This window comes from Thermodesulfatator autotrophicus, assembly GCF_001642325.1.
Classification (GTDB): Bacteria; Desulfobacterota; Thermodesulfobacteria; order Thermodesulfobacteriales; family Thermodesulfatatoraceae; genus Thermodesulfatator; species Thermodesulfatator autotrophicus.
In genome coordinates, this window is the sequence record NZ_LSFI01000016.1 from 1 (window position 1) to 51,117 (window position 51,117).

Here is a 51,117-nt window from a genome sequence, read left to right on the forward strand (position 1 = left end):
TTTTCGGACACAATTACTGAAATACTACCCAGCAGGAAAGTACGACTTGTAATGATAGGAAAAATATTGAGAGCACTTTTACATTACAGGGTATTGTCACGTGGGACGAGTCGTCGTGGCGATCTCTGATCCCTTCGCTACTGCTCAGGATAAAGATTACTTTGCCACTTTGTGGCTTGCAAATGACAGGGAAAGGGACTCTCAATGACAGAAAAGGAATTCTCAATGACAGGGAAGGGGCTAGCGGTGATAGCCCCAAAATAGTTACCGGTTATGGTCATAAAAATAAAAACGAGAGGCCCGAAGGCCTCTCGCTTAGGAGGAGGGAGAATTAAGCTCCTAAGCAGGATTTTAGGTCTGTTTCAGGGTCTGAAATGGGTTTTATGTCATATTTTTCAGCCAGAAACTTTAATACATTGGGAGAAAGAAAGGCTGGAAGACTTGGTCCAAGATAGATGTTTTTTATCCCCAGGTAAAGCAGAGTTAAAAGAATAGACACGGCCTTTTGCTCATACCAGGAAACAATAAGCGAAAGAGGGAGCTCGTTTACATCTACATTGAAAGCCTTGGCCAGTGCCAGTGCTACCTGAATAGCCGAGTAAGCATCATTGCACTGCCCCATGTCAAGCAGGCGTGGTAATTCTCCGATAGTGCCAAGATCTTTGTCAAAAAAGCGAAATTTGCCGCAACCAAGGGTTAAAACCACGGTATCTTTAGGTGTTAGTTCCACGAACCTGCTGTAGTAGTTGCGGCCGGGCTTGGCTCCGTCACAACCGCCTACCAGAAAGAAATGCTTAATGGCACCGCTTTTTACCCCTTCAATAACTTTATCTGCCACGGAAAGCACAGTTTCATGGGCAAAGCCTGTTAGCACCTTGCGGCCGTTAGCATCCTCTTTAAAGCCTTCCATCTTCTGGGCCATATCTATAACTTCTGAGAAGTCATGACCTGAAATATGTTTTACTCCAGAAAAGGCCACCGGTCCCATGGTGAAAACCCGATCTTTATAAGATTCTTTGGGCGGCATAAGGCAATTGGTGGTCATGACAATAGGTCCAGGGAACTCAGGAAACTCTTTTTGCTGATTTTGCCAGGCAGTACCGTAATGGCCGTAAAAATGCTCAAACTTTTTGAGTTCAGGATAACCATGAGCCGGAAGCATTTCCCCGTGGGTGTAAATGTAGATTCCTTTGCCTTCGGTTTGCTTGAGAAGTTCGTATAAGTCCTGCAAATCATGGCCAGAAACCAGGATAGCCTTGCCAGCTTTATGTCCCAGAGGGACTTCCGTAGGCTTGGGAACACCGAAGTTTTTGTGGTTGCCCCGGTCAAGCAGTTCCATAGTTTTTAAATTTACTTTACCAAGCTCAAGCACCATGTTTACCCAATCTTCAAGGCCCAGGTCGTCTGATTCAAGGGTGGCCAGGGCTCGGTGTATGTATTCATAGACCATGGGATCCTCTTCACCGAGCTTGGCAGCGTGATACTGGTAAGCGGCTATCCCTTTTAAGCCGTAAATAGTGGTCAGCTTGAGAGAGAAAATATCAGGATCTTTGGCCGTTTCAGGGCGAGGTTCAATTTGTTCGGCTGTTTTCAAAAGTTCCTTATGGTCTTTCGGAGGGTTAAAGCTTGCTGAGCCATCTTCTGGAACTTCTCCGTTTTTAGCCTTAACCTTTTCTTTGAGCTGTTCTCTTAGCTCAATGGCTTTAAAAATGTAGTTTTTGATAGACTCAGGGTCAAAATTAACGTTGGTTAAGGTGGTAAAAAGGGCCTCACAGGTAAAAAAGTTTACGTCTTTTTCATCTATTCCCACCTTGCGGCCAGCCTGAGCCACCTTTCCAAGTCCCTGTAAGGCATAAATCAAAAGGTCCTGTAAAACGTCGGTCTCGTGGCTTTTTCCACAAACGCCAATTTTAGTGCAGGCAACACCTTTGGCTGTTTGTTCACACTGATTACAAAACATTATCTCTACCTCCTAATCTTATTTTCCTACAAAATAACTAGGAACTTTATAGGAGGCCTTGACCTATATCAAGAAATAAAAATTTCTTGGGGAAAAAGTTTTTTAAGACTACCACCTGGGTAGCGCAAGGCCCAGAGTCCTGCTTCCCTTGCGCCCAAGACATCGTCGTTTAAGTTATCCCCTATCATTAGGGCTTTTTCTGGTGGAGTATTAAGTTTCTGGCAGGCAAGTTCAAAAATTTGTGGGTCAGGTTTCATCAGGCCCACTTCACAGGATACGATAACATCTTCAAAGAAATGGCTGAGCCCAAAGGCCGAAATAAGGCGGATAAGCCTTTCGTCCCAGTTAGAAATAATAGCCAGCCTGCGGCCAGAGGCCTTAATAGCTGAAAGTGTTTCTTCGGTATCTGGGGACAGGCGAAAATATTCAGGCCTGGCAAAAATCTCATATCCCTTTAGATAAGCGGTTTCTGGGTCTTTGAGTTCGCCAAAGTGGCTAATAGTTTCTAGAAAGACCTTTCGCCAGCCTTCAAAACAGCTTTCAGGGGAGGCCTCAAAGCTCCCCCGGTGTTTTAAATAGGTTTTTAGAAAAGTTTTATTAAGCTCGTGAGGGTTCACTTTTAACCCAAACTCTTGGCATATTTCTGCATAAATTTGGCCCACAGAGGGGGTGATATGAAAAAGTGTTCCCTCAGCGTCAAAAAATACGGTTTCTATTTCTTGCCAGATGTTTTTGGGAAGCATTATTCCTCCAGAGGCGGTAAATGAGAGCGTAAGTTTTCATAAAAGGCTTGAGGGGTAAGTTCCTCAAAATCAGCTTTTCCCTGCAAGAATTTTCTTACTTCAACGCACAAGTGACATTTACCAGCAAAAAGCTTATTTCCCAGGTTAAAGCCAAACTCCCTTTGGGCAAAAAGAAAAAGCCCATAAGGGCCATCTTCTACCAGAATTTTAATTAACGGAAGCTTGCGATAATCAAATATTTCAATAAAAGAGGGCAAATTTTCTACTTTTCCAAGACTTAAGCCCCCGCAAAAAAGCGGAATATAGTTGCCATAAGGGTCAAAGTGCACGTGGCGTGAAAAAAGTATTTCCTCAGCACAGTTTTTACCAGCAAAGTGTTCTGGAGGATATTTATTAGGAGCAAGGAATCCTAATTCTACGCCTGCCCGGCCTCCAGGAATTAAGGCATAGCCATCCCAAAAGAGACTTCCTGCTGCTTCCGGGCCAAAGACTTCAATCCAGGTCTTTAAAGGCACAGGATTTTCCCGGCCAAACCTGGCTATTAAGTCAATAAACTGCCACATGTAAACGATTACATTTCCCGCTCCAAGAACTTCTTCAGCCGCCCTAATAGCCGTAAGAGACCTTTCAAGGGGGACGGTCTCGGTATGAAAAGGACTCACCGAAATAAGAATGCTCCTCAGGCCTGCCTCTTTAAGAGCCTTTAATTTGGCAAGCCCTGTTTCGTAATCCACGCACCAGCCAGCATTAGTTTCAACGTATTCAAGGGGAAGGCCAAGTTCATTACATTTTTCCACTGCCAAGAGCAAGAGGTCAAAGTTTAAAAAGGCTTCGCCTCCGGCCAGGTGAAAACCTTTAGGGTTTCCTGAAGTTTCTTTTATGCCGCGTAAGAGATTTTCTAAAAAATCGCGAGACATCCAATCTTGCCACCTGGGGCCACAGGCGTAAACACAATGCCTGCACCCGCACTGGCAACGATACGAAAGCATTATGCCGCCAGAGTCAAAAGGCCTAAGCTTCATTTTGCCTGATTTTCTCTATGATTTTGGTAGTAGATATTTCATGTTCAAAAGGAATACGCAAGACTTTTCCACCGTAGCTTTTCACAAAGCTTGCCCCGACAATTTTTTCTTCAGGCCAGTCAGCCCCTTTTACCAGCACATCTGGCCGCAGGGCCTTGATGAGCCGTTCAGGAGTGTCTTCGTCAAAGAGAACCACATAGTCCACCACCGAAAGGGCGCCTAAAACCTGGGCCCTATATTCCTGCGGGTTTACGGGGCGTTTGGGGCCTTTAATTCGCCTGATAGAAGTGTCAGAGTTAAGGCCTACCACCAGAAAGTCTCCCGCTTCACGGGCTCTGGCAAGATAGCTCACGTGGCCGGCATGAAGTAAATCAAAACAGCCGTTGGTAAAGACCATTTTTTGCCCCAGGGCCTTACGCCAGCCTGCCCGGCGGCAAAGCTCTTCCAAGGGCAAAATCTTTTCGGATAAAAGCGATGGGGAAACCTGACGCGAAGTCACAAATAAACGCCGCGCTTGCTCCAGGGCAGAAAAGTCAAGTTCAAAAACGGTGATGCCTCCCGAAGACTCAGCCAGCACTTCCCCCCAGGGGTGAAAGCCAATACTCTGGCCTCCAAGCTCTATGCCTTCCACCTGGCCCCTGGCGTTTACTCCAATACAAAAAACCTGGTTTTCAATAGCCCTGGTGCGCAAAAGTGAATGAAAGTGAGAAAGTCTTTCCCCCGGCCAGGCTGCCAGGCAAAAAAGCACCTGCGCACCTTCAGTGGCAAGTTTCTTGGCAATCTCAGGGAATCTCAAGTCGTAGCAAATAAAAACGCCCAAAGGTATGCCATTTACTTCAAAAGGCGGAAGGAGACGGCCTGGCTTAAAGCCCTTCCTTTCGTCAAAGCCCGGAAAAAGGTTTATTTTCTCGGCCACTTTGGTGATGGATTTTGGTGTTATTAGCCAGGCGGCACTTTTTCTTTCTTTTAGGTTAGCTCCGCCGATAAGGAGAGGGGTTTTTGCTTGTTCCGAAAGGATAACGTAAGCCTTTTTTAAAAAATTAGCGTCAAGGGCCTTTTCATAGCCTGAAATACCCAGTTCTGGTGCAACGAGGAGGTCAGCCTCTGGGGCCTCTTTAAGAAGCTTTAAAAGAGCTGAAAAAGTCTTTTCTGGCTCAGGGTAAAAGGGATATTCCAGTATGCCGACTTTCATGAAAAGGCATTTTAGCCTCTTCTGGTAAGAGTGGCTACTTCTATTTGAGAAGCACCGGCCTTTAAAAGTACGCGGGCACACTCGGCCAGCGTGGCACCGGTGGTAAGCACATCGTCAAAAAGCAAAATCCTTTTTCCTGCTACCTGTTCAGGGTTAATGACCCTAAAGGCCTCTTTTATATTTTTTTCCCTCTCTTTACGAGAAAGGCCGGCCTGGGGCCTGGTATTTTTATGGCGAACAAGGAGTTCTTTCACGACGTTTGGGCCAAATATTTCCCTGGCCAAAAACAAGCTCTGGTTAAAACCTCTCTGGGCCAGACGTTTGGGATGAAGCGGCACCGGGCAAACAATAAAACTCGCTGGCAAAGTTAAGAACTTACTAAAGAATCTTCCCATCTCGCGAATTAAATAGATATCTTCCTGGTATTTTAGGGCTTTAATAGCGTTTTTTAATGGCTCTTCGTAAAGAAAAGGAGTTTTCAAAGGGAAGAAGAGTTCATTTTTGCTGAAAACTATGGCTTCATTGCGGGGAAGTTTTTCGCTACAGCTTTCACAAAAGAGCCATTCCTGCTTTTTTAGAAGTCTTTCGCAATTCTGGCAGTAACGGGGAAAAATAAAATCCAGAAAGACCTGCCCTAGTTCTTTTAAACGGCTCCTGTTGAGCCTCCATGCGGATAACCCCATCATTAAATTCCATCGGCAGGAACGATTAATTTTTGATTACTATCGGCAATAAAAAAGTTTTTAGTCATTGCACGAGGCATTACCCGAACAAAACATCTTTTAAGATAAAACTTAAATCTTTAACTTTGTTCCTGCCCCTACTTTGATAAACCCCTCGCCAAAAACTTTAGCAAAGATGGCTTGAGCCTTTTTCCCGGTACAGTGGGAAGGGGCCACATGCGTTACTCCTAAACGTTTCAACTCCCAGGCAAGAGCGAAAACTTCCTCTTCCGGCCTGTTCAACAGATGAAAACCTCCAATTATAAATGATGGCGGCCTTCTAAACAGGCGTTCAACTTCTTGAGCCATGAAAAGAACACCAGGATGGGCACAGCCAGTAAGGAGGACCAAATGGTTTTCTGTTTCAAATATCAGGCCTGCCTCTGGCACGGGTTCAGGGAAGCAACCTGTGGTATAAACTCCAGGGGCTATCTGTAATGGGGAATTAATTTCCTTTACTTTGCCTCCCAGGCGAAAAATTTCGCTTACAAAGCCTTTAGAAAATCCTCCATGTAAGACTACCGTGATATTTTTTAAGTAAGGCAAGAGGCCAAGTAGCCCGCCGGTATGATCCCAGTGAAAGTGTGAAAGGAAAATAGTATCAATAGAATCCAGGCTGACTTGAAAAAGGCCTAAATTGTGAATGAGAGAGGCGGTTTCTGATCCAGTATCAAAAAGAAGGCCAAGGGGAGCTATATAAACGCTATAACCCCATCCAGAAATAAAAGCTGGGTCCTGGGCTTGATTATCAAATACTACATAAAGTTCCATGAAAAAGATTATACAGGACTTTTCAGCAAGGCGACCACAAAAGATTTGTTATTGCGAGCAGGCGAAGCAATCTCGTCACTTTCGGCTCCTTGCAGTGACAAATAGATGCCCCTGTCGCGAGCGATATCGCTTTCTCCGTTTGTTCTGATTAGAAGCAAAGTCCATGATTGTGTGGTATATAGCAAGACAACCAAGGTGAGGAGGTTTTGTTTTTATGGCTGAGATTGTTCAGGTGCCCATTGAAGAGGAACTTAAGAAATCTTATCTGGACTACGCTATGAGTGTCATTGTGGGAAGAGCACTTCCTGATGTGCGTGATGGCCTGAAACCCGTTCAGCGACGTATTCTTTACGCTATGCACGAACTTAAAAACGACTGGAATAAACCCTATAAAAAGAGCGCAAGGATTGTTGGTGACGTAATTGGTAAATACCATCCTCACGGAGATATGGCGGTTTACGATACTCTGGTGCGCATGGCGCAGGACTTCACCATGCGCTATCCGTTGATAGACGGCCAGGGGAACTTTGGCTCCATGGATGGCGATGCCCCTGCCGCCATGCGTTATACCGAAGTTCGTATGGCAAAAATTTCCCACGAACTCCTGCGCGATATAGAAAAAGAAACCGTTGACTTCATGCCCAACTACGACAATACCCTTGAAGAGCCGGTGGTCCTTCCCAGTCGTATTCCCAATCTCCTTATAAACGGTGCTGCCGGTATTGCCGTGGGTATGGCCACTAACATTCCTCCTCACAATCTCGGTGAGGTGATAGATGCCTTGGTGGCCATGATACATAACCCAGATATCACCCTTGATGAACTACTGAAATATATAAAAGGTCCGGACTTCCCTACCGGAGCCTATATTTGTGGGACAGAAGGTATAAAAGAGGCTTATGCTACGGGTAAAGGGTTAATTAAACTCAGGGCAAGAGCCCACATTGAACGCGAAGGAAATAAAACAGCTATTGTTATTACCGAGCTCCCTTATCAGGTAAACAAAGCCAAACTGGTAGAAAAAATCGTAGCTCTGGCTCAGGAGAAAAAGATAGAAGGAATTTCTGAGGTGCGCGATGAGTCAGACCGCGAAGGCCTACGCGTAGTAGTTGAACTCAAAAGAGAAAAACAGGATTTTGCCCCGGTAATTTTAAACCAGCTTTACAAATTAACGCCTCTAGAAACTACTTTTGGCATTATTATGCTGGCTTTGGTTAACAATCGGCCTGAGCAACTTTCTTTGCGTGAACTTTTAGGCCATTTCCTTGCCCACCGTAGAAACGTTGTTATAAGGCGCACTCTTTATGATCTGCGTAAAGCTAAAGATAGGGCCCATGTGATAGAGGGTTTATTAATAGCTCTGGCCAACTTAGATGAAGTAATAGCCTTGATAAAAGCCTCTAAAACTCCTGCTGAGGCTAAGGAAGGGCTTATGAAAAGGTTTGGGCTTACTGCGGTGCAGGCCCAGGCCATCCTTGACATGAGGCTTCAGCGTTTAACAGGCCTTGAACAGGAGAAATTAAAAGCTGAATATGAGGAGCTAAAGCGCCAGATAGCCTGGTTTGAAAAGATACTGGCCGAAGAAAAAGTCCTTCTCAAGGTAATAGAAGACGAACTCCTGGCCATCAAAAAAGAATTCGCTGACGAGCGGCGTACGGAAATCATACCTAAAGCCGAAGAGTTTGCCGTGGAAGATTTAATAGCCGAAGAAGAGGTAGTGGTGACTATTACTCACCGGGGTTATATCAAACGCCTGCCAGTGAGCACTTATCGCAGCCAAAGACGAGGGGGCCGTGGTAAAACCGGAGTAGGGGCAGGGGATGAAGATGTAGTTACACAACTTTATATTGCTACCACTCACGATTATTTCCTCTGTTTCACTAATAAAGGGAAGCTTTACTGGCTTAAAGTTTATGACATTCCTCAGGCCGGGCGTACCGCCAAAGGAACTTCCCTGAGAAATTTGCTACCACTTTCTCAGGATGAGAAAATAGCCACTATTCTTCCCGTTAAAAATTTTCAAGAAGACCAGTTTGTCTTTTTTGCTACCAAAAAAGGCCTGGTAAAAAAGACAGCCCTTTCTGCTTTTGCTAATCCCAGAAGCACTGGAATAGTGGCCGCGGCAGTCAAAGACGGAGATGAACTCATTGCCGCTGGCCTCACTGACGGTAATAAAGAAATTCTCCTGGTAACTCGCAACGGTCAATCTATCCGTTTTCCTGAAGAAGAAGTCAGGGCCATGGGCCGTACCGCTGCTGGGGTGAAAGGTATAGAGCTTTCAGCCAACGATGAAGTAGTTGGTTTAGAAATACTTGACCCAGGAGATGAGGCCAGCCTCCTTACGGTAACTGAACTGGGTTATGGCAAGCGCACCAGTCTAAAAGAATATCGCCTCCAGGGCCGGGGAGGCAAAGGTATTATTGCCATGAAGTTAACCAACAAGACCGGAAAATTGGTGGGATGTGCTCGGGTTTGCGATGAAGATGAAATAATGCTTGCATCCACGGCGGGAAAAATAATAAGACTAAGGGTTAAAGATATTCCGGTGCAGGGACGGGCTACTCAGGGAGTGCGTCTTTTCATGATGGCCGGTGGAGAAAGGATAGTCTCGCTGGCTAAACTTGCTGAAAAAGATTAAACTGGATTATAAAGGGCGTCTCGCTCTACAGGTTCAAAACCTGCTTCACGAATGAGACGCTCAATTTCCTGACGGGAGAGGGCTTTATCGCCCTGAGCCCCGGAGAAATCGCTTATTTTTTCTTCATAGACCGTGCCGTGGAGATCATTTGCGCCAAAATGAAGGGCCACCTGGGCCAGTTTTAGGCCAAGAAATACCCAGTAAGCCTTAAGGTGAGGAATATTATCAAGCATGAGCCGGGCGGTGGCCATCATTTTCAAATCCTCAAAGCCGGTGGTAGGGGCTACATCTCTCCTCAAATAAGACTTTTGAGGCAAAAAGGGCAATGGTATAAAACAGAGAAAACCTTTAGTTTCATCCTGAAGTTCTCTTAATGCTAGCAGGTGTTCTATCCGCTCTTCATAAGTCTCCAGGTGGCCATAAAGCATGGTGGCATTAGAGGGAATACCTAATTGGTGGGCGGTACGAGCTATCTCTAACCAGCGCTTTCCCGAAATTTTTTCCGGGCAAAGTTTTTTTCTGATGCGCTCGGCAAAAATTTCCGCGCCGCCTCCAGGGAGGCAGGAAAGGCCGGCTTCTTTTAAGTCCTTCAAAACTTCTTCTACGGTTTTGTTAGCCAGTTTGGCTAGGTGTTCAATCTCCACACAGGTAAAGGCCTTAAGTTGGACCTGAGGAAAATTTTTTTTGATGGTTTTTAACAGGTCAAGGTAATATTCGTAAGGTAATCTGGGGTTTAATCCCCCTACAATATGAATTTCTCTTACAGATGAAGGATTTTCCTTAAGTTTTTTAACGATTTCTTCGATACTTAATTCGTAGGCTTCAGGGTGTTCTAAGGGTTTGCCAAAGGCGCAAAATTTACACAAATTAAGGCAAATGTTTGAATAATTTACGTGCTGGTTGAAAACATAGTATACTTTTTTAGAATGTAGTTTCTCTTTAACCAGGGATGCGAGGTAACCAAGGCCAAGCAGATCATTGGTTTTTAAAAGATTTAAGCCGTCTTCAAAAGAAAGGCGGAGATTATTTTTAATTTTTTCGTAGATGTTTTTAAGGTTTTTATCTAAAAATTGGGGCATATTTAAGGGCTAACAAAAGTTTATGGCTATGGCAAGACGCAAAAATAAACGGGAATTTTTAATTGGTGAAGACTTTTTTAAAGTTGAAAGGGAAAAGGCTCGCAAACTAAGGCAGACTAAGTGGTGGCGGCGCAAATGTGCTTCAGGTATTTGCTATTATTGCGGCCGAAAATTCAAGCCTTCAGAGCTTACTATGGACCACTTAATTCCTCTGGCTCAAGGCGGAAGGTCTGTAAGAGAAAATTTGGTACCAGCCTGTAAGGAATGTAACAACAAAAAAAAGTATCTTATGCCCTGGGAGTGGGAGGAGTATCTTAATCGCCTAAGAGGGGGTTTAAATAATGAAAACTAAAATTACTGTACTTTTACTTTTTGGTTATTTATTAATTCTTTCCAAAGCCTGGGCCGCCAAAACTGAGTTTGACGAATATATTATTGGGCCAGGGGATGTTTTAGAGATAATTGTCTGGAAAGAGCCTGACTTTTCTCGAGACATAACTGTCCGGCCTGATGGGCGCATAACTTTGCCTCTAATTGATGATGTTATGGCTGCGGGCAAAACTCCTATGGAACTTAAAGAAGAAATTCAAAAAAAACTGGAAGAATATATTGATTTACCAGTAGTAACGGTGGTTGTTAAGGGGATAAATAGTAAATTTTATTACATGATAGGAGAGATCAGAAATCCAGGGGCTTATCCTCTCAGTAAGCCTACTACTATCCTTCAGGCGTTATCTCTAGCCGGTGGTTTTACTGAATGGGCAGCTAAAGATAAGATCAAAGTTCTGAGGTTCGATAAAGCTACACGAAAAATATTGCTTTTTAATTATGAAAAGGCTTTAAAAGGGAAAGAAATAAATGACTTTTATCTTTTACCTGATGATATAATCTTGATTCCTTGATATGGAGGAAAAAATGTATTTTTTAATTTTATCCATTATGTTTTTAGTAATACCATCACTGGTGATGGGGCAGAGCCATTTCTATTCTCTTTCTTTATTTTTAGATAATGAATATACTGATAATCTTTATTTAGACAAAGAACACAAAGAAGATGACTTTGTGTCCAATGCTGGTTTTTTGTTTTCTGCAGCTAGGTCGAGCCGTGTCTCTTCTATGAATCTTTCTTATAGTTTAAGTCGTTCTTTCTATTGGAGTCAGGGTGAAAATGATTCTTTTAGGCATAACCTATCTTTAGGTTATAATAGATCTCTTACTAAAAAATTATCATTTGATTTTCGTTCCATTTACTATCGTACCGAAGAGCCCATAGAGCCTGATCGAGAGGTTTTTGAAGAAAGATTAGGCAAAAGAGAGCCTTATTATCGTATCAATTCATCTGCTAATATTAGTTATGAATACTGGAAAAATTCTTTTATAAAAGCCGGTCTTTCAATTAATTACTTGCAAAATGAAGATCCTACCGTAGAAGATTCTAGAATCTATAATGAATTTGTTTCTATTTCAAAAGATTTTGTTAAATATTTTTCCGAGTTGCGACTATCCACTACTCAAAGAGAATTTGAGACAACGGCACCAGTAGAAACCTGGCAGATATCTTTTTCTCAGGGCTATAAATTAGCTCATAATAAAAACGTATCTTTCCGGTTTTCTTTTGATAAAACTCAAGATAAAGACCCCCAGGGAGAAGACTACAAAACATATAATATTTCTTTAATGTACGCCTGGCAACCGACAAAGACGGAAAGTTATCACTTTTCCTTGGGTTATTTCTGGAAAAATTCTGATGATAAAGGAAATGACGAAGATGGAATTAGTTTTTCAGTGGCTTATACGAAACGTTATAAGTTAACTACTTATAGCGTTTCTGGTTCTGGAGGTTATAGATATCAATATGGAGAGGCTCAGAATGAAGGTTTTACTAAATATTATGATCTTTCTTTAAGTGCTTCCCATAAAATAAGCAAAAAAATGACAGGAACTATCAACCTAATATATAGATGGGAAGATGATCAGGAAGAGATTAAAAAAACTTATGGTTTTAACTGTAGTTTAAGCCGAACGATAACAAAAAATCTGTCAGCATCTCTTACTTACTCTTATCGCCAAGTAGATTCTGATAACCCTAATGATGAATATGAAGTTAATTCTTTATTCTTTAAAATAAATTATTTGTTCTGGCAAGGTAAAGGCTTGCCCTGGCTTTAAAAGGAGTAAGGTATGGTTAAAATAAAAGATTTACAAAGACAGATTGATATTTTGTACATTATAACTTTTCTTTGGCGCCGTAAGTGGATAATAATTTTTTCTTTTATTCCAGTTTTTGCTTTTGTTCAATGGAAAGTTTTAAACACCCCTAAACTATATGAAGCCCGTGTAGTTTTAACTATTTCACCTCAAAAAGTGCCTTCTTCTTATGTTAGAACTACTGTTTCTGGAGATATGGAGGCTTTTATTCATTCTATCTGGCAGGAAATTACCAGCAGAAGCAACTTAGAATATTTAATAAAGGAATTTAATCTTTATCCACAAGCTGTAAAAAATTTGCCTATGGAGACAGTCGTAGAAAGAATGAGAAAAAATATAAAAGTTCAGCGGCCAAGGGGTGGTAGAAGAAATGTTTTAGTTATTAGTTATACCTATTATGATCCAGTTTTGGCGGCAAAAGTAGTTAATAAAATTGCCAATACTTTTATTGAAGAAAATTTGAAGCTTAGAGAGGAACAGGCAAAAACTATTACAGCTTTTTTGGATGAAGAATTGACTAATATAGAAAATCAATTGCGTCAGCGTGAAATGGCTATTCAAGAATATAAAAAGAAATATATGGCAGAACTTCCTGAGCAAAAACAGTCTATTATTGCAATTTTACAGCGCTTACAGAAAGAATATGAAGCTTTACAGTTAAGAAAAGAAATGCTCCAGGATAGAAAAGTAGCTATTTTAGATCAGTTAAAAAAGGCTAAAAATGAGCAGAATATGCTTTCTCAAGCAGTTGAAGGAGATTCTCAGGATTATAAAGCTAGTCTGGATTTTTTAAAGCAAAAATATGAGGCTTTATTAACAAAATATACCGAAAAACATCCCGATGTTGTTCGTCTAAAGCGCCTTATAGAAAAGAAAGAAGAAGAAATGAAAAAATTAGAAGAGGAAGGAGAAAGCCCTAATACAGTAATAGGTCAACTTAAGTCCCAGTTAAAGGAAATAGATAGCGATTTATCTAAAATAAATGAATTGATAGCTGAAACTAAAAATAAAATAGTTTTGTATCAAAAGAGACTAGAAAATATTCCTAAAAGAGAACAAGAATTAACTGATCTTACTAGGGACTATAATAATTTAATGAAAACTTATCGTATGCTGCTTGACAAAAAGATTCAAGCAGCGATGGCAGAAACTTTAGAGAAAAGGCAGCAGGGTGAACAATTCAGGATTATTGATCCTGCACGTACTCCTGAAGTGCCTGTTTCTCCTGATGTTAAGAAAATGCTGGCCATGGGTTTTATAGCTGCGGTAGGGCTAGGTTTAGGTTTAGCGGTATTATTGGAATTTGTTATTGATAAGAAAGTTTATGACCCCTCTCTACTGGAAGCTGGTTTTGAAGTAAAAGTTTTAGCAACTATACCAGCTGTGGTTTTAAAAAGAGATAAAATCAAATTGATGTGTAAGAATTTGCTGTTATCGCTATTAGCCTGTTCTGGTTTAGCTGTTAACGCTTTTTTGGCTTATAAAATTTTTTCGGAGATGAGTTTTTAAATGCACTATCGTTTTTGGGGTTTATCTAGAAATCCTTTTGAGATCCATCCTGATCCTGATTTTCTCTATCTGGGAGATCAGCATCGGGAGGCTCTTTCCCACTTAAAATATGCTGTTTTAGCGAAAAAGCCCTTTCTGCTTTTAACGGGTGATATAGGGGTAGGGAAGACCACTTTGCTTAATTATTTTTTAAGGGATTTAAAAAAACGCAATGATGTCGTTCTGGTTCCTGTTTTTAATCCTAATCTTGATGTTAACGACTTTTATTCTCTTTTAGCTAAAGAATTATTTAGGAATGAATGGAAAGATGAATCAAAATCTGTTTTTCTTTTTAGGTTCCGTGAAAAACTCAGTAAATTTCATAATAAGAATAAAATTTTAGTCCTGGTTATAGATGAAGCCCAGTCGGCCAGCATTTCTCTTTTAGAAGAATTACGTCTTTTGGCTAATGTAGCAGCTGAATTCCCTGCTATGGTTATAATTTTAGTTGGTCAACCGGATTTATTCCAAAAGCTTGAGGCCCCCGAGCTAACCTCCCTTCGCCAGCGCTTATCTTTTAGGTATCACCTGGGGCCTTTTAAGGATTTTAAAGACGTTAAAGATTATATCGCCATGAGACTTATTCGGGCAGGTTCTCCTCGTAATCGTATATTTACTGACGATGCCATTGAACTAATATTTGAATACTCTCAGGGTATTCCGCGGGTTATAAATATTTTGGCTGACCATGCCATGATTAATGCCTATTTAAAAAAAGAATCTCTGGTGCAGAAAGATAGTGTTTTAGAAGCAATAAAAGAAGTGAAACACCTTATTCCGTCTGAAAAACAAAATCAAAGATTTACTTCTCCGGAAGAGCGAAAAAGTTTCAATTGGAAGTTTTTATTACCTTTTATTTTTGGCCTTATTTTGACGATTATATTAGTAACCCTCTGGTTGGATTTATGGAATATTGAAACAATAAGTTCTTTTTGGGCTGGTTTAATTGAACATTAAAATCGGAGAAAAATATGGGTAAGATTTCAAAATTAGTGGAGACTATTGAAAAGGAAAATTTTGAAGAAAGGCCAGAAACTTTAACTCAATCAACAGGTAGAGTTGATAAAAGCGAAGAAAAAGGTCAAGTTTCTGAAAAAGCAACTTTTCCTCATGTGACTCTAACTGAGGTTGATCCTCGTCTTTTGGTCTATCATGAGCCTGAGAGCATCGTGGCTGAAAATTTTAAAATTCTGCGCAGTCAGATTCTCCATCCACGTACTGGTTTGCCTTCAAGGTTTATTTTGGTTACCAGCGCTGTACCTAAAGAGGGTAAAACATATACCTCAATAAGTTTAGCTTTTTCTTTTGCTCGTACAACTCCTACAATTTTAATAGAAGCAGATTTGAGAAAGCCTACTTTTGCCGAAAAATTAGGCATTAAAACCGATAGAGGTTTAGCTGATTTTTTGTCGGGCAAAATATCAGATTTAAGTTCAGTTGTTTATAAGACGGATTATCATAATTTATATATCTTGCCAGCTGGCGAACTAAGCTCTGAAGCTAAAGACCTTTTTAGCTCAGAAGCCATTGTTCACTTTATGGAAGAGTTACGCACAACTTTTCCTAAAGACTTTTTTATATTTGATAGCCCTCCTGTATTGGTGGCTTCAGAAAGCATTTCTCTTTCACGGTTAGTAGATGGTATTTTATTTGTAGTAAGATATGCTTTTTCTGACTATGAAGTTATTGCTGAAGCGGTAGACAAAATTGGCAAATCTAAACTTCTGGGCTTTGTTTTTAATAATTACATGCCTTCCTCTTTAGGGTTGTTTTCTCCAAAACTAAAGTATTACCATTATGCTTATAAATACAAATATTACAGAAAATAGAAGTTAATTACTATGATTTGGTTATTTCATCGTTACTATCCTGCTAGAAAATTACTCTTTTTTGCTTCAGAATTTTTTTTGATAGTATCTTTGTCTCTCCTGGTACTTTATCTCAAAAATCATTATATTGGCTTTGATTTTGATCATTGGCCTTTGTTTGCTAAAATATTTTTTGTGGCCTTTATGTTTCAGTTGTGGCTTTATTATTTTGATCTTTATAGTTTTAGACGCAAAGATTCCTTACTAGATATGTCTCTCCGTTTAGTTCAAGCAGTAGGAGTGGCTACTTTCCTTATAGGTGTATTTTATTCAGTTTTTCCGCGTTTAATGATTAATAATTGGTCTTTTACATTTTTTCTATTTTTAATTATTATTTTGGCCATTTCCTGGCGTCTTTTTTATTTTTATCTTTTAAAAACAGGTTATCTTAATGAGCGTTTAGCTTTGGTTGGCTATTCTTCTTTAGCGAAAGAAATAATTGATGAAATATATAATCAGCTAGATTCAGGTTTTAGCATAACGACAATATTTCATTCTCCACAGGAAAATATTGATTTAGAAAAAACAAAGTTTGAAAAAAAGCCTGTAATTTATAGTAGCTTTGATAACCTTTATAAAAATTGCATCAAAAATCATATTCAAAAAATAGTTGTTTGCTTAGAAGATAGAAGAGGAAAGCTTCCGGTAGATGAACTTTTAGAGTGTCGCATGAAAGGTATTGACGTGGTAGAAGGGGAAACCTTCTATGAACATTTGACCGGGAAAATTTTGGTTGAAAAAATAAGGCCAAGCTGGCTCATTTTTCATGGGGGTTTTTATAAGTCTCGCACTACCATGTTCTTGAAACGAGTTTTAGGACTTATAGTTGCTTCGTTAGGGTTGTTGATTTTATCGCCTATTGCCATTTTAATTGCCATTCTAATTAAGCTTGATTCCCCTGGTCCAGTACTTTTTATTCAAGAAAGGGTGGGCAAGGACGGCAAGATTTTTAAACTTTACAAGTTTCGTTCAATGAGAACTGACGCCGAAAAAGACGCCCCTAAATGGGCTCAAAAAAATGATCCCAGAGTTACACGGGTAGGTAGAGTAATAAGAAAACTTCGCCTAGATGAGATCCCTCAGATGTGGAATGTAATCAAAGGAGATATGTCCTTTGTAGGGCCAAGGCCTGAACGCCCATTTTTCGTAGAACGCCTGCGTCAGAAAATCCCTTATTACGACCAGAGACACACCGTTCTTCCGGGCATTACTGGCTGGGCTCAAATTTGTTATCCTTACGGAGCTTCAGATGAAGATGCTTTAGAAAAATTGAAATATGACCTTTATTACATCAAATACATGTCCGTCATGTTTGATCTTTACATTATCTTTAAAACCATAAAAATCGTATTGTTTGGAGAAGGAGCGCGCTGATGTGTGGCATAATTGGTTACATTGGGCCGAGACCCGTTATACCGGTTTTGCTTGAAGGGTTGAGGCGCCTTGAATACCGTGGCTATGATTCTGCCGGGGTAGCTGTTCTGGCTGAAGGCCGTATAGATGTCATAAGGGCCCTTGGCAAACTTATAAAGCTTGAAGAAGTCCTGGCTTCTTACCACCAAAAAACTGAAGGCATCGGCCTTGGGCATACTCGCTGGGCCACCCATGGAGAGCCAGCAGAACGCAACGCCCACCCTCATGGAGATTGCAAGCAGGAACTGGTAGTAGTTCATAATGGCATAATAGAAAATTATCACCACCTGCGAGCCAAGCTTGAAGACAAAGGGCATAAGTTTCGTTCTCAAACTGATACTGAAGTAATCCCTCATTTAATTGAAGAAGAACTGACCAAGGGAAAGCCTCTGGAAGAAGCCGTCAGAAAGGCCCTGGCCCAGGTAGAGGGTTCATACGCGGTAGGAGTTTTCTGGGCTAAAAAACCTGATAAGCTGGTTGCTGCTCGCAACCAGAGTCCTTTAGTCCTAGGGCTTGGCGAAGGAGAAAACTTCCTGGCCTCTGATATACCCGCCCTTCTTCCCTGGACGCGAAAGGTCCTTTTTCTGGAAGACGGGGAGCTAGCCGTAGTCACCCGCCATGAATGTAAAATTTTTAAACTTCACGACGCAAGCCCTGTGGAAAGAGATCCCGTGGAAATAAAATGGGACGCTGCTATGGCCGAAAAGGCGGGCTTTAAGCATTTTATGCTTAAGGAAATCTATGAACAACCCCAGGCTATTTTGAATACCTTTAGGGGGCGCCTTGACCCTGAAACCGGCCGGGTTGAAATACCAGAGATAATTTTAACCCCTGAAGAAATTAAATCTCTCAACAAAATTTGTATCCTTGCCTGTGGAACTTCTTATCATGCCGGTTTGGTAGGTAAGTATTTATTTGAACGCCTGGTTCGTTTGCCAGTAGAAGTAGAACTAGGCTCTGAGTTCCGCTATCGTGATTTTTTGATTGACGAAAAAACGCTCGTTATCCCTATTTCTCAGTCTGGAGAAACAGCTGATACCCTGGCTAGCCTGAGGCGGGCCAGAGAAGTCGGGGCCAAAGCTATAGCTATTTGTAATGTGCTGGGAAGTACCATTACCCGTGAATCAGACGGAACTATTTACACTCATGCCGGCCCAGAGATCGGGGTGGCTTCTACCAAGGCCTTTACCTCCCAGCTTACGGCCCTTTTATTGCTTGTGCTTTATTTTGGAGAAATAAGAGCAACCTTGTCTGAAAAAGAGCGTAAACGCATAGCCAAAGCCCTTCTCAAGGTACCTTATCAGCTGGAAAAACTTATTGAAAAGCTCCATCCTGATATAAAAGAACTTTCTTATCAGTATCAGAAAAAAAGACATTTCCTTTATCTGGGGCGCAATATCCTTTTCCCTATTGCTTTAGAAGGGGCTTTAAAACTTAAAGAAATTTCTTATATTCACGCCGAGGGTTACGCTGCTGGCGAGATGAAACACGGCCCCATTGCTTTGATTGATGAAGAAATGCCTGTAGTAGCCCTGGCTCCTCAGAACCACCATGTGTACGAAAAGATGATTTCAAATATTGAAGAAGTTAGGTCTCGTAAAGGAGATATTATTGCCTTGGGTACAGAAGGAGATGAAACCCTCAAGAGGGTATCCCCGCAGGTATTGGAATTACCTTCCTGTGAATGGGAGGTTTCTCCCATTTTATACACTATACCTTTACAACTCCTAGCCTATGAGGTAGCAGTAAGGCGGGGTTGTGATGTTGATCAGCCCAGAAACCTGGCTAAAAGTGTTACGGTGGAGTAGATATGGACGCGATTTTAGTTACTGGTGGTGCGGGTTTTATTGGTTCGCATCTGGTGGATAACTTATTGGCTCGGGGAGAAAAAGTCGTCGTTGTTGATGATTTTAATGATTACTATTCACCTAAAATAAAATGGAAAAACTTAAAGCAGGCCCTTAAAAACCCTAATTTTCATCTGGAGCAGGGTGATATTCGTGACCTCCCTTTTCTTGAGCGAGTTTTTAAGCGTTATTCTATAAAATGTGTAGTCCATCTGGCAGCGAGAGCAGGAGTACGCCCTTCAGTAGAAGATCCAATCTTATACGAGGAAGTAAACGGAGTGGGGACGACTAACCTTTTAGAGATGGCCAGGCGTTTTGAAGTGCCCAAGTTTGTTTATGGCAGTTCCTCTTCTGTTTACGGCTACACTGACCAGGTCCCTTTCCGAGAAGATATATGTGCGGACAGGCCAGTTTCTCCCTATGCCGCTACTAAGAGAGCCAATGAACTTATGTGTCATGCCTATCATCATCTGTTTGGTTTAAAGGTAGTCTGTCTTCGTTTTTTTACAGTTTACGGCCCTCGCCAGCGGCCTGAAATGGCCATTCACAAGTTTACCCGTCTCATTGACGAAGGTAAGGAAATACCGGTTTATGGAGATGGTTCTTCTAAACGAGATTATACTTATATTGACGATATTATACAGGGCGTGGTAGCGGCTATTGATAAGGATTTTGATTACGAAGTTTTTAATTTGGGAGAGTCCAGGGTTACGGATCTTTTAACCCTTATAAGGCTTATTGAGGAGAATCTTGCTAAACCGGCAAAGATAAAATTTTTACCTTTTCAGGCGGGAGATGTTCCAATAACATATGCGGACATTTCTAAAGCCAAAAAGCTTTTGGGATATAATCCCCAGGTTCCTATTGAAGAAGGGATAAAACGTTTTATTTCCTGGTATAAGAAAGAAGCGAGAGATATTTAATGGAGGATAACCATGAAGCCTGAAGAATGCACTTTATATCACAGTGGCCTGAGAGGCGCTGAGGCTTATTTTGGTGAGTGTGCGGAAAAATGGGGGGTAAACGAAGTGGTTTTCACTTATGAAGGCCACACTCCAGATAGGGCCAAAAACTTAGTGGTCCTTTCTGATGAAGAGTTAAAGCGCGGAGATATCAGTATGGAGTTGGTGTCCAAAATGATGAAGCGCAATTACGCTAAACCTGAGCGTATTCGTAAAGTGCTACAGGTTATTTTTCATATGGTAAACAAGGGTTACCAGGTTTTTATTGTGGGAGAAATACTACCTAACGCCACGGTAAAGGGTGGTACTGGCTGGGCTGCAGAGCTTGCCAAGCTTTTTAACCGGCCTCTTCATGTGTTTGACCAGAAGCAGGGCCGCTGGTTTACCTGGAAAGACGGAAAATGGGAGGAAGACAACCCTGTTATCTCTCACAATACTTTTGTAGGCACGGGAACACGTAATCTTACTGAAGAAGGCCAGAGGGCTATTGAGGACCTGTTTGCCAGATCGTTTGGTTAAATCTGATTATTTCATAGATATCAGGTCTTAACTGTGGAAAGTTAGATTAGCTTCGTAGTAATATAATTAGCCCCAAGATTGTTATTATAATTCCTGAGAAGCGCATTAAAGTAATTCTTTCTCCCAAAATAAGGAGAGACAAAATAGCTGTTACCAAAGGGTAAGCGGCGGTTAAAGGAACCACTTTTGAGGCCTGGCCGGTTTTTAATAGCGAGAAATAAGTAAACATTCCCAGGACTCCAGCCACTATACCACTGGCCAGGGCTGCTCCTAACTCTTTTCTGCCTAACTGGGGAACAGACTTATATTCTCCACCAATTAAAACGGCTAATACCAAAAGAATGGCAGCAAACCCGGTACGCAAGGCCAGTGCCAAAAGGGGAGACATACCCTTTAAAGCCATTCTTTCAAGAAGTGGAGCAGAGCCCCAGAAAAAGATAGTGAGTAACCAAAGAAAAATAGCTTTGCTAGACATTAGTTTTCGGCCAACTGCTTTTTATATTTTAAGAGCCTTTTTTGTAAGCGCTCATCTGATAGCGCTAACATTTGGATGGCCAGTATAGCGGCATTTATAGAGCCATTTATAGTTACGGTAGCCACAGGTACTCCTGGTGGCATTTGAGCGGTAGATAATAAAGCGTCTATTCCCCCTAAAGTTCCTGTGGCTAAAGGCAGGCCGATTACCGGCAAAATAGTTTCAGAAGCAATGGCTCCTGCCAGATGAGCAGCAAGACCGGCTCCAGCCACCAGAACCTTGATCCCTTTTTCTTCTGCATTTTTTACCAGAGAGCGTACTTTATCTGGATTTCTATAAGATGAGGCTACCACAATGCGATATGGCACCAGAAATTCCTGGAAAACTTCTTCGGTTTTAAAGATAATGGGTAGATCAGACTTGCTTCCGGCAAAAATTAAAACTTTAGGCGGAAGGTGCTTTATGGCTTTTCGGCCGATATCGCGGCGAAAATGGACCCCTTCCCACGAAATCTTTTCTACCGCTTCGTAGGCCTTATCAATGGCTTCAGGTATATCTTTGCCAAGGGCCGTAACCCCTAGTACTCTGCCACCATTAGTTACAAACTCACCGTCTTTTTTAGCTGTTCCGGCGTGAAATACTTTCACCCCGGGCATTCTGCCAACTTCTTCCAGGCCTTTTATGACTTTTCCCTTTTCATACTTTCCAGGATAGCCTTTGCTTGCCATTACCACGCAAACCGCAGCTTCTTCTCTAAGCTCAAGTTTTTTCTCGGCTAATTTGCCTTCTAAAGCCGCCATTATAATTTCAGCGAGGTCACTTTTGATGCGCATCATAAGGGGCTGGCATTCTGGATCTCCAAAACGGCAATTAAATTCAAGCACATAAGGCTCTCCGTCAACAATCATAAGGCCTGCGTAAAGAACGCCCTTGTAGGGAATGCCTTCCTGAGCTAACCCCTTAATTAAGGGTTCCATTATGGTTTTCATGATTTTTTCTTCAAGCTCGGGAGTTACTACTGGCGCCGGGGAGTAGGCACCCATACCCCCTGTGTTAGGCCCTTTGTCACCGTCTAAAAGGGGCTTGTGGTCCTGGGAGGAGGGGAGGACGAAAAGTGTTTTTCCATCTGTAAGTATCATGAAAGAGGCTTCTTCTCCGAAGAGGCATTCTTCTATAACTACCCTATTTCCTGCCTCTCCGAATGCCTTTTCAACCATAATTTTGTTAATGGCTTCCTTTGCTTCTTCTACGGTGTCACAAACGATAACTCCTTTGCCAGCTGCCAACCCGTCGGCTTTAACCACTATAGGAGCGCCCTTTTTTTCAACGTATTCTATAGCTTTTTGAGGGTCATCAAAAATTTCAAAAGAAGCCGTAGGTATGCCGTATTTGGCCATAATTTTTTTTGCAAAAACTTTGCTGCCTTCTATTTGGGCCGCCTTGGCAGAAGGGCCAAATATTTTAAGCCCTCTATCTTCAAAGAAATCTACTATTCCTTTGGCCAGAGGGTCCTCTGGCCCTACAATGGTAAAGGCGATATCTTCTTTTTGAGCAAAATCTGCTAAAGCCTCAAAATCATTTACGGAAATAGGAATACACTCAGCATCTTCAGCAATGCCGGCATTTCCAGGGGCGCAAAAAACCTTTTCTATCAAAGGACTTTGAGCCAGTTTCCAGCACAGGGCATGTTCTCGGCCACCACTACCTAAGACTAAAACTTTCATTTTGACTCCCCTTTCCCGCATTTTCTATTTTTGAAAAAATCCTAGAAGAGCTAGGTTGAGAGGTCAAGCCTTTTCTTTTATCCTTGGATAGAAGGCCGTTTGGGTGGGCGGCCGCGTCTCCGTTTGGGTTTTGGTCCAGGTGGAAATGGGGTCCAGGTGGTATGCCAGAAACGGTAAAATTCCGAGGCCTTTATCTGGTCTGTTGGTAAGCCTACTTTGCGGCAAAAGGCCTCTAGATTTTCTCTGCTCGCTGAAATAACGTGATATGATAGCTTTCGGCGGGTGTGAAAATTTTCGTGGACAGAGATACCACCTGTTTCCGCCCAGTTTACCGCCTCTGGTATCTGGGTGAGATTAAAAAATTTTATAGGCAACTCCTTTTGAAGAGACGCCATTAATTGGTTAAGCTTGGAATAAATTTCATTGTTCATCGTTATGAGAATCGGCCATTTTTAGTGAGGACTTAAAGATGAAAAACAAATTTCCGATAGAAGTTAAAAGAAAGACGTTTGAAACAGAGGTTAAAGTTTTTTGGGACCCTTATACCCCAGGCCATATTAAAATTGACACCGGGGTGGGTTTTCTTGACCACATGTTAGAACTTTTAGCTGTCCACGGAGATTTTAGTTTAGAGGTAAAGGCCAGAGGTGATTTACACGTGGATTATCACCATACAGTGGAAGACGTTGGCCTTACCCTGGGTGAAGCCCTTAGAAAAGGACTTGGTGAGCGCCGAGGTATTTCTCGTTATGGGGAAGCCGTTATTCCTATGGAAGAGGCTCTTGCTGCCGTTTATATAGACCTGGCGGAAAGGCCTTGCTTTGTACAAAAAGGGAAAATGCCGGTGGAAAAAATTGGTACTTTTGATACCGAACTAATCAGTGAATTTTTAAAGGCCCTGGCTATGAAAGGGGCTTTTACTTTGCATATACATTTTATTTATGGAGAGAATGCCCATCATATGGTAGAAGCTGGCTTTAAAGCGTTGGGCCATGCCCTTAAAAGGGCTTTATCTCCTTTAAAGCAAGATAAAGTTCTTTCTTCTAAAGGGGTTCTTTAGGGGTTAAAAATGAAAAGAATTTTAATTTTTTTGTTAATGGGGCTGGTCTTGTTTTCTTGTGCCAGGCCAAAGGATCTTTCTATTTATCCGCCTATTAAGAAAATAGCGGTTCTTCCCTTTGAGCCGGTGTGTCCTGGCCAGAAAGAAGACGAAATAACCTGTGCTTTTGCTGGTAAGATTACGCCTGACAATCAGGTTTCTGTTGAGGCCGCTCAAAAGTTAACCGAACTTCTTTACCAGTATTTGGCAGATAAACCACATATCTACTTAGTACCCGAGAACCAGGCTTTAAGCCTCTGGGCAGAAGTCTTGTCCCTACACACTGGGGCTTCGGCCTATAAATTAATCGCCGAAATAGGGAAGCGCCTTGGAGTAGATGCCGTCCTTTATGGTAAAGTCTTCCGTTTTCGCGAGCGGGAGGGCACGGCCTTTTCGGTGGTTAAGCCTGCTTCGGTGGCCTTTGCCCTTATTTTAGTAAAAGTTCCAGAAGGTAAAGTTATCTGGCGGGGCTGGTTTGATGAAACCCAAAAACCCCTTAGTGAGAATATTTTAAAAATAAAACTTTACGGCAAGATACGCTGGCTGACGGCTGAAGAACTGGCCGAAAGGGGCTTAAAACAGGTCTTGGCTAAATTCCCTTATCTTAATCCCCCGAAAGAATAGGAGGTTTTTTATGCATATAGCGGTAATTGGTACGGGCTATGTTGGCCTGGTATCTGGAGCTGGCATGGCAGACTTTGGCATGAACGTAGTTTGCGTAGATATAGACGAAGAAAAAATAGCCAAACTTAAAGCAGGGGAAATTCCTTTTTACGAACCCGGGCTAAAAGAACTGGTGGCCAAAAACGTAAAGGCAGGAAGGCTTTCTTTTACTACAGATTTGGCAGAGGCGGTAAAACGCACGCTTGTTATCTTTATTTGTGTGGGAACTCCTCCAGCTCCTGACGGCTCAGCAGACCTTTCAGCGGTAAAATCAGTAGCCCTCTCTTTAGCTGAAACCATAGACGAATACAAGGTAATTGTTACCAAAAGTACTGTTCCGGTGGGCACCAATCGCTGGATCAAACAGCTAATAGACGAAAACAAAAAAAATGACGTCAAAGTTGATATTATTTCTAATCCGGAGTTTTTACGTGAGGGTTGTGCTATTGAAGACTTTATGCGCCCTGATAGGGTAGTTATAGGCGGTGAAAGTGACCACGCCATTGCCATAATCAAAGATATTTATCGCCCCCTTTATCTGGCTGAAACCCCTTTTGTGATAACTGACCTTGAAACTGCTGAAATGATTAAATATGCCTCTAATGCCTTTTTGGCCACCAAAATAAGTTTTATTAACGAAGTGGCCACTCTTTGTGATAAAGTGGGAGCAGACGTTATAACTGTAGCCAAGGCCATGGGGCTTGACCCTCGCATTGGTCCCAGGTTTCTTAACCCAGGTCCTGGTTTTGGTGGTTCTTGTTTTCCAAAAGACGTCCGCGCCCTTGCCTATCTCGGCAAACAGAACGACCACCCCATGCATATACTTGAGGCTGTTCTAACTGTTAACGAGAGACAGCGTGAGGTTACCGTGGAAAAGGTTAAGCAAATGTGTGGAGATATTTCTGGAAAAACTATTGCTGTGTTGGGACTAGCCTTTAAACCCAATACCAGTGATGTGAGAGAATCTCCTGCCCTTGATATAATTGAAAAACTGGTGGCTGAGGGCGCTAAGGTGCAGGCCTATGACCCTATAGCCGAAGAAGAATTTAGGAAAGCCAAACCCAATCTTCCGGTTGAATACGCAAGTGATCCCTATGAAGCGGCGGAAGGGGCTCATTGTCTTCTTATACTTACGGAGTGGAATGAGTTCCGCTATCTTGATCTAGAAAAGATAAAAGGCCTAATGGCTGAGCCAGCCATTGTTGACGCCCGCAATATTTATGAGCCAGCTCGTATGCAAAAATTAGGCTTCCGTTATACAGGTATGGGGCGAGGAAACTTGTCTGAAAAAGCTTATCTTTAAGAGTTTTCTTCTATAAGGGCTTGTAGTGCAAAAATAGAGCTTTAATTTTTACAAGCCTGGCTTAAGCAGGCGGAGTATCATTGTGGCGAAGCGGCGCTGTTGTCGTGGGGTAGCCCCTTCGGCATACTTCAAGGCTGAGGTATCCGTGCTGTCACCGCGAGGAGATTTCCATTTCGCTCCGCTTTTTCATTGCGAAGAGATCTCTAGCTTTGTCTGGAAAAAACGAAGCAGTCTAATGGTGGATACTTTAAGGATAAGTATTGCAATCAATGATGCTTTTTTAAAGGTCTCAATAGATGAAATTCTAGCTTACAAGAAACAGGTCTTATTTTGTAGGTGGTGATTAATAGAGAAGAAAAAATTGGTTGCGGGGGGCGGATTTGAACCGCCGACCTTCGGGTTATGAGCCCGACGAGCTACCAGGCTGCTCCACCCCGCGTCAGTCGCTTTTAAAAATAATCTGTTTAAAATTTTTGTCAATAACCTGTAACTTTACCTCTATAAAGCCTTACAGCTTTTGGCTAGAAGGATTACTTTGGAGACTTTTTCAAGCACCAGCATGAGATTTAAGGCCTGAGATAAGTTTTTACCCAGTGTAACTGCTCCATGCCGTTCAAGCACTAAAACATCTGCTTCTTGTGAGGCTTCAGCTACTTCTTTAGCCAAATCTTCAGTTCCAGGTTCCCTATAAGGGACACGGCTTACTTTTCCGAGAATTAGAGGTATCTCTGCTAAATAATTTTTATTAAAATCTTCGCCGGTTAAATCTAAAGCCAGAGTGTAAGGCGGATGGGCGTGAATAATAGCGGAAACATCTTCGCGTGTTTTATAAACTGCTAGATGCATTCTAAATTCAGAGCTCGGGTTGCGCCCATCAATAATGTTGCCTTCTAGATCAAGGACTACTATGTCTTGGGACTCAAGTTCTTTTTTGAAAACACCTGAAGGGGTAATATAAATTCTATCTTTAACCTTTACGGAAATATTGCCTTCACTTCCCACCATCAGGCCTTCTTCTCCGGCTTTACGGGCAAATTCGGCTACAGTGCTTCTTGGAAACTTCACTTTTTACCTCCTTTACATGGTAAATTGGTAAGACCGGCCGTAATATGCCCCAGAGTTAATTCTCCCTGGGCCTTTATTACCAGCTTTCGGGCCAGCCACAGATAAGCTTTTTTAGAGCGCTCAATTAGCTCGCTCTGAAAGCCAAAAGTGACTTCCATTTTTTGAGTTTTCAGGCGGCCACAGACGGTATTGATATTTTCGTCTTTCAAATATTTTAGAAGGGCCTGGTTGGCTTTATCTTTCGCAAAAATCCAGAAGGTCTTTTCTTCACCAGGTTTTTCCATAATGGTATTCATAGAAGCGTAAAAAGCGGAAAGCTCATCATGGACCGGATAATGTTTAAGCTTTATTTCTTTTTCTTTACGGCCATTTTTGTATCTTATTACCTTACCCCTTTGTTGGTCGTAAATAAACTCTTTTAAAACAGCTTTCCCTCTTTCTACCCGATAAATACGACTGCGGCGGGGATATCCTTCCGGGTCAAGCCAGGTGGTCCAGGTTGATTCAAAAGGAAGAAGCATACGCACAAATCCGGTAGTCCAGGCCTTGGCTATGAGCTTGGTGCGGGAGCCGCTTTTTATTACGGTGACTTTTATTTGGCCAGCAGGTATGGCCAGCCAGGAGACTTTGTAATGGTAAACCTGTTTCTCTACGGCCTTTGCCGGCCAGGGCAAAAAACACCACAGAAGAATAAAGCTAATAATTAAATTTTTCACGCAGTTTCTCCTCTACATTGGGAGGCACAAGATCTGAGACGTCTCCGCCGAAACGGGCAGCTTCTTTGACAATAGTAGAACAGATAAAAAACCACCTGAACCCCGGCATAAGAAAGATAGTATCTATTTGGCGATTAAGCTTACGGTTCATAAGGGCCAGCTGGAATTCGTATTCAAAGTCAGAAACAGCCCTTAAGCCTCTTACAATCACCTTGGCTCCTTTCTGAGCGGCAAAATCCACTAAAAGTCCCGGGAAGCTGGTTACTTCTACCCTATCAAAAAAATCATACCCTGAAAGGGCTTTTCTTATCATTTCAAGCCGTTCTTCCACGGTAAAAAGGGGTTTTTTGGCCGGGTTTTCTCCAATGGCTACGATGAGATAATCAAAAATGCGAAGGGCCCTTTTCATCAAATCTATGTGTCCATAAGTGACCGGATCAAAAGCCCCAGGATAAATGGCTATTCTTTTCTCCATTAGCGCCTCCGGTAAAAATGTAGCCTTGTTTGGCCGTAAGTTTTTTCACGAAATTTTATAAGGCCTTCTATCTCTTCTGGAAAATTTTCTTCCGTGTTTTCCTCAACCACTACCACACCATCTTCAGCTAAAAAAGGCTCTATTTTCTTTAAGGTTTTTAATGCAAGGCCGGTGCCATAGGGAGGGGTAATAAAAATTAAATCAAAGGGCGCTTCTGAGAAAAGATTTTTTAAGCCTTTGGGAAGGGTGAGACGCTTTATTTCAGCTGTTTCCTTAAGGCTTGACAGGTTCTCTTTTACCAGAGAAAGGGCTTCGCCACTTTGGTCAACAAAAATGACCTTTTTGGCGCCACGCGAAAGGGCCTCAAGTCCCAGGGCTCCAGTGCCACAAAAAAGGTCAAGCACTTTTGCCCCTTCCACCTGCGGACCAAGGGAATCAAAGAGGGCCTTGCGCACCTTGTCCATCATAGGGCGGATATCGCGAGACTTGGGAGCCTTTAAAATGCGGCCACGGTGTTTGCCAGCGGTTATGCGCATATCTCCAAAATAAAAAAGCGGGGCCAAAGCCCCGCTTTTCAGACTAGCAAGATGGATTTACTTCATTTCTTCAAAATCAGCGTCAATTACGTCATCGCCGCCTTTTTTCTCACTGCTTCCACCCGTCTCACCACCAGCGGTACCCTGAGCTCCTGCTCCAGCAGCGCCAGCCTGACCGGCCTGGGCGTGTTTGTAAGCCATCTCCGCCAGGCGATAAGAGGCCTGGGTAAGCTCTTCAGTAGCTTTGCGGATAGCTTCAAGATCTTCGCCTTCCATAACTTTGCGGAGATTGTCTATCTTTTCCTGGACCTCTTTGCGCAGGTCTTCGGGTACCTTGTCACCCAGTTCACTTAAAGATTTTTCAACAGAGTAGATGATGCTATCAGCCTGGTTGCGGGCTTCAATGAGTTCTTTGCGGCGGCGGTCTTCCTCAGCGTGCATTTCAGCCTCTTTAATCATCTTCTGAATCTCTTCCTCAGTGAGACCAGAAGAAGGCTTCACCACCACCGATTGCTCTTTACCAGTAGCCAGGTCTTTAGCTGTTACGTTTAAGATACCGTCGGCGTCTATGTCAAAGGTAACTTCAATTTGCGGCACACCACGCGGTGCTGGTGGAATACCTACCAGTTCAAAGCGGGCTATGCTCTTGTTGTCCTTGGCCATGGGGCGCTCGCCCTGAAGCACGTGTATGGTAACCGAGGTCTGGTTGTCAGCTGCGGTGGTAAAAATCTGGCTTTTACGTGTAGGTATGGTGGTGCCCCGCGGGATAATCACTGTAAATACACCACCCAGAGTCTCAATACCGAGAGAAAGCGGTGTTACGTCAAGTAGCAACACATCTTTTACTTCGCCCTTGAGAACACCGGCCTGAATAGCTGCCCCCATGGCTACTACTTCGTCGGGGTTTACGCCTTTTACCGGCTCTTTGCCGAATATTTCCTTCACTTTGCGCTGTACTGCCGGCATACGGGTCATACCACCAACCAGCAGGACTTCGTCAATGTCCTGTGGGGTAATGCCTGCGTCTTTCATCGCGATACGGCAGGGTTCTTCCAGACGGTCTAAAAGGTCCTGACACAGGCTTTCAAGTTTAGCCCTGGTAATCTTCATTACCAGGTGCTTTGGGCCACTGGCATCAGCCGTAATAAACGGGAGGTTTATTTCAGTTTCCTGAACCGTTGAAAGCTCAATCTTAGCCTTTTCTGCCGCTTCTTTCAAACGCTGAAGGGCCATACGGTCCTGCCGCAGGTCAATACCGTGTTCTTTTTTGAATTCCTCGGCAATGTAGTCAACCAGGCGCATGTCAAAGTCTTCACCACCAAGGAAGGTGTCACCAGAGGTGGCCTTAACTTCAAAAACACCTTCGCCAATTTCAAGGATGGAGATATCAAAGGTTCCGCCACCAAGGTCAAAGACAGCTACGGTGCCTTCTTTCTTTTTGTCAAGCCCGTAGGCCAGGCAGGCAGCGGTAGGTTCGTTAATGATACGCTTCACATCAAGGCCAGCAATACGGCCAGCGTCTTTGGTGGCCTGGCGCTGAGAGTCGTCAAAATAAGCCGGGACAGTGATAACCGCTTCTTTAACTTCACTGCCGAGGTATTCCTGAGCGTCTTCTTTAAGTTTGCGAAGAATCATAGCGGAAATTTCAGGTGGGCTGTAGCGTTTGCCACGCACTTCTACGTGCGCGTCGCCATTAGGAGCCTCAACAATCTTATAAGGAACGCGTTTAGCCCACTCCTGGACTACAGGGTCTTTGAATTTGCGCCCCATAAGGCGCTTGATGCCGAAAATGGTGTTTTCAGCGTTGGTAATGGCCTGGCGTTTAGCCAGCTGGCCAACGAGAATCTGGCCATCTTCCAAAAAGGCCACCACCGAAGGTGTAGTGCGCGTTCCTTCCTGGTTAGGGATAACTTTAGGCTCTCCCGCTTCGTAGATAGCCATGCAAGAGTTAGTGGTTCCAAGGTCTATCCCAAAAGGTTTGGTGTTTTTTTCACTCATGGTCTCTACCTCCAATCTTAATTTTTATTTTCGCCCTGGTCAGGCGTTTCCTTCTGACTTTCAGCAGGTTTTTTAGCCACCGCTACTAAGGCCGGGCGAATAACCCGCCCGTGAAGGGTATAACCCTTCTGAAAGGTTCTAACTACTGCCCCTTCAGGGTGTTCGTGGGTCTCTTCTACCGTCAGAGCTTCGTGAATCTCTGGTTTAAAAGTATCACCAATAACCACTTCAAACTGCTTGAGACCAAACTTTTCTAAAGTTTGAAAGAGTCCCTTAAGGGTTAATTCAATCCCTTCAATCAGGGCCTTGGCGTCTTGCGATTGTTTAGCCGCCTCAAGGGCCCTTTCCAAATTGTCTACAAAAGGCAAAAGCTCCTTCATGAAAGTTTCAAGTGCATACTTGAAGTATTCCTCTTTCTCGCGCTTAAAACTCTTTTTTAGATTTTCTACCTCTGCGGCATAGCGAAGGGCCAGTTCTTTATATTCTTTAACTTCAGCTTCTTTCTTTTTGATAAGTTCTATGAGTTCTTCCCGGCTCTCAGGATATGTTTCTTTAGTCTCTTGAGTTTCCTGGGCCTCTTGTTTGGCCTTTTCCATATTTTTAGTACCCTCCTTTTCCTTTTTCGCTGGCACACCACCTCGATAGAGGTGGTAAACCTTGGCCATAAGGCTTACCTCCTCTATCGTTTTCTTCTCGGAGAAAAATTAAGTACGGGGAAGGAACTTGTCCAGAAGGTGAGAGACAATTCTTGAGGTATAATCCACCACCGGCACGACTTTAGAATAGTCCATTCTGATAGGGCCTATAACAGCCAAGCCTCCCATGGGATTCCTTGCCCGATAATAGGGAGAAGCTACGGCACTTAAGTTTCGCGGGGCTCCAAGGCCAGTCTCTGCCCCAATTAAGACCTGGACTCCATGACTTCCCAAGCAGCGTTCTATAATTTTCAGAAATATGTTTTTTTCTTCAAAGGCCGCGAGAAGTTCTTTAAGGCGTTCTACATCTTTGAACTCCGGAACATCTAGAAGGCGAGAAATGCCTTCTACTATTGGTTCAGAAGGAGTTTCACTTTCTTCAAGTTCTTCAAAAAGCCTATCTAGAAATTTTCTTTCAGCTTCTATTTCCTTTAAAAGCTCATCGCGGGCTTCTTCTAAGGTAACCTTAGGGAGCTTCTGATTGAGATAACTGGCCAGACGTTCCAGGGCTCCAGGGGAGATACTTTCAGGAATTTTTAAAAGTCGGTTAACTACAATGCCCGCCTCAGTAACCGCTACCACCAGCACCAACCCTCGGCCCAGAGGCACAAAATCAAGTTTAATAAGCCTTTCGTGGCCTATTCTGGGAGAAGATACTACAGAAGGGAAGCCAGTCATCTGGGTTAAAAGCCGTGAAGTAATACGCAAAAGCTCAGAAAGATCTTCTATCTCTTCGCTTTCAAAGGCCTTTTCAATGGTTTCTCTGGCCTCATCAGCCAGGGGTTCGGCTTCAAGCAAATTTTCTACGTAGTATCTAAAACCTTCTTCTGTAGGCACTCGCCCGGCGGAGACATGGGGCTGGGCAAGAAGCCCCAGTTCTTCAAGGTCTGCCATGATATTGCGCACTGTAGCTGGTGATAAAGGTGGCTTTAGACGCTTGGCCACGGTACGCGAGCCTACAGGCTCAGCGTGGCGAATATAATCCTCCACCACAATGGTAAGCACCTTTTTATAACGGTCAGAAAGTTCTAAAGCTTCAAACATAATTTCCTTCAAATAGTTGGTTAAACTTTAGTGTAATAATATCGGGCCATTAAAGCAATCAGGAGTTTTGTCTTATTGTTTTATCTGCCCTGAGCCCCTAAACAACGCCGCAAAAATATTATACCTGCTACAAATGAAAGAATCAGGACAATTAAAAGGGCTGTTTCAAGCATGTAGTGTTTGAACATCTCTTCAGAAGCCACACAACCTTCAGGGGGATGGGCAATCTCTACTGAGAGCACCAGAATACGCCTTACTGAAGCGATAATGCCTATCATCAAAAAGGGTTCTATAGCCAGTTTAATGGAGCCTTTAAGAGTTATTTTGATGGTGTGAAGTATTTCAAGCAGCATTAAAGCCAGAAGAGACCTATCAAGCACAAAAAAGACAAAGTAAATTATCTCGTCTCGCTTGAGATAATGAACCCAGGAAGTAAAAATTTCAAAAAATATAAAGCCAATAGCCAGAATAAGGGCCAAAATTAATAAAAGGTAGAAAAATATTTCTATACGGTCATAAACTCCGATAATAAATGATTTTTTCTTGGTTGTGTTCATAGGCCTTTGTCAATCGTATCTCTTAGAAAAATTTTTGGGGTTTTCATTAAATGAATATGTTTAGGTGAAACACACTTAAAAATTTAAGCCTTTAAGAAGGCCTTTCAAGCGGTCTTTATTGTCTCTGGGCAAATTTCTTAAGCCTACTTCTTACTCCTCGCGGAAGCTTTCTAAAACGAGCTTATGGAAAAGGCCAGAATCTAAGCAATATTTTAATTGGCCACTTCGCCTGGAGAAGTATTAATAAGTGCAGAAAATGTTTTATATTAGTCTTTATCTATGAAAGATGCTCGCTATTTATCTCATCCGAGACCGATGTCTGGACCAGTTGAAGATGCCCTTTGCGTTATGGACGAGGGAGGCTGTAGGGCAGCTCATAGAGAGGAAGTTTAGTATCAAGCTTTCGGTATGGACGGTCCTTGAGGAGGTGGGGATTTACACCACAGAAGCCATTGAAGAAGGCCTATGAGCAGAATCCTAAGGAAGTAAAGGCGTGGCTTGAGGAAAAAGAATATCCACGGATAAAACAGAAGGCCAGGGTCACCTGCCGCTATGGAGCGCCAGCGGAACAGCGGTCAGGTGCACCCAATTATTATACGCCTTCTTACTTGCCATATGCTTGCATTTCTTGATTTGCCGGATAGTCTGGAACAACATGAATCCCATCACCATATATTTTTAAATGTGCTACAATCATATTTTTATAAGCCAAAGGAACGCACCATGCATTTTCAGGCTCTCTATATTCAGCACCATTCAAGACCTCAAGGCTACTTATAATAGCAGGTAAATTACGCTTTACATTTTCAATAATTTGTGGAGATACTCCTCTCGCTACAACATGAACTCCAAGTGGCAGTATAGAACCATCTAATGGGTTGAAGTGTAGAACAGCCACTGCTGTTCCGTCATAAACAATAGCTGCCTTAACTTCAACTTCACCTCTTGGAGCAACCATGCTCCAAACCTTTCCTGCTGTTAAATACATTTTTGCCTTTTGTGCTGTAGCAACTGCAAGTGCAGCGTTTTTAATTATATCTTGTTGGGTTCCTGTTGAAACGATCCCTGATTGAACAGGTGGTGGGGGTTGCATTACCCCTCCCACTGGCGGACGGGGGACTTGCTCTGGAGCAGGTGGAGGTGGCGGTGTCTGATTATATCTAGGAACAGTTGGCGGATTTAGCAATGGTGGTTTATCTTGTGCATTTACCATGGTTATTCCTCCTATTACAAACAATGCTAACAGAATTGCATACAGTCTACTACAATTAATCATGATTTTCTCCTTTATTTTTTATGTTTTGTATATATCTTTTTCCAATAGTTTAAGCCTTTCTTTAATATCATCCAATTCACTTCCATTATATTCATGTTTTGTTGATGTTTTGTTTTTCCACCTGTCTAGGGCCACATATACAATAACCTAATTAAAACCAACAACACCAAACCTTTCCATCCTGAGACTAATTGGAGGTGGTTGGACCAGCTGGGCTACATACCGACAGTAAGTTTGTTGAAGCTATCCCCACAATGACCAGCACATATTGTTTAAATACTTTGCGAAATTTCGTATTTTGTCTTCCTTTTTCGTATAACATTTCACTTTGAGCTGCGACTCGGGGTTTAGAAATTAAGTTAGTACCCACCTCCTAATTCAGGCCCGTACCATGCATTTTTTTCGAGGTCAAGAAAATTTGTCCAAAATAAGGCTGCATAAAGTTGAAAATTTTGACATTAATCTGTTGAAAGATTAATCGGAAAAAACTAAATGAAACTTTCGTTAAGAAACATTTTGAGATTGAGGCCAATTTTTCCGTTCATAAGACGCACCACCGGGCCATCTGGATAAAAATCAATAAGGTTTATGCCAGCGTAATCTATTTGCAGGCGGAAAAAGTTACTCAAACTAGAGCCCAGAGCGTATAAAATAAGTACTCTGATAAGGCCCCCGTGGATAAAAAAGACCACATTCTGGCCTTCAAATCTTTCGGTAGCCTCTTTTATAACGCTTAGCCCGCGACTAAGCAGTTCTTCAAGGGTTTCTCCCTGAGGAGGTTTTATTTTAGCCGGGTCTTTTAAGCGTTCTCTAAATTCAGGAATTTCAAGGAGTTCGCTAAAAGATTTGCCTGCCCAGGCACCAAAATTTATTTCTCTAAGCTTTTTTTTTATCAGGTGAGGGATATTTTTTTGCTGGCAAAGCATCTCTCCAGGAAGCCTGGCTCTGGTGAGGTCACTGGTGTAAACCGCTGCTAAAGGAAGCTGCAAGAAAACTTCAACCAGCTCTTTACTCTGTTTTAGTCCTTTTTCAGATAGAGGAACGTCGTTCTGGCTATATAAAACCCCTTTGGGCCCTTTTACTTCGCCGTGTCTTACCAGAAAAATACGAGTTGGTTTCATGAAATTACGTCGCCTAAAAAACTTAAAGCTTCTTTGGGTTTTATGCGAGTTTTAACTTCGTCTAAAACGGCCTTAAAAGTTTTGTCCTGAACTGGGTGTTTATAAAGTCTGGCAAGCACACCTCTCACATATTCTTCGTGTTGGGGTGGAATGGCAAAGTCTGGAGCCTCGCGGTTAGCTAAAAGTGTCTCGGGAATAACCAGGTCTTCAGGGGCAGTTTTCTCTTTTTCCAAATAAAAAAGCAGTAAATCAAGAAAGTTACCGTAAAGGCCGGCAATGTCTATTTCTTCAAGGATCTGCATAAATACCATGGTAAGAGAAAAAAATTCAGGTGGAACAATGGCTTCACCTGCCTCGCGGCAGAGTTTGAGAGAAAAGAACGTGCGGCAGGCAAGAGGCCTTACCTCATAAAATCTACAGAGATTCTTTTCATCAAGAAAAGGGCAGGGCTCAAAGACAAACCCCTCATCAGGCGGAGGCTCTTTGCCGGCCATATAAAAAGAAGCCATTTCATTAGGGGTCACTTTGGGGCGCAACCTCTCCTTATTTTTAAATGGAAAAAGCTTACCATAAAGCTCTTCTCTTTCTGACTGGTCAAGAGAATCTAGCATCAGAAGCGCCTCAACCCCTGTAGCCAAGACGTTTACCGTGCAACAGTCAGCACACCCTGGCTGGCAGACAAAAGAGTATTTTTTTACTTCTTCTTCAAAAACTTCGTAAAGGGCCTTTAAGAGGGCTTTTTTTTCAGATAAGGCCTCATCTAGTTTAACTGGCATAAGGCCTATCATGATTGGGCCTCCTGAGAAGCAGAGCCTTGGGTTTGGGTGAGTTCAGCAAGCTTTTTTTCAAGCTCCCTTATCTTTCTTTGTTTGTCAAAAAGCTCTTTTCGCCTTTTAAGACGGCCGGGAAGAGAAATTAAGAAGACCAGAAGCATGCCAGCCAGCATGGCCAGGATAATGAGCACGGCCAGAGAGCTTTCAAACTGCCATACCAGAAACTTTACCGTCACTGGAGCAGCGTTTTGAATAGCAAAAACCGCTATAAAAATGCCTAGCACCGCCGCTAAAATAAGATAAATTTCCATGACCAGCTCCTTTTTAGACTTCTAAAATCTGCTAAAAGATTCTAATATGAAAAAGCTTTCCTATGAAGGATTTAATTATTTACGAAGATAATCATTTATTGGTGGTGGAAAAGCCCGGTGGTCTTCTAGTCCAGGGAGACCGTACCGGTGATGTAACTTTGCTTTCCATGGCCAAAAGCTACCTTAAAGAAAGGTACGACAAACCTGGCAATGTTTATCTTGGGCTGGTTCATCGGCTTGACCGGGTAACATCTGGAGTTGTTATCTTTGCGCGCACCACCAAGGCTGCTCAGAGACTTGCCAGCTTTTTCCGCGAAAAACTAATTAAAAAACATTATCTGGCTGTAGTGCACGGTTCACCTCCGCCCAAAGGGATTCTTGAAGATAAAATTGCCTGGGACGAAAATAAAAGAAAAGCTTATATCTCAAGTAAAGGCAAAGAGGCCAGCCTGGTTTACCTTAAGCTTCGCACTAAGGGTAAAAAGTCCCTTTTATTGGTACAGCCTATAACTGGTCGCAAACATCAGATCAGAGTTCAATTAGCCAGAAGGAAACATCCCATTGTGGGTGATATCAAATACGGTTCCAAAGAAAGAATATATTTTGGCAGGGCTATTTTGCTTCATGCCTGGCGTGTAGTTTTACCCCATCCGGTTAAAGATGAAATATTGCGTTTTGAAGCACCATTGCCTTTTTACTGGCCCAAAGAATTTTATCCACCAGCTAAAATCCCCTGGCTTAAAGTTGAAAGAAAGCTTTAAGCCGCTTTTAAAAGCTGTTGCCGCAGGTTGAAGAGGCGGTCCCGTAAGGCGGCAGCCTTTTCAAACTCAAGATTTTTGGCTGCCTCGCGCATTTCTTTCTCTGTTTGTTTGATAAGCTTTTTAAGTTCATCAATGTCTTCTACGTCAATTTCTGCCAGTTTTTCCAGGTCCACATAGTCGCTATCGTAAAATTGAGAAAGGGCATCTTCAAAGTCTTTTTTAATAGTCCTGGGAGTTATACCGTGTTTTAGATTATACTCTTCCTGGAGTTTGCGGCGACGCCTGGTTTCTTCTATGGCCCGCTGCATGGAAGCCGTAACATTATCAGCGTAAAGTATCACCGTGCCATTTACGTTTCTGGCAGCCCGTCCAGCAATCTGGATAAGGGACCTCTCTGAACGCAAAAAGCCTTCTTTGTCTGCGTCTAAAATGGCCACCAGAGAAACCTCAGGCAGATCAAGCCCTTCGCGTAAAAGATTTATGCCTACCAGCACTTCAAAAACTCCGCGCCTTAAATCCCGAATTAGTTTGGCCCGCTCAAGGGTTTTTATGTCTGAATGTAAATACTTGGCTTTAATCCCTAAGTCATTGAGATAGTCTGTCAGTTCTTCGGCCATGCGCTTGGTCAGAGTGCAAACAAGAACCCTTTCCTTTCTGGCCAGGCGTTTTTTAACTTCAGCTACCAGATCGTCTATCTGGTACTTAGCCGGACGAACTTCTATAATAGGATCCATCAAGCCTGTAGGCCTGATTATCTGTTCAACCACGTATTTTTCGGCCTTTTCCAGTTCGTAATCTCCAGGGGTGGCTGAAACATAGACCACCTGGGTTATCCTTTGTTCAAATTCTTCAAAGGTAAGTGGACGGTTATCAAGGGCTGAAGGGAGCCTGAAGCCATACTCTACCAGCGTTTCCTTGCGCGAACGGTCTCCGCGATACATACCCTGAAGCTGTGGTACGGTTATGTGACTTTCGTCAATGAAGATGAGAAGGTCGTCAGGGAAATAGTCAAGCAGGGTGTAAGGGGGCTCACCTGGGGCACGGCCATCAAGATAGCGGCTATAGTTTTCAATGCCGTGGCAAAAACCCATTTCTTCAAGCATTTCTAGGTCAAAGAGAGTGCGTTTCCTGAGGCGTTCAGCTTCAACCAAACGGCCCTGCTCTTTAAACCAGGCCACCCTTTCTTCAAGTTCTTTTTTTATTTCTTGAATGGCTATCTTCAGGCGTTCTTCGTCTGTTACGTAATGCGTGCCAGGGAAGACAGTGATTGCTTCAAGGCGGCCTAAGAGCTTGCCCCGGAAGGGGTCTATTATTTTTATGCTTTCAATGGTGTCTCCAAAAAGTTCTATCCTGATAGCACGCTTTTCTTCGTGGGCAGGAAATATTTCAATAATGTCTCCCCTTACTCTGAAAGTACCGCGGGTTAGCTCAAAGTTTTTTCGTTCGTAGTGCATGGTGACAAGGCGCCTGATAATGCGGTCTCGTGGAAAGTCTTCGTCAACCTGCAGGTAAAGATGCATACGCGAATATTCCGTAGGAGAACCAAGGCCATAAATACAAGAAACACTTGCCACCACGATAACATCACGTCGTGAAAGCACCGCGGCGGTGGCTGAATGCCTAAGCCGGTCTATGAGTTCATTAATAGAGGCGTCTTTTTCAATGTAGGTATCACTGGCTGGAAGATAGGCTTCAGGTTGATAGTAGTCATAATAAGAAACAAAGTATTCTACGGCGTTGTAGGGAAAAAGTTTTTTAAATTCGTTATAAAGCTGGGCTGCAAGCGTCTTGTTAGGAGCAATTATGAGAGTTGGCCGATTAAGGCGAGCAATGACATTGGCCATGGTAAAAGTTTTGCCAGAGCCGGTTATCCCTTTAAGAACCTGGTGTTTTACCCCTTGAGAAAGCCAGCCAACCAGGGTATCAATGGCCTTGGGCTGATCTCCTTTAGGTTGGTGTGGGCTTTCAAGCCTAAAGCTTCCTTTTAAAGTGCTCATGTTTTAGTTATTTTAGCCTAAAAAGGGACAGGCAAAAATATGAGGTTTAGGTCTAAAAAAATTAGTCGCCGAAAAACTGTATCAGGGGTTTGTGATGTGTGTGGCCGCGAAATGCCTCTTTGTTACCGCTGCCAGAAGTGTGGCTATTTAATTTGCCAGGAGTGTATGGCCTCAGGCCCTAGGAACTTTTCCTGTAACACCGTTACCTGGGTGTGTCCTAACTGCCTTAACTGGGAGACTCTTTGATAAAAACCAGCGTTCGCCTGTCACCGGTTATAGGCAGGCGGAATTCTTTGATAGATACCTGGGTAGCAGGGAACTTTTTTGAAAAAGCTTTTACTTCTTCTCTGGCCTTTGGGCCCTTCATGGCCAGGAGAAAGCCATCCTTATCAAGAAGAGGTTTAGCAAGCTCCCACAGCAAAGGGAGCTCACTTACCGCCCGGGACACTACGCAACCAAAATAGTGGCGGGGTAAAGGGTCTTTCTTGCCTACCGTAGCCTGAACAATTTTTAGATTCTTAAGGCCTAGAACTCCAGCGGCATAGGTAAGGAAAGAGATAGGTTTTTTACGGGCATCAACCAGCCAGACTTCCTGTTCTGGCCTGGCAATCTTGATAATCATGCCAGGCAAACCCGCGCCTGTCCCCAAGTCAAGTAGTGGGACTTCTTCTGGCAAGTAAGGAATAACGCTTAGACTATCAAGGGCATGTTTTACCGCTATTTCTTGAGAGTCTTTCAGGGCGGTGAGCCCTAAAGGTTTTGAGAATTCCTGTAAAAGAGATAGAAAGGCGGCAGTCTTTTCTACCTGCTCCGGCAAAAGCGAAATTTCTAGTTCTTTTAACCCTTTCTCCAGGTAGCTTTTTACTTCACTTTCAAAAGACATCTTCTAAAGCCCTTTACAAAATATAGATTGATTGACTGCCTTATGCTCAGCCTTTTAGACTGGTTCGCCTGTCCCCCTTTATCGGCTGAGCCCGTCGTACAACCGAAGCAATCCCTGTCGCCCCAATTGTTGCCAGGCCCTAAAAGTAATCTAAAATAACCTGAAAGTTTGTTCAAAAGGAAAGCTAGATGACAAAATTACCTCCGCGAGAAAAGATTTATTTTGCCGATTTGCATATCCACAGCCGTTATTCCCGGGCCACCAGCAAAGAGATGACCATTCCCACCCTGGCCAGGGTAGCTAAAGAAAAGGGGCTAGAAGTAGTGGCTACTGGTGACTTTACTCATCCGGATTACCTAGCAGAACTTGAAGAGTATTTAATCCCGGCACAAGAGGACGGCCTCTATGTGTACAAAGAAGACCCAGAAGGTCCTCGTTTTATTTTAAGTGTTGAAGTTTCTAACATTTTTTCTCAGGGAAACAAAAAGAACCGTCGCCTTCATACGGTTATTTTAGCTCCTAGTCTGGAGATCGTCCGCGAAATAAATAAGGCCCTGGCAAGGCTTGGTAATCTTTCAGCTGACGGGCGGCCGATTTTTGGTTTCCCAGCCAAAGATTTGGTAAAGCTTCTGCGGCGTATTTCGCCTGACATCTTGATTATTCCAGCCCATATCTGGACGCCCTGGTATTCCCTTTTCGGGGCTTTTTCGGGTTTTGATTCAATTGATGAATGTTTTGAGGAAGAGGCCGAACATATTGACGCCCTTGAAACCGGGCTTTCCTCTGACCCGGCTATGAACTGGCGTCTTTCTTCCCTTGACCGCTACGCCCTGGTTTCCAACTCAGATGCCCACTCGCCCAGCAAGCTGGCCCGTGAGGCCAATGCCTTTTTCAGGCCGTTGAGCTATCAGGCCATGGCCAAAGCCCTGCGAGAAGATAGGCTGGCCTTTACCGTTGAGTTTTATCCCGAGGAAGGGAAGTACCACTTTGATGGCCATCGTAATTGCGGAGTGCTTTTTTCACCCGAAGAAACCATGGCTCACGGTGGCAGGTGCCCTGTTTGTGGCGAGCCTCTTACCGTAGGCGTAATGCATAGGGTAGTGGAGCTTGCTGATCGTCCCAAAGATTTTCGTCCTGAAGGAAAGCCGCCTGCTGTGCACCTGGTGCCGCTTCAAGAAATCGTAGCCGAAGCCCTTGGCAAAGGGGTGCAAAGCCAGATAGTAGCAAGGACCTACCGCCAGCTCCTTGAAAGGGCCGGGAGTGAACTTGACATCTTGCTTTATAAAAACCTTGAAGAACTAAAAAGCCTTTTCCCTGAACGAATTGTAGAAGGAATTTGCCGCGTAAGAGAGGGCAAGCTTTACATCAGGCCCGGCTTTGATGGTGTTTACGGAAAAATTCGCATATTTGAACCTGAAGAGGAAGAAAAAATTTCCGCTCCCCGCCAGAAGAGCCTCTTCGCTTGATTTAAAAGCCTGGGTGATTACCGTAAAACCAGGATATTTTAAGCGAGGAGGTGGCCCATGATTGTAACCGTAAAGCACTTTCAGATGCTAAAGCGGCTTGAGCAAGGCGGGCTTGAAAAGCTTGAAGAGCTTACCCCTGAGGACCTGGAAGTACTTTTACATTTAAGGCTGGCAGGCCTTATCACCGAAGAGGAAGAAAGTTTTGCCCTTACCAGAAGCGGACTCCTAATCCTTGAATCTTTGAGAACAGCCGAAGAGGCAAACAATCTAAACTTTTCAGACCTTTATGAGAACTATCGCCTGGTGGGCTCTCGTATAATTTCTATGCTTCAGATTGCAGAACGCGCTCAGGGACGCACGGACTTCAATCAAGAAATAAATAAAGAGCTTGAAGAAAGGGGTTTTGCCAGAGACGGACGTCTGCAACCCTGGGCTCAGGCCATTCTTGAGGCCTATCGTTCAGCCACCGTGGAATTTTTTGTAACCCCAGAGCTTGCCAGAAGTATTCTGGCCCTTCCTCTGGGCCCAGCGCGCAAAAATTTCCTTGAGCCCATCCCTGAAAAACACATTTTCCAGCTTGAGGCCCAGCGCCTTTTAACTTTTACTGTTCCAGAGGGAGAGTATTACGCCTTCACCGGGGTGGGAAGCCAGCTCTGGGCAGCCCTAAGAACCGGGCTGGTGCCGGAAGTTTCCATCAGTGTATCCACCTTGCGGGACATTGTTGAAAATAAAAAGACAGAAACCCTTGAAACCCTTGGCGCTATTGACCCTCAGGGCAATCTTACTGTGCCAGGCAAACACCTTTTGATGGCTGCCAGGCTTTTCTTTGAACCTATCATCGTTAATCCTTCTATTGACCTGAGTGGCTGGAACATCTCGGTTTTGAGAGCTGTTAAGGCTTCTCCTGTAAAAACGCGCGAGGGTATAGAAGAGTTTCTGGCTGCTCAGGATACTCGTGATCCGTTTAAAGTAAAGCAAAGCCTTTACCGCCTGGAAGGTTTTCGCCTGATAGCCAGTGAGCCAGATGGGTCTTATTCCTTAACCCCTTACGGTGAAGAGCTTTTGGCCCTTGAAGACCTGGCTCCGGTTCACGCCCAGGCGGTGATGGCTATCACCGTTACCCGCACCGAGAACATGCCTCCAGATGACGGGTGGGTTAAGACGGCTGAAGAACAGGGAGTTGTTGGTAACGGTTTCCCCAGCCAGAAAGGAAGGCTTTTAGCTGAAATCGCTTCTAGCATTGACCGCTTACCTGTAGTTACCAGAGAAGAGATGCTCGTTATGCGGGGGATTCCCCTCTGGCGAGGGGTAAGCGAAGAAGAAATTTTAAACTTTTACCCCGAAGAAAAGCATCCGCAAGTCTTACACGGCCTGCGCAAACTCCTGGCTCAAGGATTGGTGGATCTCCTTCCTGGAGGGCTTTACGTATTAACGCCTGCGGGAGAAAAAATAAAGCAGGGACTTTCGGCCGTGCCAAACGGCGTGGATTTTCCGCTAACACCACAGGTGTGGTATGTGCTTCTGGCTTTAAGAGAGATAGGCCGTTTTTCACCCCAGGGCCGGAAAATCAGGGTCCGTAAAGAAGACTACGATAAGCTTGAAGAAAAAGTCAAAAATCTTGCACCAGAAATTATCGGCTCAGCTCTTGAAACCGCCCGACTTTGTCGTTACATCTCTGGGTTAGATGTGTTAGAAACCGGGGTCAACCTGCTTGAAGGCCTTGACCTCTTGAAAAACCTTAAAACCAACTGGGAAGAGATAAGGATTTACGCATGATAAAAGTCTGGCGTAAAGACCCGCGGGCGAGGCTCCCAGAGAAGGCCTCGCCCGGGGCCATCGGCTGGGATTTATTTGCCCTTGAAGACACAGAGATACTACCTAAAGAAGTCGCTTTTATTCGCACTGGCCTGGTTATTAAGGCCCCATCTCCTTACGGGATGTTCATTTTCCCAAGGTCTTCTCTCTTTCGTAAAAAAGGCCTTATTTTTCCTCACTCAGCCGGCATTATAGATTTTGATTACTGCGGTGAAGACGACGAGTTAAAGATTCTTGCCTTAAACTTGAAAGATGAAGCAGTTTCTGTCTCAGCAGGAGAGCGTATTGCCCAGCTTCTCTTCATGAAAGTTCTTACTGACGAAGAATTAGAAGAAGTGTCTGAAGTCCCCTGCCCTAAATCAAGGGGTGGCTTTGGTAGCACAGGAGGCTATGAGACCAAATGATTAGCATTAAAGACCACCAGAGGCGTTTTTCAGAGGAAATCAGGCCCTTTTTTGATTCTCTTCTGGAAAAAGATAAGGCCCTTTTTCGCGATACCTTGTTTTTGAGTTTTTTAGGGGCGCGCATTTGTTACGCCTCAACCAGGCCTTTGAATCTTTTTGCGGAAAAGCGTTTTCAGGAAAAAGAAGAATTGCTTGCGTTTTTAGGAAGGCTTAAGCGTTCTGGCCACGCCAGTGTTTTTGCCCACTCTCCTCTCGTGGCTCAGGAAGACTTACCTGCTGAAAAAATAGCCCGTCTTTCCCAGGTGCTTTTTAAGGCCTGGTGGTCTGAAAGTGGTTCAGTCTGCTTAAACTTGCGCCACTTTGCCGAGGTCTATGAAGAAAAAGAATTCATGGAAATCCTTGAGGCCTCATACGAAGAAAGCCATAAGTGGCAGGATTTTCAGGTTTTTGAAATAGTTTATCCTGAAGGAAAAGCTGAAATTAGTAGAAAAATAATCCTTGGCGAACTTATTTCTCAAACTTTTAGTGAGCCTTACGGTATAGAAGCGAGCCCTCAGGTATTTGTTATAGATGTAGCGCCAGAAGAGACAATGCCTTTTGGCTGGCTGGCGGTGGTGGCTGAAGGGTTTAGCCGGCTTTTTTCACACCAGTTTGTGCGCCACACCTGGCTTAACTTTAACCAGCGTTCACACCGCTATACCCAGGTTGACCAGTTCGTATTCCCGCCCTCTTTTGACGACAAGGCCCGTGCCATTTATACCAGGCAAATTGAAGAAGGTTTAAGCGCCTACCAGGAAATCGTTAAGCAAGGAATTAAAAAAGAAGACGCCCGTTTTGTAACCCCGCAGGGTTCGTCCACCACTATTTTAGCAACGGGGCCTTATTTCGTCTGGGAAGATTTTATAAGCAAGCGTAATCACCCCAAGGCCCAGTGGGAAATCAGAAGGCTTGCAGAGGGTTTAGCCTCTGTCCTCAGGGAGCTTAAGGCGTAGCTCTATAACTTTGGGGTTTTTTATCCCTCGCAGGCTCCTGAGAAAGCCTCTTATGGTTTCGCTTAAGGCCTTGGCCACAAAGCGGGTAAGCCCAACCGGTTTTCCATCTACCAGCAGGATATTGTTTTCTTTTCTGGGTTTAATGGAAAGAATAAATTCGGCTATTTTTTCAGGGTTATCAGGTAAGGCCCTGTAAGGGCTTTTATTATCACCTACCACCGCAATAAGCCCTGGAATATTTTCCTGATAAAGTGGTGGTTCAGAGAGGTCTTTTCTTACCACTTCTATTTTGGGAAGGCTTCTTATGCTTTTAAAGCCTTCGCAAATAACGATGTCTTCTTCAGGGAAAAACCTCTTGACGAAATACCAGAAGCTAAAGTCGTCTTTTTCAGGCACATGGAAACGCAAAAAGCCTTCTTTTTGCCCCCAGAAGGCAACTTTTTCTATGCCTTCTCGCCAGAAAAGGCCTGTGTCTTTGCGACTTTCTTCAAGGCGTGGCCCTGCTTCTTTGGAAGATTTAATGGCCCCTACTTTAAGGCCTCTGGCTTTTAAGGTAGCTGCCACCTGGGCGGCCAGAGTGGTTTTTCCGCTGTTGTGCCTGCCAATAAAAGAAATAGCAAATGGCATTAGAGTTCTACCGTTTCTCCAGGCTCAAGGACTTTTAGCGAGACCTCTGGGGCAAACTCCGCCAGGTGTTTTTTAAATTCCTCAGGTGTGCCGGTGAGCAAAGGGAAAGTGCCAAAGTGCATGGGGATAACTATTTTGGGTTTTAGAAGTTTACAGGCTTTAGCGGCTTCTCGTGGCCCCATAACATAATGGTCACCGATGGGGAGAAAGGCTACTTCTGGCTGATAGAGCTCGCCGATGAGTTTCATATCGTAAAAAAGGCCAGTGTCTCCAGCGTGATAGAAAGTGCGGCCGTTTTCAAGGCGAACCACAAAACCAGCGGCGTCTCCTCCGTAAATTATTTCTTCGTTTTGCTGAATGGAAGAGCTGTGCATGGCCTGCACCATGGTGATAGTAACACCTTTAGTGCGATATGAGCCGCCAATGTTCATACCAGTTACATTGGGGACACCGTGAGAGAGGAGGTATTGTTGAATTTCGTGGATAGCAATAACTTCTGTGGCAGCAGAACGGGCTAATTCTAACACATTACCCAGGTGGTCCCCGTGGGCATGAGTTATTAGAATGAGGTCATAAGGCCCACGGTCACAATTTTTAGGGCTTTTCGGATTATCAAGCCAGGGGTCAATGAGGATGCGAACTCCTTCAAGGCTAATTATTTTAAAAGTGGCATGGCCTAAAAAAGTTACTTGCATAACTTTTCTCCTGGGCTTTTTAAATTAAATAGAGACCCTTGTATGAGACTGCTTCGTCGGCCTTTTGGCCTTCTCGCAGTGACAAAATGAACTTGTCATTGCGAGCCACAAAGTGGCGAAGCAATCTCTTCCCTTAAAGTATAAGGAACTAATGTTTAGATTTTATTTTACAAAAGTCTCTAAATAATTTTTAAGGGAAGCTTTTACAAACGTCAATATGAAACTTAGAAAAGGAAAAAGCAAAGATAAGGCCTTTATTACACAGGCTGCTTATGAATTTCAAAAATTTGGTCCGTATCACGAAATAATCCCCCGCTGGTTTGATGACCCCTGGATACAGACTTTTATATTGGAGTTAGAAAGGCCTGTAGGTTTTATTATGCTTGGACCTATGTTTACTTCCTTTTGGCAGCCAACCATTGATGTGACTGCTATTTATGTTGTACCTGAATACCGAAAAAAGGGACTGGGAACTTTTTTGCTTAAAGCGGCGGAAAAGTTTTCCCGAAAAGAAGGTTATCGTTATTTGCGGGCTCACGTTGGCTTTGAAAATAAAAAAGCCCTGGCCCTCTTTAAAAAGGCAGATTTTGTTATTAAAAAGAAGATTGACAATTATTATCCGTCAGGTCTCGGAGCCTATGAACTACGCAAAGACCTGAGGAGGAAAGAGGAAGGCAATGAAACCTAAAAAGATTATCTTAAAAAAGCCGGCTGAAAAGAAAAAGTCGGACAACCAATCCCAAAAAAATTACTTTGAGAGCTTAAAAGGCCAAAAAGTGGTGGTGCAAACCAGGGCAGGTACTCGCTACGAAGGCCTTTTTGAATCTTATAAAGACGGTTTTTTCTGGCTTAAAGAAGCCGTTATTATAGGCAATAAATTTAAAGTAGAGACCGATTTGGTGGCGGTAGATAGGGGGCAGACTGCCCATCTTCACTTGTTTCCAAAATCAATTGAAAAACTTTCTGAGGGAACAGAAACAGAATAGAGACTTTTGCCAAATAGCAGAGATTGATAAGAAAGCCGGTCTTAATTTTTCGAATGGAAATAGAAGCAGAACTTTGAACGGGGCTTTAATGGGCTCCTTTAACGGCCAAGCTTGACAGTAAAATTGTGCCCTTTATTATTAACCTAGAATCGGGACGTGGCTCAGCCTGGTAGAGCACTGGGTTCGGGACTCAGGGGTCGCAGGTTCAAATCCTGCCGTCCCGACCATCTTTTCTTTTCCTGCCAGTTTTTATCTTTAAAACTTCTTTTTAAAAAGCCGAAATAACACTTAGAACCATTTTATTGGGCTGCTTTGTCACATTCGTTACTTTACAAACTTTACGGGAATACTGGAGAAAAGAGAAGCCTAAAAAGTGGCTATTTCCGATTGATAGCCTTTTCCAAGGAGGTGGGACAAAAGTGTAAAAGAGATAATATATGCACTGGTCGTCCAGTGTAGGTATATACGAACGGTTCGCATATTTTCCAAAATTGCTGGCATATCCGAACACTTCGGATATAAACGAGTTAGGCGACATTCCCAAGGGGAGATAAAATGTCAAATGTCCAAGAACCGGATATAGAGCAAGGTTCCAAACCTGAAGAAACATTTCATAAAGCTGTTATTAAAGCAGTTGAGAATCTACTGGAGCAAAAGAAAGTTTCTGGCTCATTGGTTAATTACTTCATATTGCAAGATTTTGGGTTAGATATTGCAGTTTTTATGAAATGGTCAAATAATCGCTTTACAGTACGATTTTTCGAGCTCAAAGCTTTTATAGGATCACGCCAAGGTGGAGTTGGTTTTGGTAATCAACAAGGTAAAGGGTCTCAAGTAGATATACTTCTGCTTGAAAATTCACAACTCAATTTAGCCAATCAGTTTATTCGATGGTTGCTTGTAGATGGTACTAAACCTAAGGGGTCTAGTAGATTCATCATCTTTGATAATATTCAAGCAAAGAATGCTGCAATGGGTGGAGTAAGAAGAGGAAAGCAAAATAACTTCCGAATTAACACCCTGGTAAATAACGCTACAACTTGGGATAACTTCCTAAAAGAATTAGAAGACTTCCTTACATCACAGGGATGATTTATATGAGAACGTCGCCTAACAGCAGACATACGGCTACGATTTGCTTCGCTCAAATTCGACAAAGCCGAACTTCGTTTATCCCCAAAACGTTGTCCGAAATTGCGGGCGATGGGCTTAAGGAAGAATATGCATGAATACGAAAATAACCCGACAGGGGCACTTCATATAGCCTGATCCTCTTCGTAAGAATTGCTTCGCCACAGCGGTAACCAAGTCACCTCACAATAACGTTTTTAATGTAAAGACTTACTGGACAGGCCCCCTCCTTGTACCTATCTTCAAAAATGAAAATAGAACAAGGAGGTGGGAATATGGCCTGGATTTACGGACCGGTAAATAGTGTAGAAGATATAAGGAGAATAAATTGCCTTATCCGTGATGAGATGCTGGCGGTGGAAACTCCTGAGCAGCTTACTGACTTAAAAAAGCGTTCTGACTACTTATGCACTCTGACTTATAGCCCCTTCTGGCAAAAGAAGTTTGGGCCTATGGTTGAAAAACTCCGCGAGGTAGCCAGAGAAGAAAACGTAGCTACCGTGCGGCTGGCCAACTATATCGCCCGCTACAAAGGTTGGGACAAACATTATAATCCCTGGCGGGCTGATACCGCCAAAGAAATAGAGCAAAAACTTGATGAACTGGATGACGCCCTTATAAAGGAGATAGAAGAAGCCAAGCCCCTTGAAATCATAGAAGCTATTCAAAAAGAACTGGATGTCCTGAGAAAAGAGTTTTGTCGGTTGCGTAAAGCTATGCTTTTTGTTGACGAGCCAGAAGAACTTACTGAACTCAAAAAATATGCTGATTTTCTGGTAACTCTTACTTATTCTCGCGAGTTAGAAAGACGACTGGGAGAGCATACTGAAAGGCTCCGCGAGATTGCCCATAAAGAGAACGAAAGAAGCGTAAAACTTGCCAATATTATTGCCGCGGTCAATAACTGGGACATTGTTTACGAAGTATGGAACGAAGACGAGCTTGTGCAGGAAGAAACCATTGAAGAGTATCTCCAGCGCTTACTGGAAGAAGAACAAAAAGCCGAAACCTATGTACCTACTGAGGCCCGTTACCGGGCGGGAAAAGTTATGTGGCTGGTCTATGAAAGCCCGCACGAGTACAAAGGCGGCCGAGCCTATCCGCGCTTAAGGGTGAAAAGGATTTACTTCCCAGGAGATGCCTTTGACATAAAAATGGAAGGCCCTGGTGAATTTACCACCCGTTTTGGCCGCCAAGTTTTTGGAGTAAAAATTACTTACAAAACTAGAATTTCGCCTACGGTTATCAGGCGTAAAGGCCGTACAATTCAACTCCCTGAACGGGTGGTTACCAGGACAAAGATAGTCCAGCTTGACGAAGGCGCTACCAATGTGCGCCTCGTAGAAGAACGTCCAGAAAAGGCCTATCCTGTAGCTTAGTCTTGACGGTTCGTTCAGGGCCTGCCAAGCTTATAACATGCTAAGGCAGGCCTCTCTTTTTGAAAAGGCTCCCGCCGTTAAAATTAGTCCTGATTTTCGTAAGCGATTAAGCCTTTTGTCACAGGACTCCCGCTTTGATTTAGCCGGTTCTTGCGCCAAAGACCCTCTTGGGCAAGGGCGCAAGCGAGGCCCTTTAGGACGCTGGCTTTATCCAGTGGTCTTGCCAAATGGCCGTCGGATGACACTTTTTAGAACTTTACTTTCTAACCAGTGCTTTAGTGATTGTGCCTATTGCCCATTACGCCAGGAAAGAGACTTCCTGAGGCTTTCTTTGCGCCCTGAAGAAATAGCTGATGCCTTTATGAGCTTATGGCGCAGAAAAATAGTCCACGGTTTATTCCTGAGTTCAGCTATTTTTGCCCATCCTGATAAGGTAATGGAAGAGTTTATAACCGTGGCGCGCATTTTGAGGGAAAAAGAGGGCTTTGGTGGCTATATCCACCTCAAGGTTGTTCCTGGAGCCAGTGAAGCAGCTATAGAAACCGCAGCCAAATTTGCCAATGCCCTTTCTTTAAATGTAGAAACTTCGTCCCCTGAAAGGCTTGCTCAACTTTCTCAGGCCAAAAAGTTTGAAAAGATATGGCAGGGGATGAATCAGCTAAAAAAGCTAAAGGAAAGATTTCTCTTTTCTCAGACCACTCAGTTTATCGTGGGAGCTGCCGGAGAAACAGATGCAGAAATAATTCTACAGACAGAAAGGCTCTATCGGCAGTTGAAGCTAAACCGCGTTTATTTTTCTGCGTATCAGCCGGGGCTGGGGAAACAAGACCTGCCTGGTGAGTTCCTGGCGCGTCAGAATAATTTTTTATTGAGAGAGCATCGTTTGTATCAGGTAGATTTTTTGCTTCGTAAGTATGGATTTTCAGCCAGAGAAATTCCCTTAAAAAACGGCTTTTTACCCCTTGAAAAAGACCCCAAAGAGCTCTGGGCAGAAAGTCATCCTGAATTTTTTCCGGTAAACATAAACAAGGCTTCTTATAAAGAGCTTTTAAGGGTACCAGGTATTGGGCCAACAATTGCCAGGCGCATTTTAGAAGCGCGAAAAGAAAGCTACCTGAAAAACATTTCTGTTCTTTTTCCTAATAAAAAGCTTTTTCAGAAAGCCCTGCCTTATATTGTTACTTAGCTTTTTTAATAATTTCAGGAAGGGCCGCTTTTATCATGTCTCTAACTTTTCTAAAGGCTTCAGGATCTTCTTCTCGTCCGGGGTCTGGAAAAGGCCAGTGAATAGAGCGTTTCCCAGCTACAAAGGGACAATCTTTAGCGGCTGAGTCGCAGAGAGTAACTACCAGGTCAAAGTCTTTTGAGGGAAGTTCATTTAAAGATTTGCTTTTAAGTCTTGAGGTGTCTATTCCTATTTCTTCAAGAACTTTTTTAGCTAAAGGGTTAACTTGAGTAGGCCTCACCCCTGCTGAGAAGGCTTTGACTCCCTTGCCGAAAAAATGGTTAGCCAGGGCTTCGGCCATTTGAGAGCGGCAAGCATTTTCCGTACATACAAAAAGAATGTATTTCATATTTTAGTTTAGCAAAAAGGCCAAATACTCTTTTTAAAAATATTTTACTAAAATAAACTAAGGTAGTATTTCAGTAATTGTGTC

The 51,117-nt window shown here is 43.2% G+C and carries 51 protein-coding genes, 2 tRNA genes and 2 pseudogenes; 26 read left to right on the forward strand and 29 right to left on the reverse strand.

Going from position 1 to position 51,117, the window contains the following annotated elements; all coding sequences use genetic code 11:
• Positions 1 to 331: 331 nt before the first annotated feature.
• The 7 genes and pseudogenes from hcp to TH606_RS04110 all read right to left on the reverse strand — a co-directional run bounded on the left by hcp (position 332) and on the right by TH606_RS04110 (position 6,410).
• Positions 332 to 1,960, reverse strand: a complete 1,629-nt coding sequence (gene hcp / locus TH606_RS04085) for a hydroxylamine reductase (protein ID WP_068541528.1) — start codon at positions 1,958 to 1,960, stop codon at positions 332 to 334.
• 68 nt (positions 1,961 to 2,028) lie between these two features.
• Positions 2,029 to 2,703: an HAD-IA family hydrolase gene (locus TH606_RS04090; RefSeq protein ID WP_068541530.1), complete on the reverse strand. Its 675-nt coding sequence runs from the start codon at positions 2,701 to 2,703 to the stop codon at positions 2,029 to 2,031.
• Positions 2,703 to 3,725 carry a radical SAM protein gene (locus tag TH606_RS04095; RefSeq protein ID WP_068541531.1) on the reverse strand — a complete coding sequence of 341 codons (1,023 nt, stop codon included), beginning with the start codon at positions 3,723 to 3,725 and terminating at the stop codon, positions 2,703 to 2,705. The genes TH606_RS04090 and TH606_RS04095 overlap by 1 nt, the downstream gene beginning before the upstream one ends.
• Complete coding sequence (rfaE2, locus tag TH606_RS12075; protein WP_068541622.1) at positions 3,715 to 4,182, reverse strand: D-glycero-beta-D-manno-heptose 1-phosphate adenylyltransferase; 468 nt, start codon at positions 4,180 to 4,182, stop codon at positions 3,715 to 3,717. Before rfaE2 ends, TH606_RS04095 begins: the two co-directional genes overlap by 11 nt.
• A gap of 63 nt (positions 4,183 to 4,245) precedes the next feature.
• Positions 4,246 to 4,917: pseudogene (locus TH606_RS12080) on the reverse strand (carbon-nitrogen hydrolase family protein); the annotation flags it as partial.
• A gap of 11 nt (positions 4,918 to 4,928) precedes the next feature.
• Entirely contained in the window at positions 4,929 to 5,603 is a 675-nt protein-coding gene (locus tag TH606_RS04105; protein WP_082863506.1) for a ComF family protein, read from the reverse strand.
• Between the two features lie 108 nt (positions 5,604 to 5,711).
• Positions 5,712 to 6,410 (reverse strand): MBL fold metallo-hydrolase, encoded by a 699-nt coding sequence (locus TH606_RS04110; RefSeq protein ID WP_068541535.1) that lies wholly within the window; start codon positions 6,408 to 6,410, stop codon positions 5,712 to 5,714.
• A 214-nt stretch (positions 6,411 to 6,624) separates the two neighbouring features.
• On the opposite strand from TH606_RS04110, the gene gyrA reads away from it, so the two are divergent.
• Positions 6,625 to 9,048: a DNA gyrase subunit A gene (gene gyrA, locus TH606_RS04115; protein WP_068541537.1), complete on the forward strand. Its 2,424-nt coding sequence runs from the start codon at positions 6,625 to 6,627 to the stop codon at positions 9,046 to 9,048.
• On the opposite strand, the gene mqnE is transcribed toward gyrA, so the two are convergent.
• Positions 9,045 to 10,127 (reverse strand): aminofutalosine synthase MqnE, encoded by a 1,083-nt coding sequence (gene mqnE / locus TH606_RS04120; RefSeq protein ID WP_068541539.1) that lies wholly within the window; start codon positions 10,125 to 10,127, stop codon positions 9,045 to 9,047. The genes gyrA and mqnE overlap by 4 nt on opposite strands.
• A gap of 22 nt (positions 10,128 to 10,149) precedes the next feature.
• Here mqnE and TH606_RS04125 point away from each other — a divergent pair, with 22 nt between their 5' ends.
• The 10 genes from TH606_RS04125 to TH606_RS04170 are packed head-to-tail and all read left to right on the forward strand — an operon-like array spanning position 10,150 to position 20,492.
• On the forward strand, positions 10,150 to 10,479 hold the full coding sequence (locus tag TH606_RS04125) for an HNH endonuclease (RefSeq protein ID WP_068541541.1): 330 nt from the start codon (positions 10,150 to 10,152) through the stop codon (positions 10,477 to 10,479).
• Positions 10,469 to 11,029 carry a polysaccharide biosynthesis/export family protein gene (locus TH606_RS04130; RefSeq protein ID WP_068541543.1) on the forward strand — a complete coding sequence of 187 codons (561 nt, stop codon included), beginning with the start codon at positions 10,469 to 10,471 and terminating at the stop codon, positions 11,027 to 11,029. Before TH606_RS04125 ends, TH606_RS04130 begins: the two co-directional genes overlap by 11 nt.
• 13 nt (positions 11,030 to 11,042) lie before the next feature.
• Positions 11,043 to 12,296, forward strand: coding sequence for a porin family protein (locus tag TH606_RS04135; protein ID WP_068541545.1), 1,254 nt, complete (start codon positions 11,043 to 11,045; stop codon positions 12,294 to 12,296).
• Between the two features lie 12 nt (positions 12,297 to 12,308).
• Complete coding sequence (locus tag TH606_RS04140; RefSeq protein WP_068541547.1) at positions 12,309 to 13,844, forward strand: XrtA system polysaccharide chain length determinant; 1,536 nt, start codon at positions 12,309 to 12,311, stop codon at positions 13,842 to 13,844.
• Complete coding sequence (locus tag TH606_RS04145; RefSeq protein WP_068541550.1) at positions 13,845 to 14,840, forward strand: ExeA family protein; 996 nt, start codon at positions 13,845 to 13,847, stop codon at positions 14,838 to 14,840.
• A 14-nt stretch (positions 14,841 to 14,854) separates the two neighbouring features.
• On the forward strand, positions 14,855 to 15,712 hold the full coding sequence (locus TH606_RS04150) for a P-loop NTPase family protein (RefSeq protein WP_068541552.1): 858 nt from the start codon (positions 14,855 to 14,857) through the stop codon (positions 15,710 to 15,712).
• 12 nt (positions 15,713 to 15,724) lie between these two features.
• Positions 15,725 to 17,125 (forward strand): TIGR03013 family XrtA/PEP-CTERM system glycosyltransferase, encoded by a 1,401-nt coding sequence (locus tag TH606_RS04155; RefSeq protein ID WP_068541554.1) that lies wholly within the window; start codon positions 15,725 to 15,727, stop codon positions 17,123 to 17,125.
• A complete protein-coding gene (glmS, locus tag TH606_RS04160; protein WP_068541556.1) occupies positions 17,125 to 18,972 on the forward strand; it encodes a glutamine--fructose-6-phosphate transaminase (isomerizing) in 1,848 nt (615 codons plus the stop codon). The genes TH606_RS04155 and glmS overlap by 1 nt, the downstream gene beginning before the upstream one ends.
• 2 nt (positions 18,973 to 18,974) lie before the next feature.
• Positions 18,975 to 19,934 carry a GDP-mannose 4,6-dehydratase gene (locus TH606_RS04165; RefSeq protein ID WP_068541558.1) on the forward strand — a complete coding sequence of 320 codons (960 nt, stop codon included), beginning with the start codon at positions 18,975 to 18,977 and terminating at the stop codon, positions 19,932 to 19,934.
• A 12-nt stretch (positions 19,935 to 19,946) separates the two neighbouring features.
• The gene (locus TH606_RS04170; RefSeq protein WP_068541560.1) at positions 19,947 to 20,492 is read left to right on the forward strand and encodes a hypothetical protein; all 546 of its coding nucleotides are present in this window, start codon (positions 19,947 to 19,949) and stop codon (positions 20,490 to 20,492) included.
• A 46-nt stretch (positions 20,493 to 20,538) separates the two neighbouring features.
• Here the strand turns inward: TH606_RS04170 and TH606_RS04175 are convergent, their stop codons facing one another.
• From TH606_RS04175 to TH606_RS04185, 3 genes are all read right to left on the reverse strand, one after another.
• On the reverse strand, positions 20,539 to 20,967 hold the full coding sequence (locus TH606_RS04175; RefSeq protein ID WP_068541562.1) for an EamA family transporter: 429 nt from the start codon (positions 20,965 to 20,967) through the stop codon (positions 20,539 to 20,541).
• On the reverse strand, positions 20,967 to 22,691 hold the full coding sequence (gene purD, locus TH606_RS04180) for a phosphoribosylamine--glycine ligase (RefSeq protein ID WP_068541564.1): 1,725 nt from the start codon (positions 22,689 to 22,691) through the stop codon (positions 20,967 to 20,969). Before purD ends, TH606_RS04175 begins: the two co-directional genes overlap by 1 nt.
• A 77-nt stretch (positions 22,692 to 22,768) precedes the next feature.
• Complete coding sequence (locus TH606_RS04185; protein ID WP_157627857.1) at positions 22,769 to 23,065, reverse strand: hypothetical protein; 297 nt, start codon at positions 23,063 to 23,065, stop codon at positions 22,769 to 22,771.
• Between the two features lie 95 nt (positions 23,066 to 23,160).
• On the opposite strand from TH606_RS04185, the gene hisB reads away from it, so the two are divergent.
• Genes hisB through TH606_RS04200 form a run of 3 tightly spaced genes read left to right on the forward strand, consistent with a single transcriptional unit; the run spans position 23,161 to position 25,756 of the window.
• Positions 23,161 to 23,751 carry an imidazoleglycerol-phosphate dehydratase HisB gene (gene hisB / locus TH606_RS04190; protein WP_068541568.1) on the forward strand — a complete coding sequence of 197 codons (591 nt, stop codon included), beginning with the start codon at positions 23,161 to 23,163 and terminating at the stop codon, positions 23,749 to 23,751.
• A gap of 9 nt (positions 23,752 to 23,760) precedes the next feature.
• Entirely contained in the window at positions 23,761 to 24,414 is a 654-nt protein-coding gene (locus TH606_RS04195) for a hypothetical protein (protein WP_068541570.1), read from the forward strand.
• A gap of 10 nt (positions 24,415 to 24,424) precedes the next feature.
• Entirely contained in the window at positions 24,425 to 25,756 is a 1,332-nt protein-coding gene (locus TH606_RS04200) for a UDP-glucose dehydrogenase family protein (protein WP_068541572.1), read from the forward strand.
• A gap of 362 nt (positions 25,757 to 26,118) precedes the next feature.
• Here the strand turns inward: TH606_RS04200 and TH606_RS04205 are convergent.
• The 9 genes from TH606_RS04205 to TH606_RS04245 form a co-directional block, all read right to left on the reverse strand.
• Positions 26,119 to 26,195: transfer RNA gene (locus TH606_RS04205), tRNA-Met, on the reverse strand.
• A gap of 59 nt (positions 26,196 to 26,254) precedes the next feature.
• Entirely contained in the window at positions 26,255 to 26,821 is a 567-nt protein-coding gene (locus TH606_RS04210) for a class II aldolase/adducin family protein (RefSeq protein ID WP_082863507.1), read from the reverse strand.
• The gene (locus TH606_RS04215; protein ID WP_068541574.1) at positions 26,818 to 27,537 is read right to left on the reverse strand and encodes a DUF3108 domain-containing protein; all 720 of its coding nucleotides are present in this window, start codon (positions 27,535 to 27,537) and stop codon (positions 26,818 to 26,820) included. Before TH606_RS04215 ends, TH606_RS04210 begins: the two co-directional genes overlap by 4 nt.
• Positions 27,518 to 28,012 (reverse strand): pantetheine-phosphate adenylyltransferase, encoded by a 495-nt coding sequence (coaD, locus tag TH606_RS04220; protein ID WP_068541576.1) that lies wholly within the window; start codon positions 28,010 to 28,012, stop codon positions 27,518 to 27,520. Before coaD ends, TH606_RS04215 begins: the two co-directional genes overlap by 20 nt.
• Positions 28,012 to 28,575, reverse strand: coding sequence for a 16S rRNA (guanine(966)-N(2))-methyltransferase RsmD (gene rsmD, locus TH606_RS04225; RefSeq protein WP_082863508.1), 564 nt, complete (start codon positions 28,573 to 28,575; stop codon positions 28,012 to 28,014). Before rsmD ends, coaD begins: the two co-directional genes overlap by 1 nt.
• Before the next feature lie 30 nt (positions 28,576 to 28,605).
• Positions 28,606 to 30,546, reverse strand: coding sequence for a molecular chaperone DnaK (dnaK, locus tag TH606_RS04230; protein ID WP_068541578.1), 1,941 nt, complete (start codon positions 30,544 to 30,546; stop codon positions 28,606 to 28,608).
• 17 nt (positions 30,547 to 30,563) lie between these two features.
• Positions 30,564 to 31,211, reverse strand: coding sequence for a nucleotide exchange factor GrpE (gene grpE, locus TH606_RS04235; protein ID WP_068541580.1), 648 nt, complete (start codon positions 31,209 to 31,211; stop codon positions 30,564 to 30,566).
• 39 nt (positions 31,212 to 31,250) lie between these two features.
• Positions 31,251 to 32,285 carry a heat-inducible transcriptional repressor HrcA gene (hrcA, locus tag TH606_RS04240; RefSeq protein WP_068541582.1) on the reverse strand — a complete coding sequence of 345 codons (1,035 nt, stop codon included), beginning with the start codon at positions 32,283 to 32,285 and terminating at the stop codon, positions 31,251 to 31,253.
• 80 nt (positions 32,286 to 32,365) lie between these two features.
• Complete coding sequence (locus TH606_RS04245) at positions 32,366 to 32,842, reverse strand: phosphate-starvation-inducible PsiE family protein (protein ID WP_068541584.1); 477 nt, start codon at positions 32,840 to 32,842, stop codon at positions 32,366 to 32,368.
• A gap of 301 nt (positions 32,843 to 33,143) precedes the next feature.
• On the opposite strand from TH606_RS04245, the pseudogene TH606_RS11860 reads away from it, so the two are divergent.
• Positions 33,144 to 33,381 (forward strand): annotated as a pseudogene (locus tag TH606_RS11860) (helix-turn-helix domain-containing protein); the annotation flags it as partial.
• Positions 33,382 to 33,446: 65 nt separating this feature from the next.
• Here the strand turns inward: TH606_RS11860 and TH606_RS04255 are convergent.
• From TH606_RS04255 to TH606_RS04270, 4 genes are all read right to left on the reverse strand, one after another.
• Positions 33,447 to 34,118 carry a hypothetical protein gene (locus TH606_RS04255; protein ID WP_157627858.1) on the reverse strand — a complete coding sequence of 224 codons (672 nt, stop codon included), beginning with the start codon at positions 34,116 to 34,118 and terminating at the stop codon, positions 33,447 to 33,449.
• 488 nt (positions 34,119 to 34,606) lie between these two features.
• Complete coding sequence (locus TH606_RS04260) at positions 34,607 to 35,239, reverse strand: histidine phosphatase family protein (RefSeq protein ID WP_068541590.1); 633 nt, start codon at positions 35,237 to 35,239, stop codon at positions 34,607 to 34,609.
• Positions 35,236 to 36,027 carry a YkgJ family cysteine cluster protein gene (locus TH606_RS04265; RefSeq protein WP_068541592.1) on the reverse strand — a complete coding sequence of 264 codons (792 nt, stop codon included), beginning with the start codon at positions 36,025 to 36,027 and terminating at the stop codon, positions 35,236 to 35,238. The genes TH606_RS04260 and TH606_RS04265 overlap by 4 nt, the downstream gene beginning before the upstream one ends.
• A complete protein-coding gene (locus TH606_RS04270) occupies positions 36,024 to 36,323 on the reverse strand; it encodes a LapA family protein (protein ID WP_068541593.1) in 300 nt (99 codons plus the stop codon). Before TH606_RS04270 ends, TH606_RS04265 begins: the two co-directional genes overlap by 4 nt.
• Positions 36,324 to 36,385: 62 nt before the next feature.
• Here TH606_RS04270 and TH606_RS04275 point away from each other — a divergent pair, with 62 nt between their 5' ends.
• Positions 36,386 to 37,084 (forward strand): RluA family pseudouridine synthase, encoded by a 699-nt coding sequence (locus TH606_RS04275; RefSeq protein WP_068541595.1) that lies wholly within the window; start codon positions 36,386 to 36,388, stop codon positions 37,082 to 37,084.
• On the opposite strand, the gene uvrB is transcribed toward TH606_RS04275, so the two are convergent.
• Complete coding sequence (uvrB, locus tag TH606_RS04280) at positions 37,081 to 39,081, reverse strand: excinuclease ABC subunit UvrB (protein ID WP_068541597.1); 2,001 nt, start codon at positions 39,079 to 39,081, stop codon at positions 37,081 to 37,083. The two genes, TH606_RS04275 and uvrB, sit on opposite strands and share 4 nt — an antisense overlap.
• A gap of 226 nt (positions 39,082 to 39,307) precedes the next feature.
• A complete protein-coding gene (gene rsmG, locus TH606_RS04285; protein WP_068541599.1) occupies positions 39,308 to 39,964 on the reverse strand; it encodes a 16S rRNA (guanine(527)-N(7))-methyltransferase RsmG in 657 nt (218 codons plus the stop codon).
• A 188-nt stretch (positions 39,965 to 40,152) separates the two neighbouring features.
• Here rsmG and TH606_RS04290 point away from each other — a divergent pair, with 188 nt between their 5' ends.
• The 4 genes from TH606_RS04290 to TH606_RS04305 are packed head-to-tail and all read left to right on the forward strand — an operon-like array spanning position 40,153 to position 44,641.
• Positions 40,153 to 41,430 carry an endonuclease Q family protein gene (locus TH606_RS04290; protein ID WP_068541601.1) on the forward strand — a complete coding sequence of 426 codons (1,278 nt, stop codon included), beginning with the start codon at positions 40,153 to 40,155 and terminating at the stop codon, positions 41,428 to 41,430.
• A gap of 57 nt (positions 41,431 to 41,487) precedes the next feature.
• Positions 41,488 to 43,206 (forward strand): DUF505 family protein, encoded by a 1,719-nt coding sequence (locus tag TH606_RS04295; protein WP_068541603.1) that lies wholly within the window; start codon positions 41,488 to 41,490, stop codon positions 43,204 to 43,206.
• Complete coding sequence (locus TH606_RS04300; protein ID WP_068541605.1) at positions 43,203 to 43,649, forward strand: dUTP diphosphatase; 447 nt, start codon at positions 43,203 to 43,205, stop codon at positions 43,647 to 43,649. The genes TH606_RS04295 and TH606_RS04300 overlap by 4 nt, the downstream gene beginning before the upstream one ends.
• Positions 43,646 to 44,641 (forward strand): FAD-dependent thymidylate synthase, encoded by a 996-nt coding sequence (locus TH606_RS04305; protein ID WP_068541607.1) that lies wholly within the window; start codon positions 43,646 to 43,648, stop codon positions 44,639 to 44,641. Before TH606_RS04300 ends, TH606_RS04305 begins: the two co-directional genes overlap by 4 nt.
• Here TH606_RS04305 and TH606_RS04310 read toward each other — a convergent pair.
• Complete coding sequence (locus TH606_RS04310; RefSeq protein ID WP_068541609.1) at positions 44,609 to 45,268, reverse strand: molybdopterin-guanine dinucleotide biosynthesis protein B; 660 nt, start codon at positions 45,266 to 45,268, stop codon at positions 44,609 to 44,611. The genes TH606_RS04305 and TH606_RS04310 overlap by 33 nt on opposite strands.
• Positions 45,268 to 45,963: a metal-dependent hydrolase gene (locus TH606_RS04315; protein ID WP_068541610.1), complete on the reverse strand. Its 696-nt coding sequence runs from the start codon at positions 45,961 to 45,963 to the stop codon at positions 45,268 to 45,270. Before TH606_RS04315 ends, TH606_RS04310 begins: the two co-directional genes overlap by 1 nt.
• Positions 45,964 to 46,180: 217 nt before the next feature.
• On the opposite strand from TH606_RS04315, the gene TH606_RS04320 reads away from it, so the two are divergent.
• From TH606_RS04320 to TH606_RS04345, 6 genes are all read left to right on the forward strand, one after another.
• A complete protein-coding gene (locus TH606_RS04320) occupies positions 46,181 to 46,651 on the forward strand; it encodes a GNAT family N-acetyltransferase (RefSeq protein WP_068541613.1) in 471 nt (156 codons plus the stop codon).
• Positions 46,641 to 46,949 (forward strand): hypothetical protein, encoded by a 309-nt coding sequence (locus TH606_RS04325; RefSeq protein WP_068541615.1) that lies wholly within the window; start codon positions 46,641 to 46,643, stop codon positions 46,947 to 46,949. The genes TH606_RS04320 and TH606_RS04325 overlap by 11 nt, the downstream gene beginning before the upstream one ends.
• 150 nt (positions 46,950 to 47,099) lie before the next feature.
• A tRNA-Pro gene (locus tag TH606_RS04330) sits at positions 47,100 to 47,176 on the forward strand.
• Between the two features lie 328 nt (positions 47,177 to 47,504).
• Positions 47,505 to 48,041 carry a hypothetical protein gene (locus TH606_RS04335; RefSeq protein ID WP_068541617.1) on the forward strand — a complete coding sequence of 179 codons (537 nt, stop codon included), beginning with the start codon at positions 47,505 to 47,507 and terminating at the stop codon, positions 48,039 to 48,041.
• Between the two features lie 314 nt (positions 48,042 to 48,355).
• Positions 48,356 to 49,459, forward strand: coding sequence for a hypothetical protein (locus TH606_RS04340; protein WP_068541618.1), 1,104 nt, complete (start codon positions 48,356 to 48,358; stop codon positions 49,457 to 49,459).
• Between the two features lie 37 nt (positions 49,460 to 49,496).
• Positions 49,497 to 50,645 carry a radical SAM protein gene (locus TH606_RS04345; RefSeq protein WP_082863511.1) on the forward strand — a complete coding sequence of 383 codons (1,149 nt, stop codon included), beginning with the start codon at positions 49,497 to 49,499 and terminating at the stop codon, positions 50,643 to 50,645.
• On the opposite strand, the gene TH606_RS04350 is transcribed toward TH606_RS04345, so the two are convergent.
• Positions 50,638 to 51,033 carry an arsenate reductase ArsC gene (locus TH606_RS04350; RefSeq protein WP_068541620.1) on the reverse strand — a complete coding sequence of 132 codons (396 nt, stop codon included), beginning with the start codon at positions 51,031 to 51,033 and terminating at the stop codon, positions 50,638 to 50,640. The genes TH606_RS04345 and TH606_RS04350 overlap by 8 nt on opposite strands.
• Positions 51,034 to 51,117: the final 84 nt, after the last annotated feature.

Coding starts and splice junctions, on each gene's coding strand:
- hcp (WP_068541528.1), bottom strand. CDS start 1,960: ATGTTTTGTAATCAGTGTGAACAAACAGCCAAAGGTGTTGCCTGCACT.
- TH606_RS04090 (WP_068541530.1), bottom strand. CDS start 2,703: ATGCTTCCCAAAAACATCTGGCAAGAAATAGAAACCGTATTTTTTGAC.
- TH606_RS04095 (WP_068541531.1), bottom strand. CDS start 3,725: ATGAAGCTTAGGCCTTTTGACTCTGGCGGCATAATGCTTTCGTATCGT.
- TH606_RS04105 (WP_082863506.1), bottom strand. CDS start 5,603: ATGATGGGGTTATCCGCATGGAGGCTCAACAGGAGCCGTTTAAAAGAA.
- TH606_RS04110 (WP_068541535.1), bottom strand. CDS start 6,410: ATGGAACTTTATGTAGTATTTGATAATCAAGCCCAGGACCCAGCTTTT.
- gyrA (WP_068541537.1), top strand. CDS start 6,625: ATGGCTGAGATTGTTCAGGTGCCCATTGAAGAGGAACTTAAGAAATCT.
- mqnE (WP_068541539.1), bottom strand. CDS start 10,127: ATGCCCCAATTTTTAGATAAAAACCTTAAAAACATCTACGAAAAAATT.
- TH606_RS04125 (WP_068541541.1), top strand. CDS start 10,150: ATGGCTATGGCAAGACGCAAAAATAAACGGGAATTTTTAATTGGTGAA.
- TH606_RS04130 (WP_068541543.1), top strand. CDS start 10,469: ATGAAAACTAAAATTACTGTACTTTTACTTTTTGGTTATTTATTAATT.
- TH606_RS04135 (WP_068541545.1), top strand. CDS start 11,043: ATGTATTTTTTAATTTTATCCATTATGTTTTTAGTAATACCATCACTG.
- TH606_RS04140 (WP_068541547.1), top strand. CDS start 12,309: ATGGTTAAAATAAAAGATTTACAAAGACAGATTGATATTTTGTACATT.
- TH606_RS04145 (WP_068541550.1), top strand. CDS start 13,845: ATGCACTATCGTTTTTGGGGTTTATCTAGAAATCCTTTTGAGATCCAT.
- TH606_RS04150 (WP_068541552.1), top strand. CDS start 14,855: ATGGGTAAGATTTCAAAATTAGTGGAGACTATTGAAAAGGAAAATTTT.
- TH606_RS04155 (WP_068541554.1), top strand. CDS start 15,725: ATGATTTGGTTATTTCATCGTTACTATCCTGCTAGAAAATTACTCTTT.
- glmS (WP_068541556.1), top strand. CDS start 17,125: ATGTGTGGCATAATTGGTTACATTGGGCCGAGACCCGTTATACCGGTT.
- TH606_RS04165 (WP_068541558.1), top strand. CDS start 18,975: ATGGACGCGATTTTAGTTACTGGTGGTGCGGGTTTTATTGGTTCGCAT.
- TH606_RS04170 (WP_068541560.1), top strand. CDS start 19,947: ATGAAGCCTGAAGAATGCACTTTATATCACAGTGGCCTGAGAGGCGCT.
- TH606_RS04175 (WP_068541562.1), bottom strand. CDS start 20,967: ATGTCTAGCAAAGCTATTTTTCTTTGGTTACTCACTATCTTTTTCTGG.
- purD (WP_068541564.1), bottom strand. CDS start 22,691: ATGAAAGTTTTAGTCTTAGGTAGTGGTGGCCGAGAACATGCCCTGTGC.
- hisB (WP_068541568.1), top strand. CDS start 23,161: ATGAAAAACAAATTTCCGATAGAAGTTAAAAGAAAGACGTTTGAAACA.
- TH606_RS04195 (WP_068541570.1), top strand. CDS start 23,761: ATGAAAAGAATTTTAATTTTTTTGTTAATGGGGCTGGTCTTGTTTTCT.
- TH606_RS04200 (WP_068541572.1), top strand. CDS start 24,425: ATGCATATAGCGGTAATTGGTACGGGCTATGTTGGCCTGGTATCTGGA.
- coaD (WP_068541576.1), bottom strand. CDS start 28,012: ATGGAGAAAAGAATAGCCATTTATCCTGGGGCTTTTGATCCGGTCACT.
- dnaK (WP_068541578.1), bottom strand. CDS start 30,546: ATGAGTGAAAAAAACACCAAACCTTTTGGGATAGACCTTGGAACCACT.
- grpE (WP_068541580.1), bottom strand. CDS start 31,211: ATGGCCAAGGTTTACCACCTCTATCGAGGTGGTGTGCCAGCGAAAAAG.
- hrcA (WP_068541582.1), bottom strand. CDS start 32,285: ATGTTTGAAGCTTTAGAACTTTCTGACCGTTATAAAAAGGTGCTTACC.
- TH606_RS04245 (WP_068541584.1), bottom strand. CDS start 32,842: ATGAACACAACCAAGAAAAAATCATTTATTATCGGAGTTTATGACCGT.
- TH606_RS04255 (WP_157627858.1), bottom strand. CDS start 34,118: ATGATTAATTGTAGTAGACTGTATGCAATTCTGTTAGCATTGTTTGTA.
- TH606_RS04260 (WP_068541590.1), bottom strand. CDS start 35,239: ATGAAACCAACTCGTATTTTTCTGGTAAGACACGGCGAAGTAAAAGGG.
- TH606_RS04265 (WP_068541592.1), bottom strand. CDS start 36,027: ATGATAGGCCTTATGCCAGTTAAACTAGATGAGGCCTTATCTGAAAAA.
- TH606_RS04270 (WP_068541593.1), bottom strand. CDS start 36,323: ATGGAAATTTATCTTATTTTAGCGGCGGTGCTAGGCATTTTTATAGCG.
- TH606_RS04275 (WP_068541595.1), top strand. CDS start 36,386: ATGAAGGATTTAATTATTTACGAAGATAATCATTTATTGGTGGTGGAA.
- uvrB (WP_068541597.1), bottom strand. CDS start 39,081: ATGAGCACTTTAAAAGGAAGCTTTAGGCTTGAAAGCCCACACCAACCT.
- rsmG (WP_068541599.1), bottom strand. CDS start 39,964: ATGTCTTTTGAAAGTGAAGTAAAAAGCTACCTGGAGAAAGGGTTAAAA.
- TH606_RS04290 (WP_068541601.1), top strand. CDS start 40,153: ATGACAAAATTACCTCCGCGAGAAAAGATTTATTTTGCCGATTTGCAT.
- TH606_RS04295 (WP_068541603.1), top strand. CDS start 41,488: ATGATTGTAACCGTAAAGCACTTTCAGATGCTAAAGCGGCTTGAGCAA.
- TH606_RS04300 (WP_068541605.1), top strand. CDS start 43,203: ATGATAAAAGTCTGGCGTAAAGACCCGCGGGCGAGGCTCCCAGAGAAG.
- TH606_RS04305 (WP_068541607.1), top strand. CDS start 43,646: ATGATTAGCATTAAAGACCACCAGAGGCGTTTTTCAGAGGAAATCAGG.
- TH606_RS04310 (WP_068541609.1), bottom strand. CDS start 45,268: ATGCCATTTGCTATTTCTTTTATTGGCAGGCACAACAGCGGAAAAACC.
- TH606_RS04315 (WP_068541610.1), bottom strand. CDS start 45,963: ATGCAAGTAACTTTTTTAGGCCATGCCACTTTTAAAATAATTAGCCTT.
- TH606_RS04320 (WP_068541613.1), top strand. CDS start 46,181: ATGAAACTTAGAAAAGGAAAAAGCAAAGATAAGGCCTTTATTACACAG.
- TH606_RS04325 (WP_068541615.1), top strand. CDS start 46,641: ATGAAACCTAAAAAGATTATCTTAAAAAAGCCGGCTGAAAAGAAAAAG.
- TH606_RS04335 (WP_068541617.1), top strand. CDS start 47,505: ATGTCAAATGTCCAAGAACCGGATATAGAGCAAGGTTCCAAACCTGAA.
- TH606_RS04340 (WP_068541618.1), top strand. CDS start 48,356: ATGGCCTGGATTTACGGACCGGTAAATAGTGTAGAAGATATAAGGAGA.
- TH606_RS04345 (WP_082863511.1), top strand. CDS start 49,497: ATGCTAAGGCAGGCCTCTCTTTTTGAAAAGGCTCCCGCCGTTAAAATT.
- TH606_RS04350 (WP_068541620.1), bottom strand. CDS start 51,033: ATGAAATACATTCTTTTTGTATGTACGGAAAATGCTTGCCGCTCTCAA.